Genomic DNA, 40,382 nt, shown 5'->3' on the forward strand with positions numbered 1-40,382 from the left:
TCTACAAACTGTAGGGCAAGGTTATGTCCGAACAGTATAATCTACGCCTGTGGAGACTGTGTAAGACGCAGTGGGACCCCCTACTATGCAACGGTCTATGAAACAGGAAGCCCCTTCTTTAATCAGACCGTAAGGTGGATAAGGAGGGGTTATTCACCGAGTCAATATAGAACAACGTAAGAGTGAATAACAGGAGGAAAACAGAATGACAACAGTTTTATTTGTAAAAGCAAACAATCGTCCAGCGAACCAAGCGGTGAGTGTGAAATTATACGAGGCTTTTTTAGCGAGCTATAAAGAATCACATCCAAATGATACAGTGGTAGAGCTTGATTTATACAATGGGGAATTGCCGTATGTAGGCGTAGATATGATTAACGGTACATTTAAGGCGGGTAGAGGACTTGATTTAACAGAAAAGGAAGCAAAAGCAGTAGCTGTTGCTGATAAATATTTAGATCAATTCCTTGCAGCTGATAAAGTTGTATTTGGTTTCCCGTTATGGAATTTAACAATCCCAGCTATACTACACACATATATTGATTATTTAAACCGCGCGGGTAAAACATTTAAATATACGCCAGAAGGTCCAGTAGGTCTGATTGGAGATAAGAAAATTGCATTATTAAACGCAAGTGGTGGTGTATATTCGAAAGGACCAGCAGCTGAAATGGAAATGGCTGTTAAATATGTAGCTAATATGATGGGTTTCTTCGGTGCAAGAGATATAGAAAAAGTAGTGATTGAAGGTCACAACCAATTTCCTGATAAAGCAGAAGAAATTATTGCTGCAGGGCTTGAAAAGGCTGTTAAAGTAGCAAGTACGTTCTAATTAACAAAACACTATGGCAGTACCAGCGGGTGGTACTGCTTTTTCATTCGCTTATCTGTAAAATATGAAACGATAGAAAGAAGGATTACATTATAATGGAACGTTTATGGACAAAAAACTATATAATGCTGACAATTACAGCGTTATTACTATTTAGTGGCTTTTATTTACTCATGCCAACACTACCGATGTTTATTAAACAATTAGGTGGAAGTGAATCTCAAGTTGGATTTATTATTGGAGTGTTTACCATATCAGCAGTGATTTTACGTCCGATTGTTGGAGGATTAATGGATCGATATGGCAGGCGCGTATTTATAATAAGTGGACTACTATTTTTTGCAATGACAATGTATTTTTACGATTGGGTAACAGGAGTTATATTTTTAGTGGTATTACGTATCCTCCATGGAATGAGCTGGGCAATTGCTACAACTTCGATCGGAACGGCTGTGACTGATGTTATTCCACCATCTCGTCGCGGAGAAGGAATGGGATGGTATGGACTTGCAATGACTTTAGGCATGGCTTTAGGACCAATATTAGGTCTTTGGGTAGCAAAATCATTTTCATTTCATTATCTATTTCTTCTATGTACAGCATTAGCACTTATTGCATTCATACTTGCATTTGGTACGAAAATTCCAGTAGTTCAAAGTACAGAAAAAAAACCAATATCATTTTTTGAAAAAACTGTTTTGCCAATCGCTGTTGTTACATTTTTTCTATCCCTTACTTTTGGTGGCATTACAACATTTTTACCACTGTTTGCGGCAAAAATTCAAGTTAATGCTGGTACTTTTTTCTTAGTGTATGCTGTTACACTTACAGTAATTAGACCACTTGCCGGGAAGATATCCGATAAACATGGAGAAGGAGTTATTATTGTTCCTGCACTTTGTACACTGATAGTCGCACTATTCGTCCTAACAATGACAAAAGGGCTTGTTGGACTCGTTATTACAGCTATTTTGTACGGAATTGGATTTGGAGCAGCGCAACCTGCTCTTCAAATAGTAACGTTACGATTAGCTTCACCAGAGAAAAGAGGAGTAGCGAACGCTACATTTTTTACTGCTTTTGATTTAGGAATTGGTTTAGGATCTATTATTCTAGGATTTGTTTCACAAATCATGGGATATCAAATGCTATTTATTGTTTGTGCTGTATCTGGGTTTATTAGTCTGCTAATTTTTATTTTGTTTGTAAAAAAGACATTACTATAATGTTTTAATTTATGAAAAAGCCCATTAGAAAATGGGCTTTTTTCTTAGAGGTTAATGTTAACTAACCACTAAGACGGTTTGATGGAACATTTATTGTAACATGATAGTGGTTATCTGAAAATGGAAATAACATATGCAATATTGCATTTTATCCAAATATTTCTTCATGCTATATTAATAGAGAACCTGTGGGGGGGGGAAGAGTGTATGCAAAAACTTTTTAAGGGGAGTTTAGTGGCATTAGCGATGGTAACGTGTATGTCTCTAGTACGTAACGAAGTCGCAAAGAATCCCGAAGAAGAAACTGAAGAAGTGGATTTAATGTCTATCTTGCCTTTTGAGTATTAATAAAAAAGAAACAATCGCTTATAACAAAAGTGATTGTTTCTTTTTTATTGATTATATATATCTGAGATAATTGAATATGAATTTATTATGAAAAAGCCTCATTAATCCACGTTTAGCGTAATTAACGTATCCACTCTTCAAGGATCATTACGGTTTTATTTGTTGCATCCATCTCTATTTTCATACCAAGTGGAACGGTTAACATCGGGTGTGTATGGCAACAATCAAAGTCCGCAATAAAGGGTATGTTAATGCCGTCCAAAACTTCTAATAAAATCTCATATGGTTTTTTGTTTGTACCACTATCATGAAATTGCTCATGTTTTCCAAGAATCAAACCAGAAATTTTATGAAATACGCCATTGAGTTTTAGTAATGAAAAACTTCTTTCAATAGTAGCAGCATCTTTTGTCGTATCCTCGATAAAAAGGATATCTCCGCCTTTTATTTCTGGCATATACTCGCTGCCCCAAATGCCAGTTAAAGTATCTAAATTTCCTCCAATTAACCTTCCTGTTGCTTTTCCGCTATTTACACAAATCCAATCATTCTTTATACGTTGTTTTTCCTTCGTTTTTTCTTCCCAATTGATAAACTCATCCGTCCAATACGGCGGCTTTTTAATCGCATATGGTAATGTTTGTTTCTCTTCTAACATGTCACTAAAATATTCGTATGTAAAGTGAACAAATGGTTCAAACTCACCAAATGAAGGGATTAATGCAGGGCCATAAAATGTATGGATTCCAGTTTTGGCGTATATCCCAAGTAAGATTGCAGTAACATCGGAATAACCGATCATGATTTTCGGTTTTTTTATAAAAGCTTCATAATCAATATAAGGCAATATTGAATTAGAATTCATCCCACCAATGGTTGACATGATACATTTGATGTTAGGGTTTCGTATTAACTCGTTCAGTTCTTCTGCCCGTTCTTTAATGCTTCCAGAGCGATAGTTGTCATGTTTTCCAGTTAAATTTCCTTCTATTATTTTGAACCCCTTGTTCTCTAGGAATTTTTTTGCCCGCTCAAATCTTTTCGGTGCAGTATAAGTTGCGGGTGATGAAGGGGAGTAAATCCCAATTAAATCTCCTTTTTGTAATCTGCTAAGTTTCATAGTTTTCTCTCTCCCCTAAAAAGTGTTTTCTGTACAACGGTTCCTTCTTTTTGATTATTTTTTGAAAATTCCTTTTTATCCAATGTATAATAAATGAAAAAGTGCTGCAATATGAGATTCGTAACTATTCCGAGATCATCACGCCAATGATTAAAGGATTGGCTGAAAGTGGTGATTTATTTTTCAAACTTTATTTGCAAAGTAAAGTAGAAATCACTGATTCTCACGTTTCACCGCTGCTATCAGATCAGTTAAGCAACATGCCGCCAACATTAATTGCAACTACCGAATTTGATTATTTAAAAGTAGAGTGCGAAGCATACGCAGCAAAACTTGCACGAAGCGGCGTTCCTACAAAGCTGATTCAATACAACGGTACAAACCATGTATTTATGGACAAAATCGGTTTATATCCGCAAGCAGAAGATTTGATGAGTGAAATTGCGAAAGAAATGAAAAGAGTGTTTGTTTAATTAGAAAGAAGCTGGCTTCAAAAGGCACATAAATTCCTTTTGAAGCCAGTCTGTTTTGTTATCGACCGTTCTTTGCAATATATCGGCGCTTCGAAACGATTCAAAGACCATTCGACGATATTCGACATATGAATAGCACTAGATCATACCGAAAAGAAGAAGAGAAATTATGGGATCATGATCTCTCTTCTTTTTTATGTTTCCATTGTTTATGACAGTCAAAACATTGAGAAAAGGCGTTATCGCTACATTGTTCTGGATCACGTTCACATGGGTTAAAGCTAGGATTAGGTAGAACCTCGTACGGTCTCATCATATCGTAATCTTCATGTTCAAGAATGTGGCAGTGCCACGGATAGATTCCTGTAAATGGCCCAAAACGTGCAATAATTCGGGTTACTTCTCCGGGATTAGCACGAACCGTATCTTTCCATCCTCTCTCGTTTGGATCGGGTGGTATAGGCGGTCCGACTTTGAGATTAGAACCATTTGGATCGCCAGTAAATACGGCGCGATTCAAAATTTGAAAATGGACAAGGTGCAAGTGAATTGGGTGAGTGTCTGGTGTCGTATTGTACAGCTCCCAAATCTCTATCGTTCCATTATACGGTGTTTCTGTAATTGGTTCACTCCACTCCATGTTATTTAATAATGGCATAGGGCGCCCAAAATTATCGGTAGCTTCAAGTAAAGTGTTTTTTCGTGTTATTACAGCATACTGCGGGTTCAGGTGTTCCAAACAACTCAACTTTTTTGGAATTTTGCTTTTGTCAGTTCTGCAGCATGTTTGTTTCACGCGAAATTGCATAATCTGCCTCAAATCTTCAGAGGGACTTTCGCCGTCAGGGAATGGGGTTGGTGCGTCATTTGTTAAAATAATACTCTGACCGTTATGGTTTGAAAAATCAACAATGACATCGGCGCGTTCCGCAGGTGCAAGGATGATTTCGGATACTTGGACTGGTTGTTCCAAAAATCCTCCATCCGTACCAATTTGGATAAACTTTTGCCCAGAGCTCAGCCGCACACGATAAAAACGAGAATTGGAGCCGTTTAGGATGCGGAACCGGTATTTACGTGGCTCCACCTCAAGATAAGGCCATACTTTTCCGTTTACTAAAATTGTGTTGCCGAAAAATTCAGGTGTGACTGACGGATTTGGTAATGTAGGGTCGATTGGCGGAGGTGGCTGCGGTGCTGGTGGTGCCATATTTCCTGGTTGGGATGGATAGAATAGTTCACCATTGGCATAGAACGAACGATCTTGGATGACGAGTGGAATTTCAAATTTTCCACTCGGAAGATTCAATTGTTTCTCTTCTTCATCTCTGAGAAGATAGAAGCCTGCAAGACCGGCATAAACGTTCAAACGGGTGATTCCAAGGGCGTGATCATGATACCAAAGTGTTGCCGGACGTTGACAGTTTGGATAATAGTAGACTTCAGTCACAAATTTCGGCCCAACATTTCTAAAATCTCTTGTGAACCATGCTTCAGGATATCCGTCATCTTCTGGACGAACCCGAGCGCCATGTAAATGGACAACGGTCCTAACAGAAGGCATGGACGATTGCGCACCATGAACCGTTTGGTCGACAGGCAGCAGGTGTTCAAAGGGCAATTTATTTTTCCATTTCACAAGAATAGGGTGATTTCTTTCTACTTCGAATGTAGGGCCCGGGTACATACCGTTGTACCCCCAGACGGTAGTTGGCGACAAATCACGATGTAATTTTTGTTTGACTTGCTTCATTGTTACTTCATAGAATGGGATTCCATTATAGCTACTTTCTGGTTTTAAGACAGGAGGAATGGGTAAGGCATCGACAAATTTTTTTAAAGACAATTCAGTGCCTCCTTTTAAACAATTAAATGTTGTATGTCATATATCATATGAATTTCATTTATGATGGTATAGACGAAATTTTTCATTTTAGAGGATATTTTGTTTTGTTAGCTTGATAGTGATGGGCATGCGTGTCAGGCCCTATAGAATATTATTCGAACATTTTGTGAAAAACAACAAAAAACACCACAAACTACTAGGAGTAGGTATTAATTTCCTGGTGTCCATTCGAAACGCTATGTTACACTAAGGGAGCTTTAACGATCCATTCTAAAAACAGTAATGAAATGGGGTATTTACTTGAACTTTCCACAGTTAAAAATCGGTCATATGATGCCAAAGGTTCCAATTATGCAGGGAGGTATGGGCGTAGGTATTTCATTAAGCAAACTTGCATCTGCTGTTGCAAATGCTGGAGGAATTGGAATTATATCAGGAACTGGAATTTCCATCGACGAAATGAGACTACATATAAGGAAGGCGAAGGAAAAGGTCCAGAATGCCGGCTATATTGGAGTAAACGTTCTTTTCGCGATGAATGATTTTGCTGAAAAAATGAAAGCGGCCATTGAAGAAAAAGTTGATTTCATCATATCAGGTGCTGGGATTTCAAGAGATATGTATACTTGGGGCAAAAAGGCCGGCATACCAGTTATTTCAATTGTTTCTTCAGCAAAGCTTGCTAAATTATCTGAACGTCTGGGTGCATCTGCAGTTGTTGTAGAAGGTCATGAAGCCGGGGGACACCTCGGAACCGAAAGACCTTTATTCGATATATTACCTGAAGTAGTTGCAGCGGTTAAAATCCCGGTAATTGCTGCTGGAGGAATTATGACCGGAAAAGATCTTGCTCGTGCCTTAAGTATGGGGGCCTCTGGAGTACAGATGGGGACGAGATTTGTTGCAAGTGATGAGTGTGACGCACCCTTATCATTTAAAGAAAAATATGTACATGCTCGAACGAAAGATACTATGCTGCTCAAAACAACTGTAGGTCTCCAAGGTCGTGCAATTAAGAATAACTTCACTGAGCTGATAGCTGATGATAAAAAGATAAAAATAAAGAAGTGCATGAATTGCCTAAAAAATTGTTCTTATCGTTTTTGTACGCTAGATTCTTTGATAACATCAATGGATGGTGATTGTGAGAATGGTCTTGTTTTTGCTGGCGCAAGAGTGCATGAAATCAAGGAAATTCTACCAGTTAAAACAATCATCAACAATATCATGACAGAATATAAAGCCTGTATGTAAGTAAGAATTAATGTCGATCCTCTTATATTCATCTGAAGAAGGTACTAGAAAATCTTATAACAAATGCTATAAAATATTCACCGAATTCAATGAATATAAATATCGATTTAGTAGAAGAGCAAGATCAATATGTTTTTAGCATAGAAAATGAAGGTGCTCATATACCAGATGAGGATGTAAAGAATATTTTTAAAGAGTTTTACAGGGTTGATAAATTAAGAAATAAAAAAACAGGTGGAAATGGTTTAGGCTTGGTAATAGTAAAAGTTATATTGGAAGCCCACCATATTCAATATGATATAGAGAATAATAAAAAAGGCGTAAAATTTACAATTTATTTACCTGGAAATGAGTGAATTATTTTAGTATTAATTATAATGAACCGTATCACAAGTGATAGCAAAGCGGAAGTTTGAGTTAGACGTCGTAGAAGAGTGGTTTTAAGAGTCATGAAAACAAGCCTAACGTATTTAGTTAAGCTTGTTTTTTGTATAATGTATTAAAGATTTCTAATATAATTATGTACAAGAAGAAAGTAATTAATTAAAGTGGCATATTAGGTAGTAAAAATTAAGTAGCGCGGAGAATCATATTATATGATATTAACGATATTTTTCCGTATAAATAATAATTAGTACTATATTTTTAATATTAAAGAGCAATTGCATGAATGGTTACTCTTTTATTTAGAATTTTTAAATGCGGTAAATAACTTGTTGAAGGGTTATTTAGGTTCTATAATTTTTGCAGATAAGGGGAATGATAATTTGTTTAGTACGAGGGAGTATGGCATTATATTATGGTTAAGCATTATCATTATTTTTGCTCTATTTAAAAATGGAAAGCAGATTGGGCTTAGTTTGTTGATTGCTTACTTATTTCTCATAGTTTATTTGTTATTTTATTTAAAAATAATGGAATTAGAAATGATAAAGGATTATGTTATTTGGATATCCTCAGCCTTTTTTCCTGCGATGTATAAAGTTGTTATACATCGGAATGTTAGTATATTTAAAATGTTTAAGGACTTATTCAAATTTAGTATATTCTATATGTTTATTATAAGCGAGTACACCTTTAACTTTTGGTTAGAGTCAATAATAATAGTCCCGATTTCTTTTATATTAATACTTATATCATCTTTTATAGATATTGAAAATAAAGCAGAATATAAGCAGCTTAAGAAAGTAATAAATGTTTTATTGGCACTTCTAGGATTTATTATCCTATATTATGCTATGATTTCATTTATCGGTTCTATTAAAGATGTAGAAAAGATCATTTTTTGGAAAAAATTATTTTTTGAAATTATTATATTCTGTTTACATATACCTATTTTATACTTTAGTCAGATTGTTTCGGTCACCGAGCAAATTATATTAAAAACGAATTTAATATGGGATTCTAAAAAGAAGAAGAAGGCAATGATTTTGCTATTATTAAAATCTAGATTTAAGAAAGAAAGATTAAATGATTTTTATGAAATAATCTTAGCCAATAATCGTGTGAATAATATGAGAGAGTTAAAAGAATTAATTAATAATTAAGTTTCATGCTATGCAAAGTCCATTTAAATATTTGTAGAATGTATGCTATTTCTCTTCAGGATATGTAATGACTATCAAAAGATGCCAAAACTATGGGCTATAAGCTTGTTTCCAGTTCTGATTATCATCCAGCTAATTTTAGTCCTGTTTGGACAACGACCGGATAGCCTTATTCGTGTATTCCTTGAAACAAGTTCTTTCAACTATTCGAATATCCCTGCGCCAAAACCAGAAATAGTGCCAGGTGACGGGCATTATTTGTGTACGGTCTCTGCTAAAGGACATAAAAAATTGGTCAAGCCAGTCAGGGCAGGTATCAGAGGTGGGGCAAGAATTCCTGTGAACCGCCAGCTATTAATTGCCAATGCATTTGAGAACATTCTTGAACAATATGTTCCAAACTTGCATAGAGCCATTCGTAACTTCTATGACAAGTATGGCTACCCAATCAGCAGGCACATCAATTCAAAATGGTCCGCAGAAATCGTCTATCTTATAATGAACCCTTTGGAATGGTTATTCCTTGTTGTGTTGTATACGGTAGACAAAAAACCAGAAAACAGAATTCATATGCAGTATAGTGAGTTGAGGAAGTGAAATAATCAAGGGCGGTTGATATGGTGACAAAAGGTGATTCTTCAAAAAAGTAAAACGGGTCATTTATCCCGTATTAACGGGCAGTCAGACCCCCACTGACGGAAGTTTCACTTTATCGGCGCTTTTTGAAATATATCGGCGCTTCGACACGATATAAAGATACCTTGACAATATTCGACATCTTGGTTAGTTCAAATACAAAAGAACGTCATCCTAGAAAGGATAACGATTTTGGATGAAGAGATGATTGATCTCGGTTTATAAATGTAGTGGTATCAAAATGATTTTTCTTATAGTACAAGTTATTTAAATGATCAGTTTGTGCAATTTTTAAATATGAGGGTAGACGAATAGCCCGTGAAGAAAGTCTTCATGGGCTATTTACTTATAAAGATTGGAACAGATAGTTTATTTCTCTTTCAGTTCTTGCTGCTTCCCTAATAGTAAATTCCTGAGCACGTGCGCTCGGTAACTCTCCAACTTCCGCCCCTCATAATAATTTACGCCAAGCTTCTTCAACTCATACACGTACCAGCCTTTAGTTCCGTAATACATGACGAACCTTCTCCTTTTAAATTTTTTACAGTATATGCTCGAGTAGGAAAAGGAAAGCTTGTTTTACTTGCGAAAAATGTGGATTTTTCTGCATGCTATAATAATAGAAAAATATAGGAGGACTTCTAATGCCAATCTACAACAAATTAGTACGCGATCGTATCCCAAAAATGATTGAAAAGGCATGTACAACTAGAATTTTAGAGAATATATAGAAGAAATATGTAAAAAAACACAAGAAGAGTTAGCGGAGTACGTAGAAGCAGAAATACAGGAACATAAAATAGAGGAACTAGCGGATTTACTTGAGCTTGTTAACGCACTAGCACAGCATGAAGGCGTAACGCTTGAAGACGTGGAAAAAGTCCGCGTAGAAAAAGCTGAAAAGCGCGGTGGATTTGGGAAGAGAGTTTTCTTAATTGAAGTAAGTGATAATGAGGCAGAGTGATTACGTTAGGAAAAGAAAAAAGGCATTACTTATATAAGTGATGCCAAGTTATTTGTTAATTTTAAGCAATACACGAGTTCATCGTGATGACCTTTTTCAATCTCGCCAGTTGCCTCAAAACCGCTTTTTTCATAGATTCGTTTTGCGCGTTCGTTATCGTGGATTACCGATAAATAAATTTCTTTACATTTGTATTGTGCGCTCATTTCGTCAATTACTATTTGTAATACAGGAATGCCATACCCTTTTCCTTGATATTGATGCCCTAACATCATGCTAATTAATTCGTATCTTTCATGTTCTTTTCGGTAGCCATAGGAGGCAAATCCGATTAAAGTGTGATCGTCATAAATAGCTTTTGGGACAAAATTATAAGTTTGACAGACCCCAAGGAAAAAAGCGTTAGAACCGACCCATCTTTCGAATATTTGAATGCGTTCTTCTTGGTCTTTATCCGATTTCAAACTAATAACATCCCAAAAGTTTTCTTCTGTTACCGCTCCTAATTTTAGATTCATTCTTCGCTCCTTTTTTAACTTACTTTTCAAAGGGAAAAGCTCCTCCCGTACAAGAAGGAGCTTCCTTTTATTAAGCCGACTGTCTCCTTGCCTTCTCAAGTAGACTAGCTAAAATATGCGTACGAAATGACTCTAGTTTTCTTCCTTCATAAGTACGGATACCTAATTTTTTTAATTCGTGTACGTACCAACCTTTGCTACCGAAATGCATATAATCGCTTCCTCTCTTGTTTGGAGTAATTCTGATTGTCTTTTTTGTGGAATGATGAATTTCCATAGGAAAGTGGTTAACTTCTTTGTCAAAGACATATATACTAGAAGTAGTATATGTTGAGGTGGACTGAACAGCGTGATTATTGAAAAACACGAAATTCAAATTGATCAGATTACGAGTGGGAAGGTCAATATTATTACGTTTTATCGTAATAAGAAGCAAATTGACCACCAATTTTTACAATTGCAGGAGCCTTCTCTAACTGCGAATTATTTTTTTCATTTTCATCTAGATGCGGAAAGCTTGCGTCTCTTGCATGAAGAGTTTCCAAGTATTTATCCGTACAATCCAAAAGAGAGCATTCAGCAGTGGACGGATAAAATGAAGGATGAGTTAAAGCACCTTATTCAAACAGGTATGTGGAATAAGCGTGTTCGATTTGGTAATCGAATTGTAGAAGTTGTGTTTCTGTGGTGTGAAGAAGATATACTATGAAAAAGAAGCGGTGTAACGCTTCTTTTTTAACGCTGGAATAAGACAAGCTTTCCGCTTGAAGATGTGCAGCGGTGCGTGTGACCATACAATTGTTTGTCTTGTAAAAGGGCTTCGCCTTTTGATTTTGCTTCTGCTTCTGTCGTAGCCTCAAATGACTCGTCTAGTACTTTTGAACCGTCTTTTTCGAAAACTGTTAGTGTGTATACGCCCATGAAAATTCCCTCCAAAAAATAATCAGAATGTTATAACTATTGTGTCACAAAATACGCAATTATGCAAAAGAAATATGTGACAATATTTGTAAAGATTAAGATGACTTTTGTATCTATTTTTTTGGGGGGAGAAAAAGGGTTAGGTTCTTTTTGGGTTTTTTCCGACAAAATATGACATAACAAAGACATTTCCTTTGTTGTGATATTTTTGCATAATTAGAGAAACATGGAATTATGAAAGTTGAATTCACTAAAAAGAATAATAAATGAAGATTTGTTAGAAACGATAAAAACCGTCAGCTAACAACTTTAGATTGGTTTTCAATAGCGAAAAGTTATGCGACATTTAGCGATGTGAGGAAGGAATTTGATAAAGTACCATAGGTTGAAATAGAAAGTAAGGGTAGGGATAAGCCAGATGATAAAAAGCATCTGGCTTATTTTTGTTTAGATGTGGGGTGCATTATTTCTGAAGTTATAGTAGTAACTGTTTTTTAGAAACGGGAGATATAGAACTATTTTCAACAAGATAAATGAGGTTTTGCTCCGAAGCGAAACCTCTCTTTATCTTGGATTTTTATATGGTAGTTGAGTAGTTACGTTAAATTTATGTTTAACAGTTTAGAAGTAAAAAGGTATAATCTTAAAGGGATGTCTTTACAAACAGGGAAAAATTTTCATGAAAAAGGGGTAATGAGATTAGATGATAATAGGGATCATATGTTTAATTTTAGGAATAGATTTAATTTGGTGGAGTAACGGGAATTTATGGTTATTGATACCTGGCATTCTATTTACAGCTGTGGGTGCTATATTAAGCGTGACGTTTATTTGGTTGAAGAAAGAAGTAAGAAAATCAGAGAAGAATAGTTAGAAGTTATATAAATGCAAAAGTGAAACCTCCATTAGTGGAAGTTTTTTTGAAAGAATAGTTTTGTAAATGCCGTACCGTAGTCTAGTAAACAATTACTTCGAAGTGATAAAAAATCCTGAGAAATTTCTCAGGATTCTTTTTTATCCCGCATTTATATATCTTTAGCGTAATGCCGAACTTCCATATCAAAACAGTTTCTATTTGTTCTCTAAAGCAATTTCTTCTTATTTCAAGAAATGTAATATGATTTAACTCAAATCTTTAAGTAGATTATTTTCCCATGGAACAATACTTAATAGAGTTTTTTTATAATTAAACAAGTGCAATACGTAATTAATATTATACTTATCTTTATTTATAAATTCTATATCATTTGCGTTAAAGTGGCTGCCGATACGAAAGGCGTTAAAATACTCGTGCCAATCTGAATAAGAATGTTGTGAAAGTCGTGCAGCCTGTATCATAAAGTTCTTTGCTTCCTGTTTTGATAAATAACCGAGTCTTCTACCGACCCGACATAAACAAATGCACCATGCATAATCAAACGCTGCAATTCCGGAATCCGTCAAAATATGTAATCCGTAATTAGCAATATAAAGTTTTTCATAGTCAGGGTGGTCTTTCGATAATTGCTTTCGCGCTGCCTCGGAAAGAGGAGTCAATTGCTGGCGTATACGATTAAATTCCTGCCGTGTTCCTTCTTCTAAAAACCAATTGATTTTCTCTTTTAACTCCGTCGAATTTTCAATCTTCCATGTCCATAACACGTTCTTCAAAAAACGTTTCCCAATAAGGCGGTCTCTAATAAGGGTGAATTCATATCGGGTAAAGTAGTTTGTAAGATAAACACAATTCAAACAAACGGAAGACAAACAGCGGAAATATAGTTCGAGCTGTTTCTCTTGTTTTCTTTTAGATAAAATAGGCATTCTGTCTCCTCCTTATGCCCATGTTTTAAGCCTAACGAATTTCCATGCTTCCCAAATAAGAGGGAGCAGGAGAAGTAATGCATATTTAGATGGTAATGGGGTTAAAACAATAAGAATCATAAAGATCAAATAAACCCAGGTGCGGCTAATAGATATAAATAACAAGTATAGCGCATAGTGGATAATAAACTTCATATTTATTTCTTGTTTCTGTCTCTTCTCTGGAATTTCGGTGTGAGCTCGAACACTGTATGAACGAAATTCTAAGCGTTCCGGATAACGATTTATCACATCCAGCGCCTTAGTGGCTACAGTTTCTATATCACCTGATTCGAGCGAATACTTCACTAATAAGAACAGTGCGTCCATATGCTCCGGCTGAATCGAAAGTAGATGCTCACAGTCCTTGATGGCATCGGTAACTTGGTCACGGCTATAATAAATTTCAGCGCGGTACAGTAAACCATCCGGATTATCTGGATCAATGGAAAGTAAGTCGTTAAAGGATTGTAGCGCACGCTCTTTATTTTCTATACGTAAATAATAAACGCCTTGCATGCGTAAAAGTTCTGGGTCTTCTTGATAAAGATCGTATGCAAAATCCAACGCACTTTTTGCTGCTTCTAAGCTATTGTTCATAAGTGCGTGCTGGGCTTTCTCACGTAAGTATAAATATGCTTCGAAATATAAATCGTCACTTTTCTTGAAAATATCGTAACGCATTTCCCCTGCGCCGCTAATTCTTTCTAGTAAAAATTGTACTGTTTCTTCACCGTACTCAAACTCTAATTCCTGTTTTTGTTCACTAAAGCGAAAAACATTGTCGATAAGTTCCCAAATCGAACTAGAGAAATGGTAATGATATTCTAAAAAATCTATTAATCTATCTCGAATCACTTCGGCATATTCTACATTCCATATTACATCGGAACTTAATAGGTCTTCCCAGTTTTTCAGTTCTATTCGTGCAAAGAAATCGTCATACAGTGTCTCGACTTTTTCCATAAATGCGTGAACAGGATGCTCTGAAACGAGAGTGGAAGCAAGTTCAGGGTTATTGTCAATCCAAGTAGGGAATACAGGATTGACATATGAACCTTCTTCGTTTTCATCTATTTCTTGCAATTCTGCTTGCATTTGTTTTGCGTTTTTTATTGCCCTATCAAACGCTTCTCTTAGTCGCTGATATCCTTCTGGGTCATCTTCTGGATGGTAGACTTTTAGAAGTTTTGCGTAAGCTTTTTTAATAGCAGCAATATTGTCAGTAGGTTCAATCTCTAATGTTTTCCAAATACTCATTAATGAGTAATCCACCTTTCTATACTTTCTAAATGCTCTTTCAATGCAATAGCAGCCTCTTTAATTTTTTTATCATTTTGTGAAGTGAGCACAGTTTCGAATTGTTGTAACAAGATGGAAACTTTCTTACGTTCGTCACCGAGTAACTCTTCATAGAGACGTTCGCCTTTTGCGAGCAACAAGCGATTTTCAGTCCGGTCGCGGGGATGAATTTTAATTTCTTTCAATTCTAGTAGTCTAGCTTCAATTTCTTTTTCTGTAAGATTTCCGGCATTTTGTTGGATAATTGCTCTTTTTTTCTCTCCAGTCGTTGTACTTATTACCTCGACTTCGAGAATGCCGTTAATGTCATATGTATAACGAATGTCAATTGCCTCTTGCCCGGCAGGAGCAGGAGGGACTTTAATTTTGAGTTCGCCAAGTTTTAAGTTATTTTTAACCAAGCGGTTTTCTCCTTGATAAACATCAACAAGTATGGATTGTTGTCGATCATTGACAGTATAAAGTCGTTCCACTCGGCTCACAGGAATCGGTGTATTTCGTTCAATAATCGGGAAGAAGTATCCGAATTCTTTTTGTCCATTTCCTAACTCTTGAACAACACTAGTTCCTAACGTATAAGGACAAACGTCCGTTAAGATAACTTCTTCTAGCGCTTTGTTTCGTTCTTTTAAAGCAACTTGAATCGCAGCGCCTAAAGCAACTGTTTCATCAGGATTAATATTTGCATAAGGCATACGTCCAAAAATTTTAGAAATGATGGATTTGATAAGTGGCATTCTTGTCGCTCCGCCAATTAGAATTACAGCATCTAAATCATTGGGATTTAACGATGCATCACGAAGTGCCCGTTCAATAGGGTAGCGAAGCCGTAAAAGAAGCGGGGTTACTATTTTTTCAAATTCATTTCTGTTAATAGGAGTTTCATATGTCTCATTATGAATTGTGACTCTCATACCTGCGCTATGTTCATTACATAGTGTGAGCTTACAACGTTCTGCTTGCGTATAAATTAACGATTGAGTTTTCGAATCAAGTGAATTCAAATCAAGTTGGTGTGACTCTAAGAAATAGGACATTAAGCTTTTTGTGAAGTCTTCGCCCCCAAGGTAATTATCGCCGGCGATGGATTTAACATCCATTACTCCTTCAAATAATTCCAGAATAGAAACATCGAATGTACCACCACCTAAATCAAATACAAGGAATTTTGTTTCTGTTTCCTCCTGGCATAGTCCGTAAGCGATCGCAGCAGCTGTTGGTTCGCTAATGAGTCGTTCAACTTTTAATCCGGCAATTTCTGCAGCGTGTTTCGTGGCTTTGCGCTGAGCATCATTGAAATAAGCAGGTACGCTAATTACAGCACCAGTAACCGGTTCATTTAAATATGCTTCTGCATCTTGTTTTAAAGACTTGATGACAAAAGATGAAAGTTCTTCAGAAGAAAAAGTATACATACCTAATTCATATTTTTTCTCTGTTCCCATAAATCGTTTAAACGTTGATGCTGTAAAATGCGGATGGGTAATCAGCCGTTCTTTTGCAATACGTCCGACTAAAATCTCACCGTTTTCTTCAACGCTGACGACCGATGGTGTAAGATATTCGTCAAGTGCATTAGGGATAAGGATTGCGCCATCATCTGTCCAATAAGCCGCCAAACTATTTGTTGTTCCTAAGTCAATTCCGATCGTTGCCATACTGATCACCTTTCTTCTTTATATTTTCTATATTTTCTATATTTTACTATATCATTGCAGTAGGGAAAAGTATCTAAAAAATAGCATAGAAAAGCTGTAATGGGATATTCAAAAAATGTAAAGCAGATGGAGATTAGGAGTGAAATAGGGGGATAAACCTTTCAAGAACTATATATGGATTATTATGTAATTACTCAATCACTCTATGAAAAAAGGCAGAAAAGCACTTTTTTCTTATTTCGACGAGATATGACAAATCAAAAAAGTTTTATTTGTTATAATATTTTTGCATAATTAGAGGAATGTGGAATTATGGAAGTTGAATCATAATTAAATCGCAAAGGTAATCTCTTTTGATAGAGAACAAAGTAGAACGTAAGGGTAGGGATAGGCCAGATGATGGAAGATAATCTTAGAAGAATTCGAGATTTACTGAAGGTTGGCGATGCTGATCAGGCAAGGAAAGAAGCGGAAATGCTTATAAAGGAAGACCCAAAAGACGCTTCCGGATACTTTTGTTTAAGTCATGTTTATTTTTATGGATTTAGTGATAAGAATAATGCAAGTAAGTATTTAGAAGAGGCGCTTAAACTGGATCGTTTAAACGAGCAAGAACCTGCGGTAGTTTCAACAACGAAATTATCACCAGAAGAAATTGAACCACCATTATTGAGCACTGAAGCTGTGTTGGAGAAACAGCTGACGGAAGAAGTAGCTGCAGCCGAACAACCGCAGTTATCACTGAAAGAACATAAAAAAATTCAATCGGATTCAAAGGATGAATCTCCTTGGTATAAAAAATGGCAAATCTATATGGCCATTACGCTGTCTATTATTCTCGTTTATCGTGCTGGGAAATTATATAACGTTTATCATAAATCAAATGAAAATACGATGCCAAATATAAGCCAAGAAGAGAAGAAGGTTATTACTGAGTCTGCAGATAAGATACTTAAAATAAAACAAAAGAATTTCAATGTGCATACAGCTGTGCTCAAATTATATGGATTAAAAATAAGTGACTTTAGCGAGAATTCGCTTCGTGAATATGTATCCGATCAGTATGTACCAATTGTCATGGAAAAGGCTGGGCAACCGAGTGTAGAGAACTTAAAGAATTCACATCCTGCTAAATTTTATGAAGAAGAGACAAGTATGTACTTGTCAGTGAAAAGTGATGATAGTACTTTTATATTGGAAATTGCAGGGGATAGAATTAATCATATTTACGGAGAAACCTGGGATAATAGTGAGCAAGAAATGCAAAGGTATCATGAATTACTGAATAAGTTGGAAACGCAAGGTGTGGAAGCGAAAGGTAAAAAAGACTGAAGTATAAGCAGAACAACAAAAATAAGCTGGATGTTTTTTCGCATCTGGCTTATTTTTGTTGTTTGCATCAAGCCGCTTCCGGCGTATCCTCAATTTGAAAAAAAGTGTTAAAATAAAGTGAAACTTTCCTACCTGTGTGTCGAATATAGCCGAGGAATCTTTAAATCATGTCGAAGCGCCGATAAATGATACATTTGCGCCGATATATTGTGAGTCTCGGCTGACCAAGCAAAGTAGGACGGAGAAAGGACGTTACAGTGTGAAAAAAGTAAAGTTTATTCATGCGGCAGATTTGCATTTAGATAGTCCGTTTAAAGGGATGGAACTGAATGTACCCTTCTTTATATGGGAAAGAATGAAGGAAAGTACATTTCGTTCGTTTCTGCGCATTGTGGATAAAGCGATTCAAGAGCAAGTTGATTTTGTTTTGCTTGCGGGGGATTTGTATGATGCAGAGACGAGAAGTTTGCGGGCGCAGGTGTTTGTTCGTGAGCAAATGAAGCGTCTGGCGCAGTATGATATTCCGGTATATGTGATTCACGGCAATCATGATCATTTAGGCGGGAGCTGGGCGGCCATTGAGTTTCCAAGTAATGTGCATGTTTTTACAGAGCCTTATATAGAAGAAAAATCATTTTATAAAGACGAGGAGCTGCTTGCCTCTATTTACGGATTTAGTTATCAGCAGCAAGCTGTGACGGATAATATGACAGCGCAATATAAAAAGATGACGGGTGCACCGTTTCATATCGGTATGCTGCACGGAAGTGTGGAAGGGGATTCGGATCATAACCGGTATGCGCCGTTTCAAATTCGTGAACTGAAGGAGAAGGGGTTTGATTACTGGGCGCTTGGTCATATACATAAACGTGAAGTGTTAGCAGAAGAACCGTGCATTGTATATTCTGGCAATATTCAAGGGAGACACCGAAAGGAAACGGGAGAGAAAGGTGCGTACGTAGTTTCCTTGTCTTCGCAAGGGACAGAACTAACATTTTTTAGTACGAATGATGTGATTTGGGATGAGATTTCGATTCCGATTGATGAGTTAGAAACGGTTGATGATTTGATTCACGCCTGTACGGAGAGCATGAACGGTGTGCGAAGAGAAGAGGAAGGTTTGCTTGTGACGATGACGTTTACAGGGCAATCTGCGCTTGCTTCTTATTTGCGTGATGAAAAGCGCGTGGAAGAAATCTTGCAAATTGTCTCATCAGGCGAGGAGCGCAGCAATTTTGTTTATGTTGTGAAATGGAAGAATGAAACGATTTCGTTTGCGGAAATTGAGAAGTTGAAGAACGAGAACCATTTTATCGGGAATGTGCTGCAAGAGCTTGAGTCGTTTTCGAGTATGGATGAGGTGCTGCGAACCATTTGGACATCACCTGTTGCGAGGAAGGTACTTCACTCATTTTCTGAGGAAGAAAAGAAAGAGATTCAAAAGTCAGCTGAGAATATTATTTTAGAGCAATTACTAGAGCAAGAGAGGAGTAAAGCATGAGAATAGAAAAGCTTCATATTTACGGATATGGAAAATTAGAAAATGCTGAGCTGAGTCTTTCCATGCTTACGGTATTGTACGGAGAAAATGAAGCTGGCAAGTCGACGATTCGTTCGTTTATGAAGAGCATATTGTTTGGCTTTCCGACAAGGGGCCAGCGCCGTTATGAGCCGAAAGAAGGCGGGAAATACGGCGGTGCGCTTACGGTTTTTACTGAGGAGTATGGACGATTAAAAATTGAACGTCTTCCCAAAACAGCGGCCGGTGAGGTGACGGTTTATTTTGCGGATGGAAAAACAGGCGGTGAGGAAATTTTAAAGCAACTGTTAAACGGAATGAATGAGCAGTTGTTTGATTCTGTGTTTTCTTTTGACATGCATGGGTTGCAAAATATTCACCATATCGGCGAAGGGGATATTGGTAACTACTTATTTTCAGCAAGTGCAGTTGGCAGCGACGGGTTGTTACGCCTAGAAAAGACGCTTGAGAAAGAAATGGAGCAGCGCTTTAAACCAAATGGCCGCAAGCCGGAAATTAATGTGGCGCTGCATGAGTTGAAAAATCTGCAAGACCAGCTCGCAGATTGGCAAGGGAAAATTGCTGCGTATGAAGAGCTTGTCGGAAAGAAAAAGAGTATGGAAGAGCGCCTTTCTATTATTCGCACCGAGCAGCAAGAAGCGGGAAAGCGAAAGCAAGATTATGAAGTGCTAGAAGCGCTGCAGCCGCTTTTTTTAGAAAAGCGTGCGTGTGAACGGTTTTTACAGCAACATGCAGAGCATAAGTTTCCTGTTGATGGTTTGCAGCGTTATGGAGGGATAAAAGCACGGCTTGAACCGCTTCAGCTCCAAGAAGAGGGGCTGCAAAAGAAAATAGCTGGTGCAAAGTTTGAAATAGAAGCATTACGAGTAAATGAAGAATTGCTTCAACAAGATATGTACGTAGAAGAGCTTCGTTTGCAGCATATGTCTTATGAAGCAGCGCTACAGGAAGTGCGGGATTTGACGGGGCGCATTTTACATATCGAAGAAGAAATACAAGATTTGCAGCAGCAAATCGGCGCTACATTTGCGCGCGAGGACGTTCTTTCTTTTAATGTGAGCCTAGCGATGAAGGAAACGATTACGCAAATGGTGCAGCAAGCAAAAGAGGTAGAAAAGCGAAAAGGGCAGTTAGATGAACGATTTAAAACAGCGCAGGAGCAGTTAGAGGAACAAGAAGAAGCCGTGAAAAAGCTGCAGTCGCAAACATTGCCAGACCAGGAGCGGGAGAACTATTTGCCAAAGGTGCAAAGTGCCGCATCTCGCCAAAAGCGAAATCGCAAAGCACCGCAGATGAATAAAACGGTGCTGATTGTATTCGGTATGGATGTTTTACTGCTGCTTGCCGGTGTTTTTATGGATAATCGTAAGTTGTTGTTTGCAGGAGTCTTTTTGTTAATTGGCCTTGTAGTTTTTTATGTGATGTATATGAAAGGGTCAGATGAACAAGAAGGCAATGAAGCGCTTGAACTTCAGTATCGCCTTGAGAAAGATGATGAGGTGCGGAAGTTATTAGAGCGCGAGGAATTTAAGTTAAAGCAAATTGAGCGTGGGTATGAACGTGTTCTTTCTGAATATGACGAGTGGGAACGCGATCTGTTTAGTGTGAATGAACAGGTGAAATTGTATAAAGAGGAGTATACGTTGCCACATAATTTTACGCACGCACACATATTGCCGGCGTTTGAACGGATCGAAAAGATACAGCAACTGTACCGAGATTTAACGAAGCAGCAAGAACGAAAAGAATTACAGGCAGACATGATTTCCGGGTTTGAACATAAACTAATGAAACTAACGGTTGTTACAGAAAGAAGCGCCGAGACACCGTCGTTATTTTTGTATGGGTTAAGTAAAGATGTGCAGAAAGAAAAGGAAAAGCAATTACGGAAAAAGCAGCTGCTAGAAAAGCGTGCGGCGTGGGAAGAAGAGTATGCTGCATATCATCAGAAGATTCATCATCTATTAGAAGAACGTCAGCATATTTTGGACATTGCTGCGGCAACTGATGAAGAGGCGTTTTTAACGGCGGCAAAGCAAGCGGAGCAAATAGAAGAGAAAAAGCAGCAGCTGAGCCGGTTAATTCCGCAAATGGACGTACTAGAAGGGCGACTCATGACGTCAGCGCTAGAGAATGGGTATCGTCTAGAAGGATATGAAGAGGAGCGGAAGAAAGAGCAGGAACAAATAGACAGGCTAATGCAGGAGGAAAAAGAGTTGACGCATACACTTGCCGCTCTTCGTCTTGATATCACCCAGTTAGAAGAAGGCCGGACGTACGGTGATGTCCTTCATGAATGGGAGCTGAAAAAATCACAAGTGCGTGAACAGGTGAAAAAATGGGCAGCTTATGCAGCGGCAAAGGCGGTATTAACGAAAACGAAGAAGTATTACCATGAAGTGCAGCTGCCGCGTATTTTGCAAAAAGCAGAAGAGTATTTTATATATTTAACAAGTGGAAATTATGTAAAAGTCTTTTCGCCAGATGCAGAAGAGCCGTTTATAGTAGAACGACAAGATGGACTGCGTTTTTATAGCCATGAATTAAGCCAAGCGACAGCGGAGCAGCTCTATTTATCGCTGCGGTTTGCGCTCGCGCATACGTTTGAAGGGCAGTATCCGTTTATTATTGATGATAGCTTCGTACACTTTGACGTGCTGCGAACGGAGCGAACTGTGCATCTGATGAAGGAATTAGCGAAGGAACGACAAGTGATTTTCTTTACTTGTCATAAGCATCTTTTAGATTTCTTTGTAGAAGATGAGATTCAGCGATTAACGCAGTAAATTAAAAAGCCGACATAAAGCCCTCTCTTTTTTTAGATGGTCGAGAGCGGTTAGGGTCTATTTTTGCCCTGCATAGCAGGGATTTATATGTTGGAAAATCAAAATGGATATATATATGCTATACTAACTATATCGATGACGGTGGAGGAAAGTATATGAAAAAGAAAATTGCACAGTACGAAGTTGGTGAGCAAGTCGAGTTATTTTTAATGATAAAATCGGCAACAAAAGGGATTGCAAGTAATGGGAAACCATTTTTAACAGTCATCTTGCAAGATCAAAGCGGAGATATTGAAGCGAAGCTATGGGATGTGTCACCTGAAGTAGAGCAGCAATATGTAGCAGAAACAATTGTGAAAGTAGCAGGAGATATTCAAAATTATAAAGGCCGCATTCAACTTCGCGTTAAGCAAATTCGTGTGGCGAATGCAAATGAAGTAACTGATATCTCTGATTTTGTGGAAAAAGCACCGCTGAAAAAAGAAGATATGGTCGAGAAAATTACACAATACATATTTGAAATGCGTAACCCAAATATTCAACGCATTACAAGACATTTACTGAATAAGTATCAAGGGGAATTTTTAGATTACCCAGCCGCAACAAAAAATCACCATGAGTTTGTCTCAGGGCTGGCATATCACGTTGTATCGATGCTTGACTTAGCAAAAGCAATTGCAGCGCTATATCCGTCTCTTGATAAAGACTTATTGTATGCAGGCGTAATTTTACACGACCTCGGTAAAGTCATTGAATTATCAGGCCCAATTTCCACAACGTATACGTTAGAAGGAAACCTACTAGGTCACATTTCTATCATGGTAAACGAAATTGGAAAAGCCGCAGACGAACTGCAAATTGAAGCAGAAGAAATCTTAATTCTTCAGCACATCGTCTTATCACATCACGGTAAAGCTGAATGGGGCAGTCCGAAACCGCCTCTTGTAAAAGAAGCAGAAATCCTTCATTACATTGATAACTTAGATGCGAAGATGAATATGATGGACCGTGCACTAGGCCGCACAAAACCAGGCGAATATACAGAGCGTGTCTTTGCGCTCGATAATCGTTCGTTTTATAAACCGACGTTTCATAATTAAAAAGGAGAAGCTGATCAAAAGTCCACTTTTGGTTAGCTTCTTTTATTTTTTTGGTATGATTTAGTGTTATTTATGTGTCGGATATCGTCGAGGAATCTTTAAATTGTGTCGAAGCGCCGATATATTTTAAATTGTGGTCGATATATTGCAAAAAGCGCCGATAAATGCACCATTTCCGCCGATATATTGCTGGGAACGACATCATAACTAAAAAGATTCCACTCCAGAAAAATTATCGTAATAAAATAAACTGTATTTAATTTTCGATATATTACAAAAATATTGAAAATTCAGCTGTTCGATAATAATATATAAATATCGACAAAAAGAGATGAGTCGATAACTTATACATAATGGAGGAGGGACTACGTTGAAAAAGAACAGAAAATTAAAAACTTTTTCAGTGTTGGCAACAGGGGCAATGTTAAGTTCTATGTTTGCTTTCGGTGGTCATGCTGCTTATGCAGAGTCATCACTGGCGCCATCTAGTTTCATAGATGAGCATTTAATACCGGAGGATCGCTTGGCAAATGCGTTGAAACAACGCGGGGTTATTGATTCTTCTGCATCACAAGCAGAAACGTCAAAGGCTGTAGAAAAATACATAGAGAAGAAGAATGGCGAAAATCCTGGAAAGGAAACAACGCCAGAAGACAGCCTTACACAAGAAGCTACTGACTTTATGAAAAAAGTAAAAGATGAAAAGATGAAAGAAAAAGCGCAGCAAGTAGAGAATGGTCCAGCAAATGGAGAAGCATCTGGATTTACTGCTGGAAAATTGAATGGGAAAGTTCCGACATCTCCAGCGAAGCAGGCTGAATATAATGGGGCAGTTCGCAAAGATAAAGTTCTTGTGCTACTTGTAGAATATAGTGATTTTAAACATAATAATGTCGATCAAGATCCAGGATATATGTATGCGAATGATTTTAATCGTGAGCATTATCAAAACATGTTATTTGGTGATAAGCCGTTTACATTATTCAATGGCACGAACATTAAAACATTCAAGCAATATTATGAAGAGCAATCAGGCGGCAGTTATACAGTCGACGGTACTGTAACAGAGTGGTTGAGTGTTCCAGGTAAAGCGGCAGATTACGGCGCTGATGCTGGTACTGGTCATGATAATAAAGGACCATTAGGACCACGTGATTTAGTAAAAGACGCATTAAAAGCAGCGGTGGAAAAAGGTATTAATTTAGCTGATTATGACCAATTTGATCAATACGATTACAACGGCAATGGTAATAAAAATGAACCAGATGGAATTATCGATCATTTAATGGTTGTTCACGCTGGTGTTGGACAAGAAGCTGGCGGTGGAAAATTGAAAGATGATGCAATTTGGTCTCATCGTTCAAAACTTGGGGCAAAGCCTTATGCAATCGATGGAACGAAATCATCTGTTCCAAACTGGGGCGGAAAGATGGCTGCGTATGATTACACAATCGAGCCTGAAGACGGTGCAGTTGGTGTATTTGCGCATGAATTTGGTCATGATTTAGGTTTACCGGATGAGTACGATACAAAGTATTCTGGACAAGGTGAGCCGATTGAAGCTTGGTCTATTATGAGCGGCGGTAGCTGGGCTGGAAGAGTTGCTGGAACAGAACCGACAAGTTTCTCTCCGCAAAATAAAGAATTCTTCCAAAAGAATATGAAGGGTAATTGGGCGAATATTGTTCAGGTAGACTACGATAAACTTCGTGGTGTTGGATCGGCAACGTATTTAGATCAAAGTGTTACGAAGTCAAATCGCCCAGGAATTATTCGTGTGAATTTACCTGATAAAGAATTGAAAAATATTGAACCTGGTTTTGGAAAGAAATTTTATTATAGTACAAAAGGAAATGACATCCATACAACATTAGAGACACCATTATTTGATTTAACAAATGCAACGAATGCGAAATTTGATTACAAAGCATTCTATGAATTAGAAGCAAAGTATGATTTCCTAGATGTATATGCGATTGCAGAAGATGGAACGAAAACAAAGATTGATAGAATGGGTGACAAAGACATCAAGAATGGTGTGGACACAACGAACGATAAATGGATTGATAAATCTTATGATTTAAGTCAATTCAAAGGTAAAAAAGTAAAACTACAATTTGACTATTTAACAGATATTGCTGTAGCATACAGAGGATTTGCGCTTGATAATGCGACTTTAACAGTAGATGGTAAAGTTGTGTTCTCTGATGATGCAGAGGGACAACCAAGCTTTACGTTAAAAGGCTTTACGGCTTCTAATGGATTGGAATATAAGAAAAATAACTACTATTTAGAGTGGAGAAACTACGCTGGTTCTGATGAAGCACTGCAATATGGACGCGGTCCAGTTTACAATACAGGACTTGTTGTATGGTATGCAGACCAAAGCTTTACAGATAACTGGGTTGGTGTACATCCAGGCGAAGGATTCCTTGGAGTAGTAGATTCTCATCCAGAAGCGATTGTAGGATCATTAAATGGTCAGCCATCTGTGAAAAGTAGCACGCGTTATCAAATTGCAGATGCTGCGTTCTCATTTGATCAAACACCGGCGTGGAAAGTAAATTCACCGTCACGCGGCGTATTTGATTATAAAGGGTTACCAGGTGTGGCTAAATTCGATGACTCTAAAGTATATATAAACAAGTTAATTCCAGATGCAGGACGCAAACTTCCAAACCTTGGCCTGAAATTTGAAGTAGTAGGTCAAGCTGATGATAAGTCTGCAGGAGCAGTTTGGATTCATCGTTAAGTAAAATAAAAGAGTCATAAAACCTTCCTTCCTTTCATACAGTAAAACTAACCAAGCTTGTCTGATGAAAGGAAGGAACTTTAATGGAAAATTTACCATGGTGGATTTATCTCATTATTGTTGGAATTGTTGTGAGCGGTTATATGGTCTTATTTACGTCGAAACAAGAACAAGAAATTGATAATGAGTTTATTGAAAAAGAAGGCGAAGTCTATATGAAACGCCTCGCTGAAGAACGGGAACGACGCCATCAAGATAAGGATAAGGATTCCGTTTTGCTTTAATAGTATGAAAAGAGGATGCGTAGCCGAATGGTTACCATCCTTTTTGTTGTGGGGTTTTGAAATGATTAAGACCAAATATTTAAAGTGTAATTCAAACGAAATATCTGGTAGTTCATTAACGTTTTGAATCTTTAGTAACATTAGGTCTTGAGATTCTTTTCCCGTCTTTATAGTCAAGACAAGAAACCTCAATCATCAACCCATTAAATACTGTAAAGTAGAAGCCATAACTACTCCCTCTCATCATATAAGGTTCTTTATCTATTTCAATACCTCCATCGATTAAGCGGTTATATACTTGATCAACCTCATTAGGTTCTTCTACTAAGAAACCAATATGAAACGCCTCTGGATATTGCGCATCTTTACCATCTTTAAACGCTTTTGGATCACTTAATACGAGAATGAATCCATCATTATCACTCATTACTACAAGAGCTTTTCCTTTCGCTTCTAAAAATTGAAAATCAAAAAATGTTTCAAAGAAATTTCTCGCTGCCGCTAAATCATTTACACATAAATTTAAGTGATTTAGTTTCATATACTCATCTCCTTTTCATCATATTTATATTTCAGGGATTTTCTCCTTTAGAACAGTTTCATGTGTAAGCTAAAGAATGCCATACTTCAAGAAGGAAGTATGGATACTATCATTTCGCGGATTTTGTACGTTAAGGTGAGGGGATACCATACATGCCTATCAACTAGAGAAAATGCACTGTCTCCAAATGTAAAAAAATGAACAATAATTTGTAAAAAAGTTTGATCAAAAGTATTGTGTAGGTATGTAGGGTTCTTATGTTTAACATACGGGCCAAATTGTTAAATGAAATCAAATCCATGTCCCTGTTGAACATTGTTGATGAACGGTATTTGAAATCAGATAATGAGGAGAATGAGAAAATGGGCGTAACGATTAAAAAATTTACAGAAGAAGACCTGAATTGTTCTGTCATCATCAATGATCGATTCACAGTAGATTCGATTCTTTTGTTAACGGCAACGGGGCATTCCATCCAGTATACGGTGAAGAAAGTTCGTCCCTATGAAAAACAGTATTCAGATGATCCAGATGATCTACTTTGCTTGCAAGAATACATTGATCATCCAGATCAGGCGCTATTCTTGGCAATTGAAGGAAATGATATTGTCGGCCTGGTCATAGTAAGACGAAACTGGAATGAGTTTGCTTACATTGAAGACATCAAAGTAGCCCAAAAATATCGGCGACATGGTATCGGCCGCCTACTTATGGATAAGGTCAAAGATTGGGCTCAAGACAACCGAATGGCTGGTATGATGTTAGAGACACAAAATAACAATGTGGGTGCATGTAAGTTTTATGAACGCTATGGTTTCTTTATTGGTGGCTTTGACAAATATGTCTACAAAGGTATCAATCAGCTGAGTGACGAAATAGCGATATACTGGTATTTTATATTTGAGTAGACCTCTACAATAAGCTCATTACTTTTATAAAACCAGAATTGATTATTTGTAATAAATTAAAAATTATATGGCTCTTTTATCAAAATTTGAAACTGGTAATTCCAGTAAGTCGCTTTGATCATATAAGTTTAGTAAGTGTTTTTCTATTCCCATACAAATTTCTTCTAATGGAAGGTCATTTGAATCTTGACCAAATGGATCTTCAATTTCAACTCCTATTGCTTCAATTCCTAAAAATGCAAAACTAATAAACATCGTTGCCATAATCGTAAACCATCCCATACTATCAACCAGCCCAATTGATAAAGTCCCACAAAAAATGATAAGTAAACTTTTAATATGTGCAAAGTATGCAAAGGGAATGGGTGTTGCTTTAATGCGATCACAGCCGCCTATAGAATTTAACAGATTATCCAATTCATCTTCCATATTCATTAAGGTATTTGGAGGAAGTTGCCCGGATTTCAATCCCTTTGTTATGACAGCTTTTAACATGAAAATTATGGTAAGAGGTAAATAGTTGGATCTCACCAACATTTCCTTATCTTTATCCGAACATAGTTCTAATAGATCTTTTATTTCGGATAGATCTTTTTCATCTCTCAAATGTTGTTTAGCTAGTTTTGGAAAAGCAATTAATAAATGTAGAAACTTTAATTTTTCTTTATCCATAGTATTTCCTTTAGAATCCCAGTAACATAAAAAGCTTACTGCTAAATTTCTAGTCGAATTACCGACTCCTCCAAATAGTTTTCTTCCTTCCCAATATCGATCATATGCAGTATTTGTTCGAAATACTAATAATAAACCTAAAGCTCCCCCTACAATAACCCACGGAGTCGAATTTATATGTATTCCAAAGTAGTAGTTAATAAGAACAATACAAATAGAAATACATGTATAAACAATGATCTGTTTAAAGATGTTTTTTATAATTGTTCCCTTTAACGTAAAGATTTGTTTTAAACTTTCTTGATTGTCGTAACGAATCATATGTGAATAAACCTCTTTTCTTCTATAAGCTGTTTGCAATTGTGCGATAGTGTTAATGTCTCTATCATAACTGTGAACCTAACAGACTTAATATATGTATTTATTAGATGGAGTTACATGGATAAAACATGGAAATTATATTCTAATACATTTCCCGGAAGAACAATGCTAACTTTCTTACGCAAATCAATAGATTAATATTTTTATCATAGCTAGAGTCTTATTGTCAATCACCATTTTTATATACTAAGAGAAATGGATTTAACTGTATTGTTGACCTCATGAAAGAGTGGGTTATATGAGTTTGAAATTATTCTATGATAGCAATCGTTATGGTTAGCTCGGGGATATCAACACAAATTCTGTTAACCAAACACAACAACAATATGAAGCTTCCCAGTATAATGGTTACGGAAGATGTACAATTGCAGGGATGATTGGTAGTTTATCTGTCATTAGTTAGTATCTTATGAAATGACCAGCAAGCAGGCGTCTACAAAAATGAAGATGGTGCTATGATTTGGAATTTGCTTAGCAGGAAATTCGAGTGGATTCACATAAAAGATGTCGATTTTTTTCATAGCACAAATGATTCCATAAACAGGTCATATATGATAAAATAATAGAAACGTATGTTCTATTTCTTATTTACATATGTTAAACATTTTAGAAAGAGGTGCTTGTGATGATTTTAGGTATTAATCCGTATGTAGTGACAAATGGTAATGGGCAAGAGGCTATTAAGTTTTATGAACATGCATTGGATGCAAAAGTTGTAAGTCTTCAAACGTTTGGAGACATGCCTGAAAACCCGGAATTCAAAGTTCCCGCTGAGGCGAAAGACCTTGTGTTACATGCTCATTTAAAAGTGGGTGATACGAATCTAATGATCTCTGATACATTTCCAGGTCAGCCATACCAAATTGGATCGCAAGTGACTATCGCTATTCACATACAAAATGCAGACAAATCAAAAGAAGTGTTTGAAAAGTTACAAGATGGTGGTCAAGTCGTGATGCCGCTTCAAGAAACGTTCTGGAGCCCATTATATGGCCAAGTCAAAGACAAATTCGGCGTAGAGTGGCAAGTTTCAACGGAAGGCGCTAATATGTAAGTCATTGTACGGGACTGATGATCAGTCCCGTTTTTTGTGTCCACCGATATCGGCGCCTTTCGCAATATATCGGCGCTTCGACACGATTTAAAGATTCTTCAACGTTATTCGACGCATGAATCATGGAACCCATTTGGAATGAAGGTCCCATCTTTTCTTTTTCCTTAATTTGTGTACTATAAGAAGTAGAAAGATATAAAAAAGGGGACTTTCGAATGGAATTTCATGAACAAAAAATATTACCAGCGGTTCGGCAAATTAAAGATTTAGAGAAGCTATTACATAGCTCCTATGAATATATCGTTATTCTTGATATTCATGTCGGTCAGTTGAAAAGTGTTGTGGCATTAGCGAAGCAGTATTGTAAAAAGGTCTTTTTGCATGTGGATTTAATTCATGGTTTGCAAAGTGATGCGTATGCGACGGAATATGTATGCCAAGAGTTTCGTCCGTACGGGGTGTTATCTACGAGGTCTAGTGTGATTATAAAAGCGAAGCAAAAAGGCGTTGTGGCGATTCAACGCGTTTTCTTAATTGATTCTAGTGCAATGGAAAAGAGTTGTGCTCTTTTAGAAAAGACACAGCCCGATTATATTGAGGTGCTTCCAGGTGCTTTAACAGGCGTAATTGCGGAAGTGAAGGAGCGGACTGGATTATCTATTTTAGCAGGCGGATTTATTCGCACTGTGGATGATGTGGAAAGGGCTCTGGCAGCTGGTGCAACGGCGATTACAACGTCGAAGAAAGAATTATGGAAACATTTTCATGAAAAGTGACAAAAATATGAAAAAACCAATTGACAACGCTTTCAAATGAGTTTAACATTATAAATAAGTTAATAAACGTGACGGAGAAAAGTAGAGATCCACATTTCATTGCTTCTATGATTCTATAGAAGCGTGCATTTGTGGGTTTTTTTCATTTGGAAATGAATGGACATTCAATTTGTCTCTTTCACTGAAAGCGTTTTAATTTGATTATGGAGGGGTTATATGTCACCATTTTTAGGGGAGTTAATAGGGACAGCATTACTAATCATTCTTGGCGGCGGCGTTTGTGCTGGTGTTAGTTTGAAGAAATCATTTGCACAAAATTCAGGATGGATCGTCATTACGATGGGATGGGGCTTAGCGGTTTCGGTAGCTGCTTATGCAGTTGGATCGATTAGCGGAGCGCATTTAAATCCAGCGGTAACAATTGGACTTGCGTTTAAAGGAGCATTTCCTTGGAGCGACGTACCAGGCTATATTGCAGCACAAATGATTGGGGCAATGATTGGGGCATGTATTGTATACTTACATTACTTACCACATTGGAAAGAGACAGAAGATGCAGGGACAAAATTAGGTGTATTTGCAACAGGACCAGCAATTCCAAACACATTTGCAAACCTTTTAAGTGAAATGATTGGGACTTTTATTCTAGTATTTGGTATTTTAGCAATTGGAGCAAATAAGTTTGCAGACGGTTTAAATCCGTTCATTGTAGGTTTCTTAATCGTAAGTATTGGTTTATCATTAGGAGGGACAACTGGTTACGCAATTAATCCAGCACGTGATTTAGGACCTCGTATTGCACATTTCCTTCTTCCGATTCCAGGAAAAGGCGGATCGAACTGGAAATATGCATGGATTCCAGTAGTAGGACCGATTTTAGGCGGATCATTAGCGGGATTATTCCATCAAGTTGTATTTGAAGGAAAGCAAAACTCAGCACTTATTTATGTAGCGATTGCAACGGTAATTGTTCTAGCAATCTCTTATATGACAAGCAAACAGAGCGGAAAAAATACAAATAGTAGAAAAGTAGCATAAGGGGGAAATAAACATGGAAAAATTTATTCTTTCATTAGACCAAGGAACAACGAGTTCACGTGCGATTCTTTTTAATAAAGAAGGTAAAATTGTACATGTTGCGCAAAAAGAGTTTACACAGCATTTTCCAAAGCCAGGCTGGGTTGAGCATAACCCGCAAGAAATTTGGGGATCGATTTTAGCGGTTATTGCAACTTGTTTAAGTGAAGCAGAAGTAAAACCTGAACAAATCGCAAGTATCGGGATTACAAACCAACGTGAAACGACAGTTGTATGGGACAAAGAAACAGGCAAACCTGTATACAATGCAATCGTATGGCAATCTCGTCAAACAGCGGAAATTTGTGACGAGTTAAAAGAAAAAGGCTATGGCGATATGGTTCGCGAAAAAACAGGTCTTTTAATTGACGCATATTTCTCTGGAACGAAAGTAAAATGGATTTTAGATAACGTAGAAGGCGCAAGAGAGAAAGCAGAGCGCGGCGAGTTATTATTCGGAACAATTGATACGTGGCTTGTATGGAAATTATCTGGCGGCAACGTTCATGTAACAGATTATTCGAATGCATCTCGTACATTAATGTATAACATTCATGAGTTAAAATGGGACGAAGAGCTTCTTGAAATGTTAACAGTACCAGCAAGCATGCTTCCAGAAGTACGTCCATCTTCTGAAGTATATGGTCATACAGTTGATTATCATTTCTTCGGTCAAAACGTACCGATTGCAGGGGTTGCAGGTGACCAACAAGCGGCATTATTCGGCCAAGCTTGCTTCGGTGAAGGTATGGCGAAAAATACATACGGAACAGGCTGCTTTATGTTAATGAATACAGGTGAAAAAGCAGTTGCATCTGAGCATGGTTTATTAACAACAATCGCATGGGGCTTAAATGGAAAAGTAGAATACGCATTAGAAGGTAGTATTTTCGTAGCGGGATCTGCGATTCAGTGGCTTCGTGATGGACTGCGTATGTTCCAAGATGCAAGTGATAGTGAAGCGTATGCAGCGCGCGTTGAGTCAACTGACGGCGTCTATGTTGTACCGGCATTTGTTGGACTTGGAACACCATATTGGGATAGTGAAGTACGCGGCGCGGTATTCGGTTTAACACGCGGTACGACGAAAGAGCATTTTGTTCGTGCAACGCTTGAATCGTTAGCATATCAAACAAAAGATGTATTATGTGCGATGGAAGCAGATTCCGGCATCGAGTTAAAAACATTACGCGTAGATGGCGGCGCAGTGAAAAATAACTTCTTAATGCAGTTCCAAGGTGACATTTTAGGTGTGCCAGTAGAGCGTCCAGAAGTGAACGAAACAACAGCTTTAGGAGCGGCATATTTAGCTGGTCTTGCGGTTGGTTATTGGAAAGATCAAGAAGAAATCGCAGCGCAGTGGAATATGGATAAGAGCTTTGCACCAGCAATGGAAGCGGGTACAAGTGAAGAGCTATATGCTGGCTGGAAAAAGGCAATTGAAGCAACGAAAGCTTTTAAATAAGTATAAACAGTGTTATAATGTTGATAAGTTAATATTTCGGTAGGAGATTTGGAGAGACCACAGCACGCTATAGAAGCAATTCTATGGTGATGTTTGTGGTCTCTTTTTTTCGTAATGAAAGGGAGGAATTACTATGAAATTCTCAAGTAACGGGCGTCAAAATGTTTTAAATGAAGTAAATAAACAAGAAGTAGATGTGGTTGTCATTGGCGGTGGGATCACAGGAGCGGGTATTGCGCTAGACGGAGCAAAACGCGGATTATCAACAGTTGTGTTTGAAATGCAAGACTTTGCAGCAGGTACATCAAGTCGTTCTACAAAGCTTGTTCACGGCGGTTTACGTTATTTAAAACAGTTTGAAGTGAAAATGGTAGCTGAAGTTGGGAAGGAACGTGCCATTGTATATGAAAACGGTCCTCACGTAACAACGCCAGAGTGGATGCTGCTACCGTTCCATACAGGCGGTACGTTCGGTGCATTTAGTACATCAATTGGACTTCGCGTATACGACTTTTTAGCAGGCGTTAAGAAAAGCGAGCGCAGAAAAATGTTTAGCCGCGAAGAAACGATGAAGAGAGAGCCGCTTGTGAAACAAGAAGGGTTAAAAGGCGGCGGTTACTACGTAGAATATCGTACAGATGACGCGCGTTTAACAATTGAAGTCATGAAAGAAGCGATCAAACATGGTGCAAAAGCAGTCAACTATGCGAAAGTAGACGGCTTCTTATATAAAGATGGAAAAGTATGCGGCGTTCGTGTAGTCGACTTATTAGACGGAAACGTATATGAAGTGTACGGTAAAAAGATCGTCAACGCGTCAGGCCCTTGGGTCGATACACTTCGTGAAAAAGATAATTCGAAAAAAGGAAAAGTCTTGCAGTTATCAAAAGGTGTGCACCTTGTCATCGATCAAAAGCGTTTCCCACTAGGGCAAGCAATTTACTTTGATACGCCAGACGGACGGATGGTATTTGCGATTCCGCGCGGAGGTAAAACATACGTAGGCACAACAGATACATTCTATGATAAAGATGCAGCAGTACCAAAAATGACAACAGAAGATCGCACATACATTATTAACGCGATTAACTACATGTTCCCGAGCGTAAAAATTACAGAGAAGGACATTGAATCAAGCTGGGCCGGCGTTCGTCCATTAATTTATGAAGAAGGAAAGAGCGCATCTGAAATTTCTCGTAAAGATGAAATTTGGACTTCTGAATCTGGTCTAATTACAATTGCTGGCGGAAAATTAACAGGATACCGCAAAATGGCAGAGATGGTCCTAGATTATGTCACATCGTTAATGCAAAAAGAAGGTCAAGGTTCATATCCAAAAAGTACAACGAAACATATGCCAATCTCTGGCGGTCATGTTGGCGGTTCGAAAAACTTCCCAACATTTATTGCGAAAAAAGCACAAGAAGGGAAAAAATACGGTTTAACAGTAGAACAAGCAGAGCAGTTCGCAAAATTCTACGGTTCAAACGTCGATGTACTCTTCGAATTAGCGAAAGAGTATAAAGGAGATGCAGAGCGTCATAACATGCCGCTTGACGTCATTCTTCCACTCGTATACGCAATGGAGTTCGAAATGACAACAAAACCAGTCGACTTCTTTGTACGCCGCACAGGAGCAGTATTCTTCAACATTCACTGGGTATATCAATGGAAAGACGCTGTGATCAACTACATGGTAGAGGCCTTAAACTGGAGCGGAGAAGAGAAGCGGAAGTATACAGCTGAATTAGACGCAGCATTAACAGATGCAGTTGTACCAGTCGATCAACAAGATCAGGCATCTGCGCTGGCATAAAAATGAAAACCACACTGTTTCTAAAAGTTTAGAGATGGTGTGGTTTTGTTTTGAAAAGATTTTTAAATAAAAACGAAATAAGTCGTTTAATATTCTGGAATTAAAAAGCTTTAAATGTTAATAGGGGTACCGTCCATGTCCATTAACTTAAGAAATTAATTGTTTCCCAAAACAAAAAAATGAGCCGAATTCTCATAAATAACTGTGAAAAGGTGAATTTTTCGTTATGGGAGGTTTCTCAAATGTTAGCTTGATGGGTATGGAACGATCCCCCTAAGAGCATTCTTTTTGAGAAGAAAATAGAATTTTAATGATTTGCTGAAGATGTGAGTTTAAAAAAGTTTTGGTATAATGTGGATATAAATATTTAGATAGATGGGAATGAATTGATGGAAGGAAAATTATTGGTAAAATATATTTTTTACTTTTTTTCTTATTTACTTGTTTATATACCCTCATTTCCAGTTATAGTTGTTCTTGGTTTAGCTGGTGCTTCTCCAGATGTAGAACATACTGTACTGGAATGGATAATTGCTATTTTTGAGATTTTAGTTACAATGTTGGGAGCTTGGGTTTTTAACTTTATTTTCAAGAGTATTATAGGAATAAAGAAGAACACAAAAATCACTTGGACTATCTGTATTCTTCATTTAATTCTAATCCCTTTGACATGGAGACTTCTTCTTTATTTTTAAATTATTCATTTATAACTCTGTATTTAATCAATCCTTTTTTCAAAGTAACATAAAGAGGAAGATAATGTACTTAATAAATTTTATAATTTAAATAAAGAAAAGAATCCCTTTAAATGATCTAAAAGACTTCTTTTTTTGTATATTTGATATAATCAATATTGATAACTAACTTGTCAAAACAGAAATTTCACTTCACCTATAGTATCAGCCCCACCTACGCTAGATACCTTGATAGCCACACTTGCCATCCAACCCATTATCATTATAATAGAAAGCGCTTACAAAGTAAATGATTTCCTCTTAGAAAACATTATTTTTCTATGCAATTAAACTTTGTTTTAAACAGTACAACTTTCTTTCAAAATCACAATTAGCGGTTTTATGTGTAATTGCAGCGTTATTTGCATTTATATGGGTGAAGCAAAATGAGCATACTTTTCAGATGTTAGAAGAGTAGCTGTTTTGCCTTTTTTATTTGTTCTTATTCAACTAAAACACAGGAATCTTTTTTCATTGTATTTTTTGTTTTGATTTTGTCCTTTGGTTTTCCATTGTTTTTTGTTTGGAGTGTTGGCTCGTCGTGTGGGGGTGAGACCCCACGGTTTGAAAAGTAGCGATATAGCGGATAAGAGAAAGTCTGGGACGAATGATCTGGCGGTACTTCTAATAGAAGATTAATTAATATATGCAATTTTGCATATATTAATTAATGTATCTACAAACTCAACATTAGATGTTAAAATTACGTTTGCCGATGGTAGGATCAATTGTGAAAATAAGGAGGAATTAAGACATGTTTATGAAAAGAAAACTCCCAATACTTACACTCTTAGCATTAATATTTAGTTTGATAGTTACTGTTTTTCCGACAAATACTGCTTTTGCAGATGAGGAAGATCGTATACTTGATATTTATGGTGATCCAGTTACCACAAATAAAGACTATATGTTAGTAAATAAGTATTGGGACGTGGTGGGGGTTCATCCTTCAGAACGTATAGCAGCTGTAGGTCAGAACAAATTTGGATTATCTTATGAGAAGTACGCTGGTTGGCATTATGCAATTCAGTATAGACAAGCATCTTATTATGGATCAGCAGAAATGCATAAAGATACAAAAGGTAATCAGTACTATGGTACACCTATAAATTTTGAAACTCCAGATGGATTAAACAGTGATGGATATGTAAGACATAATACGCCAGTTACAATGTCAATGTGGATTGGTGGGCCAAACGCTGATGCCGGAGGAACAAAAAAATATATAAATGCCAAGGATGCTGGATGGATTTATTTTAGCGACCAATCAAAAAGCAAGCTAATCGTTCAGAAAAGAAATTCGAAGGAAATAGACTTAGCAACAGGCACTACCGAGATTCTTAGGGATAAATTTGGTAGACCTTGTGATTGGTATAGTGCAGATCCAAAGAACTCTTATTATGGGGTTACATCAACTTTCCAAGTACAGATCGCACAATATTTAGGCTCAGATCATCAGAAAATGTGGGCAATTTCTGCTCCTAAAAGTGTTGCTGGCTACGAATTAGTACCTTTGCAGTGAAACTATATATTAAATGGAGGAATGTAGTATGAAAAGAAAAATTTTAGCTATAGCTTCTGTAATTGCTTTAACAGCTCCTATTCAAAGTGTGGCGTTCGCACATGAAGATGACGGGCAAGTTGAGCCACCTATCGCTCAAAAATGGTCAGCAGAATCGATACATAGTGAAGGAGTAAGTTCTCATTTATGGATTGTAAACAGAGCCATTGATATTATGTCCCAAAATGAAACTGTTGTGAAGAAAAATGAGACAGCTCTATTAAATGAGTGGCGTACTGATCTAGAGAAAGGTATTTACAATGCGGATTATAAAAACCCATACTATGATAATTCCACATTCGCTTCACACTTTTATGATCCTGATTCAGGAAAGACGTATATTCCATTTGCTAAACAAGCAAAACAAACAGGAGCGAAATATTTTAAACTAGCTGGTGAAGCTTATCAAAATAAAGATATGCAAAATGCATTCTATTATTTAGGATTATCACTTCATTATTTAGGGGATGTTAACCAACCAATGCATGCTGCAAACTTTACTAACATTTCGCATCCATTTGGCTTCCACTCAAAATATGAAAACTTCGTCGATACAGTGAAGGATAATTATAGAGTAACGGATGGAAATGGTTATTGGAACTGGAAAAGTGCAAATCCAGAAGAGTGGGTTCATGCTTCAGCAGCTGCAGCAAAAGCTGATTATCCATCAATTGTTAATGGTAGTACGAAAAATTGGTTCCTAAAAGCAGCTGTATCACAAGACTCTGCTGATAAATGGCGTGCGGCAGTAACACCGGTAACAGGAAAACGTTTAATAGAAGCACAGCGTATTACAGCTGGATATATTCATTTATGGTTTGATACGTACGTAAATCATCAATAATAACTGCACTTACTTATGTCATAAAGTAAAATGGAAACGACTATTGGGTTCATGTTTCATCATATGGAGATAAAATCCAGACTATGCCCCACCAATGCATGTGTCTCGGCTGAATCCCAATTATATGTTGGAGAAACATCACATCCATTAATTTGTAAATTGACATAAATAACAATGATAAAATAAGAAAAAACGTTGCATCAATTGATTGCAACGTTTTTTCTTATTTTATTTACTTTGCACTTAATAGCCATTAAATCTGAATGATTTTAAGAAATTCATTGCCAAATATACGAGAAGAACAATTACTTATATAATGAAAACGAGAAAGGGGGAAATGGAAGCATGCCAAAACATATCGTAGATCTATCAAAATACAATGATAATATCGATTGGGATATAGCGGCGCCGCAACTAGATTTGGCAATCTGTCGCGTTCAATATGGCTCAAGGAAGATAGACCAACTATACAATGAACACGTCCAAAATTTAGAAGCATATGGAGTTCCTCATGCGGCTTATGCTTACGGTTGTTATGTAAGCATTACAGATGCTATTGTGGAGGCCGAAGATTTTCTGGCACGTGTAAACCCAAATGCGAAATTTCTTGTGTTAGATGTTGAAGAGGACACGCTAGCAAGCTGCGGAGCTACGAATCTAGCAGAAGCAGCACAAACATTTATTACTACTTGCAAAGATGTTGGTTGGAAAGTTGGCTTATATGTAGCACATCATATGTATGGATCTTATGGGTTACAAAATGTACAAGCTGATTTCTTATGGATTCCACGATATGGAGGCAGAAAACCTAAATATGAATGCGATTTATGGCAATATGCAGATGGTGAAACAGGTGGATGGATTGATGGAATTGGAAAAGTAGATTTAAATGTTTTAAACGGAGATAAGCCGCTCGAATGGTTCACAAATGTTCAGGAACTTTATCGCATCTTTGTAGGAGACTTCAATTCAGTTGAATGGATGGAAGATGTATATCAGACAATCAAAGTTATTTTTCCAGACTACGGGATATGGACGCAATCTCTTGATGATGGAAATCAGCGTATCATTATTGGTGATTTCAACTCCAAAGCGTGGTGTGATGAAACGTTTGCGAAGTTGCAAGAAGCTTTCCCGTCATATGGTATGTGGGCCCGGCGAATTTAGCTATTTACGTCCAAAGTTATTTTCAAAAATATGTTAATGTAATGTATAAATATTTATGAAAAAATTATACAAGAGGAAAAGGAGTCAGCCCCGCAGCTTAAAAGCTGTGAGGACTGACTCCAAAGTTCCTTCATATTATTATCTTTGTTATTGTTTGATAGTAAGTCTTTTTCAATTATATGATTAATATTGCAAAAAGAACCTGCTACATCCTCATATGCAACATTGCATATGAAGATGTATTGATAAAAACATAGGCGCTTACTATAATAAGAGCATAAAGATAAATCACATCGTAGCAAAAAAAGAGGAGGAAATACTATGACAATCGCAATGGCAATTTTAAAATTTTTAGGTGGAGTACTTCCATTCGTTCAAGAACTTTTAAAAGCATTTATGTAAGTTCACTATTTAGCAATTATTGATAAATAATTTATCCTTAATACGAAAAAAGGAAGGGGTTGAGTTTTTTGAAAATTACAAAAAATACAAAAAGCACAAAAGGAATCAAATTACTAGCGTGTTTATCAATTGGCTTATGCACTTTTACTTATTCTTCTATTTCCTTCGCTGAAACACCTAAAAGTAATTCAGCTAATGCAACAAAAAAAGCTATTAACATTGATACTGGTATAGCAAATCTAAAGTATAATAATCAAGAGGTTTTAGCAGTAAATGGTGATAAAGTAGAGAGTTTTGTTCCAAAAGAAAGTACAAATTCAAATGGTAAATTTGTAGTGGTTGAACGTGAGAAAAAGTCACTTACAACTTCACCAGTTGATATTTCGATTATTGATTCTGTGGCTAACCGTACTTATCCAGGAGCAGTACAACTTGCAAATAAAGCTTTTGCAGATAATCAACCTGATTTATTAGTGGCTAAGAGAAAACCTTTGAATATTAGTATCGACTTACCTGGTATGAGAAAAGACAATACAATTACTGTCCAAAATCCTACATATGGTAATGTGTCTGGAGCAGTAGATGAGTTAGTATCTACTTGGAATGACAAGTATTCAAACACACATACGTTACCTGCAAGAATGCAGTATACAGAATCTATGGTGTATAGTAAATCTCAAATCGCAAGTGCTCTTAATGTTAA

The 40,382-nt window shown here is 37.1% G+C and carries 37 protein-coding genes and 2 pseudogenes; 28 read left to right on the forward strand and 11 right to left on the reverse strand.

Annotated elements, in window-relative coordinates:
• Positions 1–205: 205 nt before the first annotated feature.
• The 3 genes from BM211_RS20775 (at position 206) to BM211_RS26150 (ending at position 2,406) form a co-directional block, all read left to right on the forward strand.
• The gene (locus tag BM211_RS20775; RefSeq protein WP_090999277.1) at positions 206–832 is read left to right on the forward strand and encodes an FMN-dependent NADH-azoreductase; all 627 of its coding nucleotides are present in this window, start codon (positions 206–208) and stop codon (positions 830–832) included.
• Between the two features lie 95 nt (positions 833–927).
• Complete coding sequence (locus tag BM211_RS20780) at positions 928–2,058, forward strand: MFS transporter (RefSeq protein ID WP_090999279.1); 1,131 nt, start codon at positions 928–930, stop codon at positions 2,056–2,058.
• Between the two features lie 207 nt (positions 2,059–2,265).
• A complete protein-coding gene (locus BM211_RS26150) occupies positions 2,266–2,406 on the forward strand; it encodes a hypothetical protein (protein WP_141771678.1) in 141 nt (46 codons plus the stop codon).
• Positions 2,407–2,527: 121 nt separating this feature from the next.
• On the opposite strand, the gene BM211_RS20785 is transcribed toward BM211_RS26150, so the two are convergent.
• On the reverse strand, positions 2,528–3,526 hold the full coding sequence (locus BM211_RS20785; RefSeq protein WP_090999281.1) for a S66 family peptidase: 999 nt from the start codon (positions 3,524–3,526) through the stop codon (positions 2,528–2,530).
• A gap of 101 nt (positions 3,527–3,627) precedes the next feature.
• Here BM211_RS20785 and BM211_RS20790 point away from each other — a divergent pair, with 101 nt between their 5' ends.
• Positions 3,628–3,999, forward strand: a complete 372-nt coding sequence (locus BM211_RS20790; protein ID WP_256217168.1) for an alpha/beta hydrolase fold domain-containing protein — start codon at positions 3,628–3,630, stop codon at positions 3,997–3,999.
• Between the two features lie 175 nt (positions 4,000–4,174).
• Here the strand turns inward: BM211_RS20790 and BM211_RS20795 are convergent, their stop codons facing one another.
• Positions 4,175–5,845, reverse strand: coding sequence for a multicopper oxidase family protein (locus tag BM211_RS20795; protein ID WP_035437846.1), 1,671 nt, complete (start codon positions 5,843–5,845; stop codon positions 4,175–4,177).
• A gap of 282 nt (positions 5,846–6,127) precedes the next feature.
• Between BM211_RS20795 and BM211_RS20800 the strand changes: the two genes are divergently transcribed.
• The 4 genes and pseudogenes from BM211_RS20800 to BM211_RS20815 form a co-directional block, all read left to right on the forward strand.
• On the forward strand, positions 6,128–7,099 hold the full coding sequence (locus BM211_RS20800; RefSeq protein WP_177206970.1) for an NAD(P)H-dependent flavin oxidoreductase: 972 nt from the start codon (positions 6,128–6,130) through the stop codon (positions 7,097–7,099).
• 32 nt (positions 7,100–7,131) lie between these two features.
• Complete coding sequence (locus tag BM211_RS20805) at positions 7,132–7,455, forward strand: sensor histidine kinase (protein WP_256217169.1); 324 nt, start codon at positions 7,132–7,134, stop codon at positions 7,453–7,455.
• Positions 7,456–7,761: 306 nt separating this feature from the next.
• On the forward strand, positions 7,762–8,646 hold the full coding sequence (locus BM211_RS20810) for a hypothetical protein (RefSeq protein ID WP_141771679.1): 885 nt from the start codon (positions 7,762–7,764) through the stop codon (positions 8,644–8,646).
• 42 nt (positions 8,647–8,688) lie between these two features.
• Positions 8,689–9,243: pseudogene (locus tag BM211_RS20815) on the forward strand (DUF6688 family protein); the annotation flags it as partial.
• A gap of 408 nt (positions 9,244–9,651) precedes the next feature.
• On the opposite strand, the gene BM211_RS20825 reads toward BM211_RS20815, so the two are convergent.
• Positions 9,652–9,798, reverse strand: a complete 147-nt coding sequence (locus BM211_RS20825) for a DUF2639 domain-containing protein (protein WP_081904989.1) — start codon at positions 9,796–9,798, stop codon at positions 9,652–9,654.
• A gap of 128 nt (positions 9,799–9,926) precedes the next feature.
• Here BM211_RS20825 and BM211_RS26820 point away from each other — a divergent pair.
• Positions 9,927–10,246, forward strand: a pseudogene (locus tag BM211_RS26820) (phosphoribosyl-ATP pyrophosphohydrolase).
• A 29-nt stretch (positions 10,247–10,275) separates the two neighbouring features.
• On the opposite strand, the gene BM211_RS20835 reads toward BM211_RS26820, so the two are convergent.
• Together BM211_RS20835 and BM211_RS20840 are read right to left on the reverse strand one after the other, a co-directional pair.
• Positions 10,276–10,764, reverse strand: coding sequence for a GNAT family N-acetyltransferase (locus BM211_RS20835; RefSeq protein ID WP_090999306.1), 489 nt, complete (start codon positions 10,762–10,764; stop codon positions 10,276–10,278).
• A gap of 70 nt (positions 10,765–10,834) precedes the next feature.
• Positions 10,835–10,975, reverse strand: a complete 141-nt coding sequence (locus BM211_RS20840; protein WP_081904988.1) for a YflJ family protein — start codon at positions 10,973–10,975, stop codon at positions 10,835–10,837.
• Between the two features lie 138 nt (positions 10,976–11,113).
• Here BM211_RS20840 and BM211_RS20845 point away from each other — a divergent pair, with 138 nt between their 5' ends.
• Positions 11,114–11,473 carry a hypothetical protein gene (locus BM211_RS20845; protein WP_035437834.1) on the forward strand — a complete coding sequence of 120 codons (360 nt, stop codon included), beginning with the start codon at positions 11,114–11,116 and terminating at the stop codon, positions 11,471–11,473.
• A 26-nt stretch (positions 11,474–11,499) separates the two neighbouring features.
• On the opposite strand, the gene BM211_RS20850 is transcribed toward BM211_RS20845, so the two are convergent.
• A complete protein-coding gene (locus tag BM211_RS20850) occupies positions 11,500–11,685 on the reverse strand; it encodes a YhzD family protein (RefSeq protein ID WP_035437832.1) in 186 nt (61 codons plus the stop codon).
• 703 nt (positions 11,686–12,388) lie between these two features.
• Here BM211_RS20850 and BM211_RS26570 point away from each other — a divergent pair.
• Positions 12,389–12,559, forward strand: a complete 171-nt coding sequence (locus BM211_RS26570) for a hypothetical protein (protein ID WP_177206971.1) — start codon at positions 12,389–12,391, stop codon at positions 12,557–12,559.
• 248 nt (positions 12,560–12,807) lie between these two features.
• Here the strand turns inward: BM211_RS26570 and BM211_RS20855 are convergent, their stop codons facing one another.
• From BM211_RS20855 to BM211_RS20865, 3 genes are read right to left on the reverse strand one after another with little or no spacing between them, the layout of a single operon-like run.
• The gene (locus BM211_RS20855) at positions 12,808–13,488 is read right to left on the reverse strand and encodes a DUF1266 domain-containing protein (protein WP_035437830.1); all 681 of its coding nucleotides are present in this window, start codon (positions 13,486–13,488) and stop codon (positions 12,808–12,810) included.
• A 12-nt stretch (positions 13,489–13,500) separates the two neighbouring features.
• Positions 13,501–14,787 carry a J domain-containing protein gene (locus tag BM211_RS20860; protein WP_035437828.1) on the reverse strand — a complete coding sequence of 429 codons (1,287 nt, stop codon included), beginning with the start codon at positions 14,785–14,787 and terminating at the stop codon, positions 13,501–13,503.
• Entirely contained in the window at positions 14,787–16,487 is a 1,701-nt protein-coding gene (locus tag BM211_RS20865) for a molecular chaperone HscC (protein WP_035437826.1), read from the reverse strand. Before BM211_RS20865 ends, BM211_RS20860 begins: the two co-directional genes overlap by 1 nt.
• Positions 16,488–16,886: 399 nt before the next feature.
• Between BM211_RS20865 and BM211_RS20870 the strand changes: the two genes are divergently transcribed.
• The 6 genes from BM211_RS20870 (at position 16,887) to BM211_RS20895 (ending at position 26,281) form a co-directional block, all read left to right on the forward strand.
• The gene (locus BM211_RS20870; RefSeq protein WP_081904996.1) at positions 16,887–17,819 is read left to right on the forward strand and encodes a tetratricopeptide repeat protein; all 933 of its coding nucleotides are present in this window, start codon (positions 16,887–16,889) and stop codon (positions 17,817–17,819) included.
• Positions 17,820–18,078: 259 nt separating this feature from the next.
• Entirely contained in the window at positions 18,079–19,320 is a 1,242-nt protein-coding gene (locus tag BM211_RS20875; protein WP_035437824.1) for a metallophosphoesterase family protein, read from the forward strand.
• The gene (locus tag BM211_RS20880) at positions 19,317–22,145 is read left to right on the forward strand and encodes an ATP-binding protein (RefSeq protein WP_090999287.1); all 2,829 of its coding nucleotides are present in this window, start codon (positions 19,317–19,319) and stop codon (positions 22,143–22,145) included. Before BM211_RS20875 ends, BM211_RS20880 begins: the two co-directional genes overlap by 4 nt.
• 155 nt (positions 22,146–22,300) lie before the next feature.
• Entirely contained in the window at positions 22,301–23,245 is a 945-nt protein-coding gene (yhaM, locus tag BM211_RS20885) for a 3'-5' exoribonuclease YhaM (RefSeq protein ID WP_090999289.1), read from the forward strand.
• Positions 23,246–23,615: 370 nt separating this feature from the next.
• Positions 23,616–25,997 carry an immune inhibitor A domain-containing protein gene (locus tag BM211_RS20890; RefSeq protein ID WP_090999291.1) on the forward strand — a complete coding sequence of 794 codons (2,382 nt, stop codon included), beginning with the start codon at positions 23,616–23,618 and terminating at the stop codon, positions 25,995–25,997.
• Positions 25,998–26,080: 83 nt separating this feature from the next.
• On the forward strand, positions 26,081–26,281 hold the full coding sequence (locus BM211_RS20895) for a sporulation YhaL family protein (protein ID WP_035437816.1): 201 nt from the start codon (positions 26,081–26,083) through the stop codon (positions 26,279–26,281).
• A 115-nt stretch (positions 26,282–26,396) separates the two neighbouring features.
• Here BM211_RS20895 and BM211_RS20900 read toward each other — a convergent pair whose 3' ends face one another.
• The gene (locus BM211_RS20900) at positions 26,397–26,822 is read right to left on the reverse strand and encodes a VOC family protein (protein ID WP_090999293.1); all 426 of its coding nucleotides are present in this window, start codon (positions 26,820–26,822) and stop codon (positions 26,397–26,399) included.
• A 362-nt stretch (positions 26,823–27,184) separates the two neighbouring features.
• Between BM211_RS20900 and BM211_RS20905 the strand changes: the two genes are divergently transcribed.
• Positions 27,185–27,730: a GNAT family N-acetyltransferase gene (locus BM211_RS20905; RefSeq protein ID WP_090999295.1), complete on the forward strand. Its 546-nt coding sequence runs from the start codon at positions 27,185–27,187 to the stop codon at positions 27,728–27,730.
• A 63-nt stretch (positions 27,731–27,793) separates the two neighbouring features.
• On the opposite strand, the gene BM211_RS20910 is transcribed toward BM211_RS20905, so the two are convergent.
• Complete coding sequence (locus BM211_RS20910) at positions 27,794–28,723, reverse strand: bestrophin family protein (RefSeq protein WP_090999298.1); 930 nt, start codon at positions 28,721–28,723, stop codon at positions 27,794–27,796.
• Positions 28,724–29,408: 685 nt separating this feature from the next.
• Here BM211_RS20910 and BM211_RS20915 point away from each other — a divergent pair.
• The 10 genes from BM211_RS20915 to BM211_RS20965 form a co-directional block, all read left to right on the forward strand.
• Positions 29,409–29,837, forward strand: a complete 429-nt coding sequence (locus BM211_RS20915; protein WP_035437808.1) for a VOC family protein — start codon at positions 29,409–29,411, stop codon at positions 29,835–29,837.
• A 215-nt stretch (positions 29,838–30,052) separates the two neighbouring features.
• Complete coding sequence (locus BM211_RS20920; RefSeq protein WP_035437806.1) at positions 30,053–30,613, forward strand: glycerol-3-phosphate responsive antiterminator; 561 nt, start codon at positions 30,053–30,055, stop codon at positions 30,611–30,613.
• 216 nt (positions 30,614–30,829) lie between these two features.
• Positions 30,830–31,651, forward strand: coding sequence for an MIP/aquaporin family protein (locus BM211_RS20925; protein WP_035437804.1), 822 nt, complete (start codon positions 30,830–30,832; stop codon positions 31,649–31,651).
• Between the two features lie 13 nt (positions 31,652–31,664).
• Positions 31,665–33,155 carry a glycerol kinase GlpK gene (glpK, locus tag BM211_RS20930; RefSeq protein WP_090999300.1) on the forward strand — a complete coding sequence of 497 codons (1,491 nt, stop codon included), beginning with the start codon at positions 31,665–31,667 and terminating at the stop codon, positions 33,153–33,155.
• Positions 33,156–33,288: 133 nt separating this feature from the next.
• Positions 33,289–34,971 carry a glycerol-3-phosphate dehydrogenase/oxidase gene (locus tag BM211_RS20935; RefSeq protein ID WP_090999302.1) on the forward strand — a complete coding sequence of 561 codons (1,683 nt, stop codon included), beginning with the start codon at positions 33,289–33,291 and terminating at the stop codon, positions 34,969–34,971.
• Between the two features lie 389 nt (positions 34,972–35,360).
• A complete protein-coding gene (locus BM211_RS20940) occupies positions 35,361–35,666 on the forward strand; it encodes a hypothetical protein (RefSeq protein WP_035437799.1) in 306 nt (101 codons plus the stop codon).
• Between the two features lie 793 nt (positions 35,667–36,459).
• Positions 36,460–37,227 carry a hypothetical protein gene (locus BM211_RS20945; RefSeq protein WP_090999304.1) on the forward strand — a complete coding sequence of 256 codons (768 nt, stop codon included), beginning with the start codon at positions 36,460–36,462 and terminating at the stop codon, positions 37,225–37,227.
• A 28-nt stretch (positions 37,228–37,255) separates the two neighbouring features.
• On the forward strand, positions 37,256–38,110 hold the full coding sequence (locus BM211_RS20950; RefSeq protein ID WP_035437797.1) for a phospholipase C: 855 nt from the start codon (positions 37,256–37,258) through the stop codon (positions 38,108–38,110).
• A gap of 345 nt (positions 38,111–38,455) precedes the next feature.
• Positions 38,456–39,277: a GH25 family lysozyme gene (locus BM211_RS20955; protein WP_035437796.1), complete on the forward strand. Its 822-nt coding sequence runs from the start codon at positions 38,456–38,458 to the stop codon at positions 39,275–39,277.
• A gap of 470 nt (positions 39,278–39,747) precedes the next feature.
• Positions 39,748–40,382 (forward strand): thiol-activated cytolysin family protein (locus BM211_RS20965; protein WP_371261895.1); only part of this gene is annotated, 635 nt, incomplete at its 3' end.

The organism is Bacillus sp. 491mf, assembly GCF_900112415.1.
Classification (GTDB): Bacteria; Bacillota; Bacilli; order Bacillales; family Bacillaceae_G; genus Bacillus_A.

Bases quoted from the DNA above. Each gene is read 5' to 3' on its own strand.
- BM211_RS20775 (WP_090999277.1), top strand. From the start codon at position 206: ATGACAACAGTTTTATTTGTAAAAGCAAACAATCGTCCAGCGAACCAA.
- BM211_RS20780 (WP_090999279.1), top strand. From the start codon at position 928: ATGGAACGTTTATGGACAAAAAACTATATAATGCTGACAATTACAGCG.
- BM211_RS26150 (WP_141771678.1), top strand. From the start codon at position 2,266: ATGCAAAAACTTTTTAAGGGGAGTTTAGTGGCATTAGCGATGGTAACG.
- BM211_RS20785 (WP_090999281.1), bottom strand. From the start codon at position 3,526: ATGAAACTTAGCAGATTACAAAAAGGAGATTTAATTGGGATTTACTCC.
- BM211_RS20800 (WP_177206970.1), top strand. From the start codon at position 6,128: ATGAAATGGGGTATTTACTTGAACTTTCCACAGTTAAAAATCGGTCAT.
- BM211_RS20825 (WP_081904989.1), bottom strand. From the start codon at position 9,798: ATGTATTACGGAACTAAAGGCTGGTACGTGTATGAGTTGAAGAAGCTT.
- BM211_RS20835 (WP_090999306.1), bottom strand. From the start codon at position 10,764: ATGAATCTAAAATTAGGAGCGGTAACAGAAGAAAACTTTTGGGATGTT.
- BM211_RS20840 (WP_081904988.1), bottom strand. From the start codon at position 10,975: ATGCATTTCGGTAGCAAAGGTTGGTACGTACACGAATTAAAAAAATTA.
- BM211_RS20850 (WP_035437832.1), bottom strand. From the start codon at position 11,685: ATGGGCGTATACACACTAACAGTTTTCGAAAAAGACGGTTCAAAAGTA.
- BM211_RS26570 (WP_177206971.1), top strand. From the start codon at position 12,389: ATGATAATAGGGATCATATGTTTAATTTTAGGAATAGATTTAATTTGG.
- BM211_RS20855 (WP_035437830.1), bottom strand. From the start codon at position 13,488: ATGCCTATTTTATCTAAAAGAAAACAAGAGAAACAGCTCGAACTATAT.
- BM211_RS20860 (WP_035437828.1), bottom strand. From the start codon at position 14,787: ATGAGTATTTGGAAAACATTAGAGATTGAACCTACTGACAATATTGCT.
- BM211_RS20865 (WP_035437826.1), bottom strand. From the start codon at position 16,487: ATGGCAACGATCGGAATTGACTTAGGAACAACAAATAGTTTGGCGGCT.
- BM211_RS20870 (WP_081904996.1), top strand. From the start codon at position 16,887: ATGGAAGATAATCTTAGAAGAATTCGAGATTTACTGAAGGTTGGCGAT.
- BM211_RS20880 (WP_090999287.1), top strand. From the start codon at position 19,317: ATGAGAATAGAAAAGCTTCATATTTACGGATATGGAAAATTAGAAAAT.
- yhaM (WP_090999289.1), top strand. From the start codon at position 22,301: ATGAAAAAGAAAATTGCACAGTACGAAGTTGGTGAGCAAGTCGAGTTA.
- BM211_RS20895 (WP_035437816.1), top strand. From the start codon at position 26,081: ATGGAAAATTTACCATGGTGGATTTATCTCATTATTGTTGGAATTGTT.
- BM211_RS20900 (WP_090999293.1), bottom strand. From the start codon at position 26,822: ATGAAACTAAATCACTTAAATTTATGTGTAAATGATTTAGCGGCAGCG.
- BM211_RS20905 (WP_090999295.1), top strand. From the start codon at position 27,185: ATGGGCGTAACGATTAAAAAATTTACAGAAGAAGACCTGAATTGTTCT.
- BM211_RS20910 (WP_090999298.1), bottom strand. From the start codon at position 28,723: ATGATTCGTTACGACAATCAAGAAAGTTTAAAACAAATCTTTACGTTA.
- BM211_RS20915 (WP_035437808.1), top strand. From the start codon at position 29,409: ATGATTTTAGGTATTAATCCGTATGTAGTGACAAATGGTAATGGGCAA.
- BM211_RS20920 (WP_035437806.1), top strand. From the start codon at position 30,053: ATGGAATTTCATGAACAAAAAATATTACCAGCGGTTCGGCAAATTAAA.
- BM211_RS20925 (WP_035437804.1), top strand. From the start codon at position 30,830: ATGTCACCATTTTTAGGGGAGTTAATAGGGACAGCATTACTAATCATT.
- glpK (WP_090999300.1), top strand. From the start codon at position 31,665: ATGGAAAAATTTATTCTTTCATTAGACCAAGGAACAACGAGTTCACGT.
- BM211_RS20935 (WP_090999302.1), top strand. From the start codon at position 33,289: ATGAAATTCTCAAGTAACGGGCGTCAAAATGTTTTAAATGAAGTAAAT.
- BM211_RS20940 (WP_035437799.1), top strand. From the start codon at position 35,361: ATGGAAGGAAAATTATTGGTAAAATATATTTTTTACTTTTTTTCTTAT.
- BM211_RS20945 (WP_090999304.1), top strand. From the start codon at position 36,460: ATGTTTATGAAAAGAAAACTCCCAATACTTACACTCTTAGCATTAATA.
- BM211_RS20950 (WP_035437797.1), top strand. From the start codon at position 37,256: ATGAAAAGAAAAATTTTAGCTATAGCTTCTGTAATTGCTTTAACAGCT.
- BM211_RS20955 (WP_035437796.1), top strand. From the start codon at position 38,456: ATGCCAAAACATATCGTAGATCTATCAAAATACAATGATAATATCGAT.